Source organism: Eubacterium sp. BL-380-WT-2B, assembly GCF_009696115.1.
Taxonomy (GTDB): domain Bacteria; phylum Bacillota; class Clostridia; order Eubacteriales; family Eubacteriaceae; genus Eubacterium; species Eubacterium callanderi.
The window spans coordinates 1-57671 of sequence record NZ_VUMP01000012.1 but is presented as its reverse complement, the minus strand read 5'-3'; the positions used below and the strand labels follow the sequence as shown (position 1 = coordinate 57671).

The 57671-nt window shown below is 48.8% G+C and carries 47 protein-coding genes and 1 other RNA gene (1 of these 48 running past the window's edge); 38 read left to right on the top strand and 10 right to left on the bottom strand.

Features of this window, described 5'->3' with window-relative positions:
* From dnaG to FYJ53_RS19965, 11 genes are all read left to right on the top strand, one after another.
* Positions 1-1388 carry the 3' portion of a DNA primase gene (dnaG, locus tag FYJ53_RS20015; protein ID WP_227930284.1) on the top strand. 358 nt of this gene lie to the left of the window's left edge, so the window shows 1388 of its 1746 coding nt (coding positions 359-1746); its start codon lies beyond the left edge, outside the window; the stop codon is at positions 1386-1388.
* A gap of 115 nt (positions 1389-1503) precedes the next feature.
* Complete coding sequence (gene rpoD, locus FYJ53_RS20010; protein ID WP_371720687.1) at positions 1504-2607, top strand: RNA polymerase sigma factor RpoD; 1104 nt, start codon at positions 1504-1506, stop codon at positions 2605-2607.
* Position 2608: 1 nt separating this feature from the next.
* On the top strand, positions 2609-3304 hold the full coding sequence (locus tag FYJ53_RS20005; RefSeq protein ID WP_148428831.1) for a class I SAM-dependent methyltransferase: 696 nt from the start codon (positions 2609-2611) through the stop codon (positions 3302-3304).
* Entirely contained in the window at positions 3285-4403 is a 1119-nt protein-coding gene (locus tag FYJ53_RS20000; protein WP_090415187.1) for a Nif3-like dinuclear metal center hexameric protein, read from the top strand. Before FYJ53_RS20005 ends, FYJ53_RS20000 begins: the two co-directional genes overlap by 20 nt.
* 32 nt (positions 4404-4435) lie before the next feature.
* Entirely contained in the window at positions 4436-5428 is a 993-nt protein-coding gene (gene galE, locus FYJ53_RS19995; RefSeq protein WP_013380355.1) for a UDP-glucose 4-epimerase GalE, read from the top strand.
* A gap of 148 nt (positions 5429-5576) precedes the next feature.
* Positions 5577-7361 (top strand): indolepyruvate ferredoxin oxidoreductase subunit alpha, encoded by a 1785-nt coding sequence (gene iorA / locus FYJ53_RS19990; RefSeq protein ID WP_013380356.1) that lies wholly within the window; start codon positions 5577-5579, stop codon positions 7359-7361.
* A 1-nt stretch (position 7362) separates the two neighbouring features.
* Positions 7363-7938 carry an indolepyruvate oxidoreductase subunit beta gene (locus tag FYJ53_RS19985; RefSeq protein ID WP_154557699.1) on the top strand — a complete coding sequence of 192 codons (576 nt, stop codon included), beginning with the start codon at positions 7363-7365 and terminating at the stop codon, positions 7936-7938.
* Between the two features lie 6 nt (positions 7939-7944).
* Positions 7945-8223: a cysteine-rich small domain-containing protein gene (locus FYJ53_RS19980; protein ID WP_148428835.1), complete on the top strand. Its 279-nt coding sequence runs from the start codon at positions 7945-7947 to the stop codon at positions 8221-8223.
* Between the two features lie 29 nt (positions 8224-8252).
* Entirely contained in the window at positions 8253-8903 is a 651-nt protein-coding gene (gene plsY / locus FYJ53_RS19975) for a glycerol-3-phosphate 1-O-acyltransferase PlsY (protein ID WP_148428837.1), read from the top strand.
* A gap of 21 nt (positions 8904-8924) precedes the next feature.
* Complete coding sequence (locus FYJ53_RS19970; RefSeq protein WP_013380360.1) at positions 8925-9158, top strand: hypothetical protein; 234 nt, start codon at positions 8925-8927, stop codon at positions 9156-9158.
* A 194-nt stretch (positions 9159-9352) separates the two neighbouring features.
* A complete protein-coding gene (locus tag FYJ53_RS19965) occupies positions 9353-12292 on the top strand; it encodes a vitamin B12-dependent ribonucleotide reductase (RefSeq protein ID WP_090415192.1) in 2940 nt (979 codons plus the stop codon).
* Between the two features lie 73 nt (positions 12293-12365).
* On the opposite strand, the gene FYJ53_RS19960 is transcribed toward FYJ53_RS19965, so the two are convergent.
* Positions 12366-12566: a CsbD family protein gene (locus FYJ53_RS19960; protein WP_154557698.1), complete on the bottom strand. Its 201-nt coding sequence runs from the start codon at positions 12564-12566 to the stop codon at positions 12366-12368.
* A 366-nt stretch (positions 12567-12932) separates the two neighbouring features.
* On the opposite strand from FYJ53_RS19960, the gene proB reads away from it, so the two are divergent.
* From proB to dinB, 14 genes are all read left to right on the top strand, one after another.
* Positions 12933-13769 (top strand): glutamate 5-kinase, encoded by an 837-nt coding sequence (proB, locus tag FYJ53_RS19955; protein ID WP_013380363.1) that lies wholly within the window; start codon positions 12933-12935, stop codon positions 13767-13769.
* Entirely contained in the window at positions 13747-13902 is a 156-nt protein-coding gene (locus FYJ53_RS19950; RefSeq protein ID WP_013380364.1) for a hypothetical protein, read from the top strand. Before proB ends, FYJ53_RS19950 begins: the two co-directional genes overlap by 23 nt.
* A gap of 47 nt (positions 13903-13949) precedes the next feature.
* Positions 13950-15095 (top strand): glycosyltransferase, encoded by a 1146-nt coding sequence (locus FYJ53_RS19945; protein ID WP_013380365.1) that lies wholly within the window; start codon positions 13950-13952, stop codon positions 15093-15095.
* Positions 15096-15226: 131 nt separating this feature from the next.
* A complete protein-coding gene (rpsO, locus tag FYJ53_RS19940) occupies positions 15227-15493 on the top strand; it encodes a 30S ribosomal protein S15 (RefSeq protein ID WP_013380366.1) in 267 nt (88 codons plus the stop codon).
* Between the two features lie 119 nt (positions 15494-15612).
* Entirely contained in the window at positions 15613-17691 is a 2079-nt protein-coding gene (locus tag FYJ53_RS19935; protein WP_013380367.1) for a polyribonucleotide nucleotidyltransferase, read from the top strand.
* Positions 17692-17701: 10 nt separating this feature from the next.
* On the top strand, positions 17702-18151 hold the full coding sequence (gene dut / locus FYJ53_RS19930; RefSeq protein WP_013380368.1) for a dUTP diphosphatase: 450 nt from the start codon (positions 17702-17704) through the stop codon (positions 18149-18151).
* 59 nt (positions 18152-18210) lie between these two features.
* Positions 18211-20607, top strand: coding sequence for a DNA translocase FtsK 4TM domain-containing protein (locus FYJ53_RS19925; protein ID WP_227930285.1), 2397 nt, complete (start codon positions 18211-18213; stop codon positions 20605-20607).
* A 4-nt stretch (positions 20608-20611) separates the two neighbouring features.
* The gene (gene rimO / locus FYJ53_RS19920) at positions 20612-21952 is read left to right on the top strand and encodes a 30S ribosomal protein S12 methylthiotransferase RimO (RefSeq protein ID WP_038352427.1); all 1341 of its coding nucleotides are present in this window, start codon (positions 20612-20614) and stop codon (positions 21950-21952) included.
* Positions 21939-22484 carry a CDP-diacylglycerol--glycerol-3-phosphate 3-phosphatidyltransferase gene (pgsA, locus tag FYJ53_RS19915; protein ID WP_013380371.1) on the top strand — a complete coding sequence of 182 codons (546 nt, stop codon included), beginning with the start codon at positions 21939-21941 and terminating at the stop codon, positions 22482-22484. Before rimO ends, pgsA begins: the two co-directional genes overlap by 14 nt.
* 72 nt (positions 22485-22556) lie before the next feature.
* Positions 22557-23567: a nucleoid-associated protein gene (locus FYJ53_RS19910; protein ID WP_013380372.1), complete on the top strand. Its 1011-nt coding sequence runs from the start codon at positions 22557-22559 to the stop codon at positions 23565-23567.
* Positions 23568-23760: 193 nt separating this feature from the next.
* Positions 23761-25002 carry a competence/damage-inducible protein A gene (locus FYJ53_RS19905; protein WP_038352429.1) on the top strand — a complete coding sequence of 414 codons (1242 nt, stop codon included), beginning with the start codon at positions 23761-23763 and terminating at the stop codon, positions 25000-25002.
* 70 nt (positions 25003-25072) lie between these two features.
* A complete protein-coding gene (gene recA, locus FYJ53_RS19900; RefSeq protein ID WP_013380374.1) occupies positions 25073-26233 on the top strand; it encodes a recombinase RecA in 1161 nt (386 codons plus the stop codon).
* A 13-nt stretch (positions 26234-26246) separates the two neighbouring features.
* Entirely contained in the window at positions 26247-26438 is a 192-nt protein-coding gene (locus tag FYJ53_RS19895; protein WP_154557697.1) for a transcriptional regulator, read from the top strand.
* Between the two features lie 118 nt (positions 26439-26556).
* Positions 26557-27789, top strand: a complete 1233-nt coding sequence (gene dinB, locus FYJ53_RS19890) for a DNA polymerase IV (RefSeq protein ID WP_154557696.1) — start codon at positions 26557-26559, stop codon at positions 27787-27789.
* A gap of 52 nt (positions 27790-27841) precedes the next feature.
* Here dinB and FYJ53_RS19885 read toward each other — a convergent pair whose 3' ends face one another.
* The 3 genes from FYJ53_RS19885 to FYJ53_RS19875 form a co-directional block, all read right to left on the bottom strand.
* Positions 27842-28564: an MIP/aquaporin family protein gene (locus FYJ53_RS19885; RefSeq protein ID WP_041690204.1), complete on the bottom strand. Its 723-nt coding sequence runs from the start codon at positions 28562-28564 to the stop codon at positions 27842-27844.
* Positions 28565-28858: 294 nt separating this feature from the next.
* The gene (locus FYJ53_RS19880) at positions 28859-30409 is read right to left on the bottom strand and encodes a flotillin family protein (protein ID WP_148428847.1); all 1551 of its coding nucleotides are present in this window, start codon (positions 30407-30409) and stop codon (positions 28859-28861) included.
* Positions 30410-30440: 31 nt separating this feature from the next.
* Positions 30441-30677: a hypothetical protein gene (locus FYJ53_RS19875; protein WP_090415203.1), complete on the bottom strand. Its 237-nt coding sequence runs from the start codon at positions 30675-30677 to the stop codon at positions 30441-30443.
* Between the two features lie 312 nt (positions 30678-30989).
* Between FYJ53_RS19875 and FYJ53_RS19870 the strand changes: the two genes are divergently transcribed.
* The 5 genes from FYJ53_RS19870 to FYJ53_RS19850 all read left to right on the top strand — a co-directional run bounded on the left by FYJ53_RS19870 (position 30990) and on the right by FYJ53_RS19850 (position 35321).
* Positions 30990-32225, top strand: coding sequence for a S1C family serine protease (locus FYJ53_RS19870; RefSeq protein ID WP_154557695.1), 1236 nt, complete (start codon positions 30990-30992; stop codon positions 32223-32225).
* A 20-nt stretch (positions 32226-32245) separates the two neighbouring features.
* Positions 32246-32914, top strand: a complete 669-nt coding sequence (locus FYJ53_RS19865; RefSeq protein WP_013380383.1) for a response regulator transcription factor — start codon at positions 32246-32248, stop codon at positions 32912-32914.
* Positions 32904-34388, top strand: coding sequence for a HAMP domain-containing sensor histidine kinase (locus FYJ53_RS19860; protein WP_090415206.1), 1485 nt, complete (start codon positions 32904-32906; stop codon positions 34386-34388). Before FYJ53_RS19865 ends, FYJ53_RS19860 begins: the two co-directional genes overlap by 11 nt.
* Before the next feature lie 38 nt (positions 34389-34426).
* Positions 34427-34773: RNase P RNA component class A (gene rnpB / locus FYJ53_RS19855), an RNA gene on the top strand.
* A gap of 218 nt (positions 34774-34991) precedes the next feature.
* Positions 34992-35321: a hypothetical protein gene (locus FYJ53_RS19850; RefSeq protein WP_013380385.1), complete on the top strand. Its 330-nt coding sequence runs from the start codon at positions 34992-34994 to the stop codon at positions 35319-35321.
* A 78-nt stretch (positions 35322-35399) separates the two neighbouring features.
* On the opposite strand, the gene FYJ53_RS19845 is transcribed toward FYJ53_RS19850, so the two are convergent.
* From FYJ53_RS19845 to FYJ53_RS19835, 3 genes are read right to left on the bottom strand one after another with little or no spacing between them, the layout of a single operon-like run.
* Complete coding sequence (locus FYJ53_RS19845; protein ID WP_013380386.1) at positions 35400-36170, bottom strand: ABC transporter permease; 771 nt, start codon at positions 36168-36170, stop codon at positions 35400-35402.
* A complete protein-coding gene (locus tag FYJ53_RS19840) occupies positions 36163-37098 on the bottom strand; it encodes an ABC transporter ATP-binding protein (protein ID WP_148428849.1) in 936 nt (311 codons plus the stop codon). Before FYJ53_RS19840 ends, FYJ53_RS19845 begins: the two co-directional genes overlap by 8 nt.
* A gap of 12 nt (positions 37099-37110) precedes the next feature.
* Positions 37111-37569: a hypothetical protein gene (locus FYJ53_RS19835; protein WP_013380388.1), complete on the bottom strand. Its 459-nt coding sequence runs from the start codon at positions 37567-37569 to the stop codon at positions 37111-37113.
* Between the two features lie 796 nt (positions 37570-38365).
* On the opposite strand from FYJ53_RS19835, the gene FYJ53_RS19830 reads away from it, so the two are divergent.
* From FYJ53_RS19830 to FYJ53_RS19810, 5 genes are all read left to right on the top strand, one after another.
* The gene (locus FYJ53_RS19830; RefSeq protein ID WP_013380390.1) at positions 38366-38536 is read left to right on the top strand and encodes a hypothetical protein; all 171 of its coding nucleotides are present in this window, start codon (positions 38366-38368) and stop codon (positions 38534-38536) included.
* A gap of 129 nt (positions 38537-38665) precedes the next feature.
* Entirely contained in the window at positions 38666-39328 is a 663-nt protein-coding gene (locus tag FYJ53_RS19825; protein WP_154557694.1) for a GPP34 family phosphoprotein, read from the top strand.
* 179 nt (positions 39329-39507) lie between these two features.
* On the top strand, positions 39508-41670 hold the full coding sequence (locus FYJ53_RS19820; RefSeq protein WP_154557693.1) for a diguanylate cyclase: 2163 nt from the start codon (positions 39508-39510) through the stop codon (positions 41668-41670).
* A 72-nt stretch (positions 41671-41742) separates the two neighbouring features.
* Entirely contained in the window at positions 41743-42714 is a 972-nt protein-coding gene (locus FYJ53_RS19815) for a Gfo/Idh/MocA family protein (protein ID WP_013380393.1), read from the top strand.
* 272 nt (positions 42715-42986) lie between these two features.
* Positions 42987-44984, top strand: a complete 1998-nt coding sequence (locus FYJ53_RS19810; protein WP_154557692.1) for a diguanylate cyclase domain-containing protein — start codon at positions 42987-42989, stop codon at positions 44982-44984.
* 43 nt (positions 44985-45027) lie between these two features.
* Here FYJ53_RS19810 and FYJ53_RS19805 read toward each other — a convergent pair whose 3' ends face one another.
* Both FYJ53_RS19805 and FYJ53_RS19800 read right to left on the bottom strand, forming a co-directional pair.
* Positions 45028-47205 (bottom strand): YhgE/Pip domain-containing protein, encoded by a 2178-nt coding sequence (locus FYJ53_RS19805; protein WP_154557691.1) that lies wholly within the window; start codon positions 47203-47205, stop codon positions 45028-45030.
* On the bottom strand, positions 47202-49754 hold the full coding sequence (locus FYJ53_RS19800; RefSeq protein WP_238054387.1) for a YhgE/Pip domain-containing protein: 2553 nt from the start codon (positions 49752-49754) through the stop codon (positions 47202-47204). The genes FYJ53_RS19805 and FYJ53_RS19800 overlap by 4 nt, the downstream gene beginning before the upstream one ends.
* Before the next feature lie 262 nt (positions 49755-50016).
* On the opposite strand from FYJ53_RS19800, the gene FYJ53_RS19795 reads away from it, so the two are divergent.
* Genes FYJ53_RS19795 through FYJ53_RS19785 form a run of 3 tightly spaced genes read left to right on the top strand, consistent with a single transcriptional unit; the run spans position 50017 to position 56057 of the window.
* The gene (locus FYJ53_RS19795) at positions 50017-51978 is read left to right on the top strand and encodes a 5'-nucleotidase C-terminal domain-containing protein (RefSeq protein ID WP_154557690.1); all 1962 of its coding nucleotides are present in this window, start codon (positions 50017-50019) and stop codon (positions 51976-51978) included.
* A 20-nt stretch (positions 51979-51998) separates the two neighbouring features.
* Positions 51999-54569, top strand: a complete 2571-nt coding sequence (locus tag FYJ53_RS19790) for a hybrid sensor histidine kinase/response regulator (RefSeq protein ID WP_154557689.1) — start codon at positions 51999-52001, stop codon at positions 54567-54569.
* 30 nt (positions 54570-54599) lie between these two features.
* The gene (locus FYJ53_RS19785; RefSeq protein ID WP_148428867.1) at positions 54600-56057 is read left to right on the top strand and encodes a GntR family transcriptional regulator; all 1458 of its coding nucleotides are present in this window, start codon (positions 54600-54602) and stop codon (positions 56055-56057) included.
* Between the two features lie 297 nt (positions 56058-56354).
* Here the strand turns inward: FYJ53_RS19785 and FYJ53_RS19780 are convergent, their stop codons facing one another.
* On the bottom strand, positions 56355-56963 hold the full coding sequence (locus FYJ53_RS19780; RefSeq protein ID WP_154557688.1) for a LysE/ArgO family amino acid transporter: 609 nt from the start codon (positions 56961-56963) through the stop codon (positions 56355-56357).
* Positions 56964-57671 lie beyond the last annotated feature (708 nt).

Sequence of the window (57671 nt, the reverse complement as noted above, 5' to 3'; positions counted from 1 at the left end):
ACCGTGAGCTGGCTAACTATTATTATCTTTGTCTTAAAAAAAATCGAAACGCGCAGTACTATCTGGCGGGCCGTAAAATCACACCGGAAACCATTAAGGCTTACGGTCTTGGGCTGGCGCCAGACGGCTGGCAGAACGCCCTGGGGTTCCTGCGGCAAAAGGGGTATACTGATCAGGAGATGCTGGACTCCGGACTCGTGATGCGCAGTGAAAATGGGCGTATGTACGATCGCTTCAGGAACCGCATCATGTTTCCGATTCTGAACGCAACAGGCAGGATTATCGGCTTTGGCGGCAGGCGGATCAACGAGGATGATCATGGACCAAAGTATTTGAACTCACCGGAAACCATGGTTTTTTCAAAGGGAACCGAGCTTTTTAATATGAATCACGCCAAGAGCAATATTGTCGGCGGGCAGATGCTCATCGTCGAGGGCTATATGGATGTGATCTCGCTTTATCAATATGGCGTGCGCAATACGGTAGCTGCGCTTGGCACGGCTTTTACGGCTTATCATGCCGCCCTTTTAGGGCGTTATGTAGGCGAGGTGGTGCTCTGCTTTGACGGCGATGCTGCCGGAGAGAGTGCGACGCAAAAAGCCATTGCGATCTTGAAAAATACACCGTTGAATGTTAAAATATTAAGGTTACCCATTGAGGATGACCCAGACACCTATATCCAGAAACATGGAAAAGATGCCTTTGAAAAAAAGGTCACTGAAGCCATCACCATCGTCGAGTACGAAATTGGCCTTCTAAGAAAGAAGTTTGATCTCAGCCAGACCGATGGTCGGATTAAATATATCAATCAGGCCATTGCAGTACTCAGACAGCTCTCCGATGAGGTTCAGATTGATCTCTACAGCAAGCGCCTTGCCAGAGAAACCGGGATTGACCTGAAGGTCATAAGACGGGAGGTATACCGTAAAAAGCCCGTGGATCTGACAGAAGAGGATGTTGGCGAAAAGATCGACTACTGGCAAAAAATGCCAAAAGCCTACGAGGAAGCCCAGATTCTTTTTCTGAGAAAGGGTATGCTGGAGCCAGAGGTCTTTAAATCCGGGAGGCTGAGGGCAGAGCACTTTAGTCCGGGATTTTTCAGAGAGCTTTATGAGCTTATTACAGGGCTGTTTGAAAAGGGAGAGCAGATATCGCCGGCAGCGCTCATGAATCATTTTGAGGATGTGGAGCAGGTGAAGCCGGTATCCGCTATTTTGATGGACGATACCCCTATCGAAAGCGCAAAGCTTGAGGAATGTATCAAAACCATCATGTATTTTTACCGGTCTGCCGAAATAGAGCGGATAAAACAGGAAATCAGTAAAGCGAGCGAGGAGGAAGCCGCCGTTTTAATGGATAAAATGATCACATTGAAAAAAGAAATGTAACAAGTTATGATCGAAAGTCAGGAGGATATAAATGGCTGAAGCAAAGAAGAAAAAAGTAAAACCAGATATGGAGGAACTGCTCGACGAGGTTGATGCAATTGCTGATCTGGAGGCAATGCCGGAAGTTCAGACACTGATCAAGCGCGGAAAGGAAAAGGGTTCTTTAAACAACGCCGATTTTGAGGAAGTGCTTGAAAAGACCGATCTAGACCCGGAAGAGATTGATTCCATCTATCTGCTTTTGCAGAAGGAAGGCATTGACCTGACCTTCCAGGATATGGATATTGAGACAGATGATATTGATCTGGATATCGACATTGATGTGGCAGAGCTGGAAGAAATTGAGATTGAGGATGATCCCGTCAAGGATATTGACCTGGGGGACAGCGTCAGCGTCAATGATCCTGTCCGTTTGTATTTAAAGGAAATCGGCAAGGTGCCGCTTTTAACCGCAGAACAGGAAATGGGCATCGCTAAGCGTATGGAAGCCGGTGATGATGAAGCCAAGAAAGAGCTGGCTGAGGCAAATCTGCGTCTGGTTGTCAGCATCGCCAAACGCTATGTGGGGCGTGGTATGTCCTTTCTGGACCTCATTCAGGAGGGAAACCTTGGCCTGATTAAGGCGGTAGAAAAATTTGACTATACCAAGGGCTTTAAGTTCAGTACCTATGCGACCTGGTGGATTCGACAGGCCATCACCCGCGCCATTGCGGATCAGGCCAGAACCATTCGTATTCCTGTGCATATGGTTGAGACCATCAACAAGCTCATTCGTGTGTCCAGACAGCTGCTTCAGGAGCTCGGACGTGAACCCACGCCGGCAGAAATCGGTAAAGAGATGGGCTTTTCAGAGGAAAAGGTTCGAGAAATTCAGAAAATTGCTCAGGATCCTGTGTCCCTGGAAACCCCAATCGGCGAGGAAGAGGACAGCCATCTGGGTGACTTCATTGAGGACGACAATGCCCCGGCGCCATCAGAAGCAGCGTCCTATGCGCTTTTGAAAGAACAGCTTATGGAAGTGCTCAACACACTGACCGAGCGTGAAGAAAAAGTTCTGCGCCTGCGTTTTGGGCTGGATGACGGACGTGCCCGCACTCTCGAAGAGGTTGGCAAGGAGTTCAATGTTACCAGAGAACGTATCCGTCAGATTGAAGCCAAGGCGCTTAGAAAGCTGAGACACCCGAGCAGAAGTAAAAAATTAAAGGATTATTTGACCTAAAATGATGACACCACGTTTGCAGGTGATTGCAGATAATGTATTAAAAAATGAAAGCATGGCAGATATCGGTACAGACCACGGATATCTGCCTGTTTATCTAATGGAGCAGGGCTTTATTCCGCGCGCTGTCGCGGCGGATATCAATGAAAAGCCTCTCAGGAAAGCGGAGCGGCTTGTGGCCCGGTCGGGCTATGAGAAGCAGATTGAAACGCGCCTGGGTTCAGGCCTTTCTGTGCTGAGCCCCGGAGAAGCCGGGACGATTGTCATGGCGGGTATGGGCGGCTATTTGATAAGAGATCTTCTGACAGAATCCCCAGATGTCGCGGCCTCGGCAAAACGCCTGGTGCTCCAGCCCATGAACAATGCCTTTATTGTCAGGCATTTTCTGGAGGACAATGGCTTCTTGATCGTCAATGAGGATCTGGCAAAAGAAGAACGCAGGATCTATGAAATCATAGTAGCTGAAAAGGGTGAAATGTCCATTGAAAACGATCTGGATTACCTGATTGGCTATGAGGCCAAAAGGCGTGAACATCCGCTTCTGCCAGAGCTGATTGACCGTAAGCTGGAGCTTGAAAATAAGATAATCGAGAATACAAAAAACAAGTACACAGAAATGGCCAGAGAACAGTATCAGAAAAGCACAGCCATCGCAGCTGCGCTGATGGAGGTAAAAAATGGCTGTAAAATGCAGTGAAATAACAAAAGTGATTGAGACTGTGGCCCCGAGAAACCTTGCGGAGTCCTGGGATAACGTCGGTCTTCAGATCGGCTCTTTCCAGAAAAGGGTGAAAAAAGTACTGCTGACGCTGGATGTGACAGAGGCTGTCGTGCGGGAAGCCGTTGTGGAAAAAGCAGATATGATTATTGCACACCACCCTTTTATTTTTAACGGCATCAAATCCATTTGTACCGATGAGCTGAAGGGAAAGATTGTGGCAGAGCTGATCCGCAATGACATCAGCCTGTATGTAGCGCACACTAATCTGGATAAGGCAGAGCTTGGCCTCAATGATTATATCGCAAAGACACTCGGCATTGAGAAACGCCAGCCTCTGGACCCTTCCGATGAGGATAAGCTCTATAAAATCGTGGTTTATGTGCCGGTAGATTACACGGATAAAATTGTTGAAGTGATGGGGGACAGCGGCGCTGGCTTTATCGGCAACTACAGCCACTGCACCTACCGCACCGTGGGTCAGGGAACCTTCAAGCCCCTTGAAGGTACAGATCCTTTTATCGGTGAGGAGGGTGAAGTGACAACCGTCAAAGAGGATCGTGTGGAAACCATTATTGACGGTAGGATGATGAAAACTCTCATTCAAAAGCTTAAAAAGGTTCATCCATACGAGGAGATGGCTTATGATTTATATCCCCTTGAGAACGGTTTGCTTTTAAACCAGAATGGTCTTGGCAAAATTGGCACCTTAAAAGAAGCTATGGCGCCAGATGCCTTTATAGCGCATGTAAAAAAAGCGTTGAACCTTTCCCATGTAAGGGCTGCGGGGAACGAGCCGTCAAAGGTCAAAAAGGTGGCTCTGTGCACGGGCAGTGGAGCAGAGTTTATCGGACTGGCAAAGGTCAAAAAGGCGGATGTTTACATTACCGGAGATTTGAAATACCACGACGCCCAGAGGGCGGCTGAAAATAACCTGTGGGTTCTTGACGCCGGTCACTTTGGGACCGAAAAAATGGTCGTGGGACTGCTTGAAAACCTGCTTCGGGAAAATGTGAACGATCCGGAGATTGAGTATGTCCGGTCAAATTTCAATGAAGATTTTATGCGCTATTATTAAGCAGAATGGACAGAGTATAAGGAGACAGATAGATGAAAGTTTTAGTTTGCGGCGGGGCCGGCTATATCGGGTCCCATGTAGTCCGGGCGCTTCTGGACAAAGGTTACGGGGTAGTGGTACTGGATAATCTGTCCACCGGACACCGTCAGTCGGTTCCGGAAGGAGCAGCGCTGGAGGTTGGCGATATTCGTGATGCGGCCTGTCTTGAGAGACTGTTTTTGCGCCACGAGGTTGACTGTGTCATGCATTTCTGCGCGAATTCACTGGTGGGTGAGAGCATGGAAAAGCCCATTGAGTATTATGACAATAATGTTTACGGGACACTGTGCCTGCTGCGTTCCATGGTCAACAATGACATTAAGCATTTTATTTTCTCATCGACCGCGGCGACCTACGGTGAGCCGGAACGACTGCCCATTGATGAGGACACACCCAAGCATCCCACCAACACCTACGGCGAGACAAAGCTGGCTGTTGAGAAAATGCTGCATTGGATGGAGGTGGCCTACGGACTTCACTACAAGGTGTTCCGCTATTTCAACGCTTCCGGAGCACACCCAAGCGGAGAGATCGGCGAGGACCACGCGCCGGAAACCCACCTGATCCCGCTGATTTTAAAAACAGCCCAGGGCATTCGCGATAAGATTTATGTCTTTGGCGATGACTATGATACCCCAGACGGCAGCTGTATCCGCGATTATATCCATGTCATGGACATTGCGGAGGCCCATATTCTGGGCATGGAGGATCTGGTTAAATCCGAAACCAGTGATGTTTATAATCTTGGCAACGGCAATGGCTTCTCAGTTCTGGAAGTCATTGAAAAGGTTAAAGCGGTTACCGGAAAAGACTTTGAGGTTGAAATCACAGACCGCCGGGCAGGCGACCCGGGAGTCTTAATTGCCAGTTCAGAAAAAGCACAAAAAGCACTGGGCTGGTCACCGGTCAATTCATCACTTGAATACATCATCGAAACTGCCTGGAAATGGCATCAGGGGCATCCCGAGGGCTACGGCCTTGTCTGATGTGCCTTATAAAAAACATGAAACAGCCATTGATTCTTTGAATTCGTGTATGGTTTAGTGTATAATTATAAAAATAAGTTATGAAACAGTAAAATTTTATTCTGTCACAAGGACGGGCGGTTCCCGCCCTTACAGGAGAGGAGAGAATATGAAGAAATTATTAACAGGCAATGAAGCCATTGCCCGTGGGGCCTGGGAGGCCGGCGTTAAATTTGCCACTGCTTATCCAGGAACACCCAGCACAGAAATCCTTGAGAATGTAGCGACCTATGACGGCATTGTTTCCGAATGGGCGCCAAATGAAAAAGTAGCGGTTGAAGCGGCTGCAGGCGCTTCGATTGCCGGTATCCGAACCCTTGCTGCAATGAAACATGTTGGGGTAAACGTTGCGGCTGATCCGATTTTTACTTTCGCTTATCTTGGCGTTAACGGAGGATCTGTTATCATAACCGCCGATGAGCCTGGTATGCACTCATCCCAGAATGAGCAGGATAACCGCAATTATGCGCGCCATGCCAAGATGCCAATGTTCGAACCATCTGACAGCCAGGAAGCCAAGGATATGCTTAAGGACGCTTATGAGGTAAGTGAAACCTATGACTGTCCGGTGCTTTACCGCATGACTACCCGCGTCTGCCATTCCAAATCCATTGTCCAATGTGAAGACCGTGTGGAAGTGGACGATAAAGAATATGTAAAAGATATTATGAAAAACTGCCCGCTGCCAGCTCATGCCCGCGTTATGCAGGTTAAGCTTGCCAAAAATTTTGAAAAGCTGGCAGAATATACCGAAACTTCTAAATGGAACTATATCGAAGACAATCAGAAGGAAATTGGCGTTATCGCGTCTGGCGTAGCTTTTCGCTATGCTAAGGAAGTTTTTGGCGATAGTGCCTCTTACCTGAAACTGGGCTTCTCATATCCACTGCCCAAAAAGCTGATCGCTGAATTTGCAGATAAGGTTAAGAAGATTTATGTCCTTGAAGAAAATGATCCGATTCTCGAAACCGAAATCAAGGCCATGGGCATTGACGTTATTGGAAAAGACGTGTTCCCGGCCATGGGAGAGCTGACACCGGAACGTATCCGTGAAGCACTTTACGGTAAAAGCGAAGTGACCCTTGCACCCGACCCCGAAAAGATTGTCGGCCGTCCGCCGGCATTTTGTGCAGGCTGTCCTCACCGCGGTATTTTCTATGAGCTGGGGCGCCGTAAAAATATTATGATTTTCAGTGATATCGGATGCTATTCCTTAGGTTTGACACCGCCGTACAACGCGACTGACGCCATGATCTGTATGGGCGCCAGCATCAGTGGAGGACACGGTGTGGCAAAGGCCATGAGTATTAAGAATAACGACATGAAAGTCGTTTCTGTCATCGGCGATTCAACCTTCTTCCACTCCGGAATGACCAGTCTCATGGATGTTACCTACAATAAGAGCAATGTTCTGACTGTTATCCTGGACAACCGCATCACCGGCATGACCGGCCATCAGGAAAATCCAGGCAGCGGCTATGACTTAAAAGGCGAACCGGCACCGATTATGGATATCGAAACCATTGTCCGCGCACTTGGCGTTAAAAATGTCCGCACTGTCGATCCAAACAATCTTGAGGAAACTGACGCGGCCCTTGACTGGGGGCTGTCCAACGATGAAGCTTCTGTCATTATCACACGCTGGCCGTGTGCCCTCAAACGTTTTTCTCAGGCCGATAAAGAAGAGTTCCCAGAAGCCTTCAAACGCCACTGCAAGGTCGATACCGATCTCTGTATTGGCTGTAAGAAATGCCTGAAATCCGGCTGTCCTGCTTTAGCCTTTAACTCTACCGTACCGAAAAAATCCGGTATTTTGGAAGAATCATGTCTGGGCTGTGAGGTTTGCCTGCAAATCTGCCCGAAACATGCCATTTATGTAGAGGAGGAAAAGTAGAATGAAAACAAAAAATATATTATTGGTTGGTGTCGGCGGCCAGGGAACCATCACAGCTGCAAAGCTGCTGACCACTGGCTTGATGGAAGCCGGCTATGACGTAAAGATGAGTGAAATCCACGGCATGAGCCAGCGCGGCGGCTCTGTTTCTTCTCAGGTTCGCTATGGGGATGACGTTCAGTCACCGGTTATCGAGATGGGAACAGCGGATATCATTGTCGCTTTTGAAAAAATGGAAGCACTGCGTTATATTGACTTTTTAAAGGAAGACGGAAAGATTATTGTCAATGATGCAGAAATCTGGCCGCTGCCGGTCGTTATCGGCAAAGCGACTTACCCGGAAAAAATTCTGGAAACATTGCAGGAAAAGGCCAATGTCCGTGTGATGAACGCTTCTGCCCTGGCAGAGGAAATGGGCAACCTCAAGGTTATGAATGTGATTCTGCTGGGCGCTATCATTAAATCCATGGGGCTTCAGGATATTAACTGGGATGAGATCATCCGGAATAATGTAAAACCTAAATTTGTTGATTTAAATATTAAAGCGATGGCTGTCGGAATGGACGCTGTCAACTAAAAAGCTATGTGTAAAAAAGAATTTGAAACAGAAAACTTTAAATTTTTCCAGAACAGGGACTGTGAGTACTTCCCCTGTCACAAAACGGAAAACCCGGATGAGTTTAACTGTTTGTTTTGTTACTGTCCTTTATATGCGCTGGGAAGGGACTGCGGCGGTGGTTTTGAATACACGGAAAAGGGTATAAAGAACTGTACAAATTGCCTTGCTCCCCATAAAAAAGAGAACTATGACCGGATCATTGAAAAACTCCTGATCCTTATTGAGCGCGTTAGAGAGCAGTAGCTCAGGATTATGTGTGAGGAGAGTTTAGTATGAGTATACTTATTGGCTTGATTTTGGTTGTGGCGGCCTATTTTATCGGTAATCTTGACTTTGCCTATATTATGGTTCGCGCTGTAAAGGGTGAGGATGTCCGTAATTACGGAAGCGGCAACGCGGGTACAACAAATGTACTCCGGACAATGGGCCTGAAATATGCCATTCCTGTTTTTGTTCTAGATGCGCTTAAAGGCTCTGTCGTGATTCTTGCTGCCAGACTGCTCGGCTTCAGTGAAGCCTGGGTCGCAGCTGCGGGGATCGCAGTAGTCTGCGGCCATAACTGGCCGGTCTGTCTCGGCTTTAGAGGCGGAAAGGGGACAGCTACCTCCATCGGCGTTTTTATTGTCTTTGACTGGCCAGTTGCCCTGATCTGTATTGCTGTTGGACTGATCTTCCTGGCCATTTTCAGAATGATGTCACTGACTTCCATTATCGGGATGGTATCCCTTCCGATTGCGGTTCTTATTAAAAGTATTTTTATTACACATGGGGCTGTTTTTACACCCGAACTGGTTTTTGCCTTGTTTCTCTGCTGCTCAACCGTATTCCAGCACCGCGCCAACATCAAGCGGATTGCAGCTGGTACTGAGAGCAAGGTAGGGCAGAAGGTTAAAATGGGTGGAGACGATAAGAAAGGCAACTAAACTTTGAAAGGAGACATGAAAATGTCAAATCATAAAAAAGTCGTTGTTGCTGGACAGGAAAAATCCATTTGTGAAGCGGAGCCTGAGGTCAGACGTCAATCCCTGACAGATGATGCAATGGAATCAGTCTCGGTGGAGGAAACCCATGAAGCCGGTACCTTTGAAAAAGATGTTATCGGAACTGAAGAAGCGGCGACCAACGCTGCTGTAGATTTAGATGTTTTAGAAGAACAGGAAGAAAATCAAAAATCCTGATTCTGACTGGTGTTTCAAGGAGACTCTCAAAGCAGAGAGTCTCTTTTTACTGTTTCTGTTTTCTTTTTACAAGAAAGTTGATGTGGATTACAAGAATTTATTTCACGTATTATACCAGATATATGTTATAATAAAAATCGGCGCCGCACATCTTGTGGACGCCTTTACAAACCGATTTTATAAGGAGTTTAAGATTGAAAGAGCTGAAAGATCTATTTAAAAGACATTTTACGAAGGAACTGGAAGGCAGTGATAAGACTGTCTACGATCTTTTCGAGTGGCAGAATGTTGACGTCAATTTAACAAATTATCAGACGGGCGCGACCATTTTATCCATGGAAGATCTTGAATTTCCAGTTGATTATTCGCAAAATGCCTGTAATATTATAGCCAGCAAGTATTTCAGACGGCGGGGAATCCCTAACGGTCTGGGCTATGAACACAGCATGCGCGAGGTTGCTGACCGGATGGTTGGCTTCTGGGCAGATGCTTTGAAAGAAGAAGGCATTATTGAGACTGAGGAAGAGTGGCAGATTTTTTACGATGAGATGGTTTACGCCCTTCTGAAACAGATGTGGGCGCCAAATTCACCGCAGTGGTTTAATACTGGTCTGTCCAGAAGCTATGGCATCAAGGGTGATAAGGACGATCTTTATTACTATGACGAGGCAGCCGGTGAGGTTAAAGAATCAGACGACCGCTATACCCGGACACAATCCAGCGCCTGTTTTATTTTATCTATTGAGGATAAGCTGCTCGGCCATCACTCCATTTCTGAGCACTATGTCAGTGAGACCAAGCTGTTTAAAGGCGGATCCGGTGTTGGTACGAACTTTTCATCGCTTCGCGGTGTGAATGAAAAATTGTCAAGCGGCGGGCAGTCCTCAGGAATGATGAGTTTTCTGCAGGGGCTTGACCGCAATGCGGGTGCCATTAAGTCCGGCGGCACCACAAGACGCGCGGCTAAAATGGTCATTGTAGATGTTGATCATCCTGAGATTGAAGAATTTGTAGACTGGAAGGTTAAGGAAGAAGATAAAGTCCGCGCCCTTGGAAAGATGGGCTATGATATTTCTATGGATGGTGAGGCATACCGCACGGTTGCAGGGCAGAACTCAAATAACTCCGTCCGTTTAAATAAAGAATTCATGGACGCTGTCATCAATCTTGAGCACGAGCCAGATCACAAGATGACCTTGAAGGGCCGTGTGGACGACGCGGTTAACCGCGAAGTATCTGTCAAAGAACTCTGGCAGAAAATTAATACAGCCTCATGGGCCTGCGCCGATCCAGGGCTTCAGTTCGACGACCTGTTTAACGCCTGGCACACCTGCCCCGGCGGCGAAGACGGCGATACCTCCAAAAAAGAAAACCGGATCAACGCGACAAACCCATGCTCAGAGTATGCTTTTTTAAATGATACTGCCTGTAACCTGGCATCCATCAATATTTTCCGTTTCTTTGACCCGGAAACCAACAAAATTGATATTGAACGCTTTTCACATTTAGCGGGACTGATCCAGCTGGTGCTGGAGGCTTCCATTTACTGGGGACAGTTCCCAACAGAAGATGTGGCGAGAAAAAGCTACCTTTTCCGCACCACCGGCCTGGGCCTTGCCAATGCTGCGTCATTGATTCTGGCGCTGGGCTATCCCTATGATTCCGATGAAGCGCGAAACCTGATCGCGGCCTTATGCGGCATTATGACGGGACATTCCTACTATGTTTCAGCAATGATGGCAGGAAAAGTTGGTCCTTTTGCGAAATATGAGATTAACAGCCCTTATATGAAGCGTGTTATCCGTAATCACAGCCGTGTCGCGGGCTATCTGGCCGATGATTATGAAGAAATGACTTATGAGCCTCTTAAAATCAATCATGAGCTTTTAGAAGAGATGGGTTTCCTGAATATCAGCAGCCGTATCAAGGACGCGTGGAAGGATGCCATTGATTATGGTGAAGCAAACGGCTACCGCAACGCACAGGTTAGTGTTATCGCACCGACTGGTACGATTTCCTTTGCCATGGACTGCGGCGCCACCTCTGTCGAGCCCTTTTACAATCATGTGGTATTCAAAAAGCTGGTAGGCGGCGGCTCCATGGAAATTGTGAATCCTGTGATGGAGATTGCCCTCAGGAATCTGGGCTATAAGCCAAAAGAAATCTCCGATATTCTCGGCTACATGCTGGATAAGGACGAAAAGGGTTATCTGCGTCATGACAGCCTGTCCGGCGCTCCGCATATCAAGCCCGAACATATTCCGGTTTTTGATACAGCGAATACTATCCGTCCAGAGGGCCATGTGCTCATGGTTTCAGCCATCACGCCAATGATCAGCGGCTCTGTTTCCAAGACCGTTAATCTGCCGTCAGACGCTGAGATAGAGGATGTTAAGAAAATTCATCTTCTGGCCTACACGACCGGCGCTAAGGCCATTGCCGTTTACCGCGATGGCTGTAAGGCCTCACAGCCCTTAAGCTCCGGTAAGCAGGAGGAAGGCGAAAAGCATCTGGAGGATTGTTCTTATAAAGAGCTCCTGGAATTTGCAAGAGACTGTAACCAGGGTGTGCCTAACCGGCGCAAGCCAGACGGTATGCGTATGAGCCGTACCCATGCCGCTAAGATCGGCGATATTGAGCTTTATATCACTATCGGTTTCTACGACGATGGTAAAATTGCAGAAATTTTTGTCTCTACCGATAAGGATGGCACAGTGGTTAAGGGCCTGCTGGCTTCATTGTCCAAGTCCATCTCCAATATGCTTCAGTACAATATCCCGCCGGAAAAAATTTCCATTATGCTGAGAGGCCAGAAGTACGAGCCGTCAGGCTTTGTACAGAGGCACCCATACATTAAATACGCGTCCTCGATTTCTGACTTGATTTCAAAAGTGATTGATATTGAATGCGGCGATTACTCAAAATGCCAGGTAAAACCAAAGGCGCCTCTTGCCAAGGTAGATGCCAGCACAGCGGCTCCGACGCCGGAAACAGTGCCGCTTCAGATGGAAATGGAAATTGAGGGTGAAAAACTCTATGGGGAAGTGTGCAGCCAGTGCGGCAGTGACCGCATGGTCCGCAATGGTACCTGTAAGGTTTGCATGGACTGTGGCACCACCACAGGCTGTAGTTGATTAAATTAAACATCAAAAAATAAATAAACCGGGATATTCAACTTGGAATATCCCGGTTTTTTATATCAAGGTTTTATTTATTCAGACGATCTTTTACATCATCTGCGACATCTTTTGCTTTTTCTTTTACGTCATTTGCCTTTTCTTTGATTTTTCCGGCAGCTTTGTCCATCATGCCCTCAGCCTGCATGCCTTTGTTGCCAGTTGCACCGCCGACACGGTCTTTCACTTCGCCTTTTGCCTGATCGACAAAACCTGTTTTATCATTGCTCATTGTAAAGCCTCCTTAATAAGAATTGTTAGTTTTTATATACCCCCTAGTCAGATGATAAAAACAATCTCCGGCCTATTCCTAAGAAAAGCTTTAGTTTTGTATGGATAAGCGGAGAGAAAAAAGAATGATTTTTGATTGAGTATAAGAAGTTTAAAGGTCATGATACAATAAATAAGTATAAAACGCATGGAAAAACAGCAGGAATCCCCGGTATAGTATGATAAAACAAACTTGCAAAATTAAGTTAAGTTTGATATGATAATATTTCAGAATAGTCACCCGACTGACGGCAAAAGTCATTCATTAAAAAGGTTAGACCAAGCCGCCTGAGTGGAAGACAACAGTAGACAAATGGAGGCGCATTAAATGCGACAGACAATTAAGGAAGCAGAGACCATTGTCATAAAAATGGGAACCACCTCGGTAACCCATGCCAATGGTACCCTCAATTTAAAAAAGCTTGATCAGCTGGCAAGGGTTTTGACAGATCTTGAAAACAGTGGGAGAAAGATGGTTTTGGTATCTTCGGGTGCCATCGGCTGTGGAATGAACCGCTTAGGGTTAAAGGAACGGCCAAAGACACTGGAGGCTAAACAGGCCACCGCTTCGGTAGGACAAGGACTTTTGATGGAGATCTACCATAAGTTTTTTGACGAATACCACCAAAATGTGGGGCAGATCCTGCTGACTAAAGATGTGTTTAAGCATTCTATTAAAAGAAACAATGCCATCAACACCTTCAAGGCGCTCAAAAACCGCAGCATCATCCCAATCGTCAATGAAAATGACTGTATCGCTACGGATGAAATTCAGGAGGAGTGTTTTGGGGATAATGATATTCTGTCTGCCATGACTGCCGATATTGTGGATGCTGACCTTTTGATTATTCTCTCAGACGTGGATGGGCTGTACGACTCAAATCCCAATGAAAATGAGGATGCCAGACTGCTCCAGACCGTTGAGACGATTGATTCCGATATTTTGAGCAGTGCGGGATGTTCTACCTCCGGCCTTGGAACAGGCGGCATGGTGACTAAAATCGGAGCGGCAAAATACGCCACAGATCGCGGAATCGACACGATCATCGCATCCGGTGAGGATGTCAAAGTGATTTATGATATTTTAGAAGGCAATGAAATAGGAACATTTTTTATTAAACAGGATTTACAGGAGGTCCAAAATGTTAAAAAAAGTAATGATTAGTTTGTCTGCAGTAGCAGCTGGTATGCTGACCGTATTGGGGGCTTTTTATGTGGCGGAAAAACGTCGTGAAAAGGCAGTCGGCGGCAAGTTAATGAAGGTGCAGTACCGTTTCACTAAGGATTTTGACGACTAAAACCAAGCGTTAAATAAAATAAAACAGACAAAAAATTGGAGGGGTCAATGTCTAAGATCTTTATTTTTACAGCATCCACTGGTGCGGGACACAACCTGGCGGCAAAATCCATTGCACAGGCTTTATCCGAATATGGTTTTGAGGTAGACGTTTATGATGCCTTCAAGGAAAGCAGCGCCGTTTTAGATAAAATTGTAACAAAGGGCTATAAGCAGCTGGTTGAAAATGTGCCAAAGCTTTATGAGCAGATTTACAACCAGTTTAATCACATGACGCCTTTTCAGCAGAATATCTTTAAAATGATGACAAAGGTAATGAATCCGGAGATCGTTCCCATGATTCAGAAGGAGCAGCCACATCTGCTGATTTCAACCCACCCCTTTGTCACCAATATTTTAGGAACCTTAAAAGAGCACGGGGCCTTTGACCTGCCAGTGCTCTCTTTTGTGACAGATTATAAGATCCACAGCGTATACCTGCACAAAAAAATTAATGCCTATGTGGTGGGTAGTGAGTATACAAAGGAAACCATGATCGAAAAGGGTGTAAACCCGGATATCATTTATCCCTTTGGCATTCCCATAAGACAGGAATTTGTGGAGGAGACCAGGAAAAAGGCCGAGATCGAAGATCCGGCCATCCGCGGTACAATCCTGCTCATGGCGGGCAGCATGGGTACCAGACAGATGGAAAAGGCCTTTGTCGCGCTGATGAAGGCTCAGGAAAAAATTAAAATTATTGTGGTCTGCGGCAACAATAAAAAGGTCGAGCGCTCCATAGAGTTTTTAAACAAGGTCTATGAGACCGAGGATAAAGTAGTAGAGATTCATGGCTTTGTCGACAATATCCCTGAGCTTATGGATGAGTCAGACGCCATCATCTCCAAGCCAGGCGGCCTGACGAGCACAGAGGCGATCGTTAAATGTATTCCGATGATCATCCCGTATTATTATCCGGGACAGGAAGAGGAAAATGCGGATTATCTGGTGGAAAGCGGCATGGCGATCAAGGTAGACAAGATCAAGGAACTGACCTCCATGGTCGACTTTCTTATTGAGAATAAATACATTATTCAGCAGATGGCTGAAAATATGTCTGAGGAAGCAAGAAACCATTCGATGGAAAAAACCATTGAGCTTTGTAAAAAACTGATTTCAGAATATGAAGCAGGAGAAATAATCCCAGAACTCTGATAAAAAAACTTTACACCGTTCTGCGGTTATGGTATCATTATTACGTTAAGCCCGTTCTCTTGGTTTTTCGAAACTCCAACGAAATACTGTGATTACGGAGTCTATTTATAATTTAAGGAGAAATGACACAAATGATTTCAAAAGAAGAAAAAGAACGCATTATTGCAGAGTACCAGACACACGAAGGTGACACTGGTTCTCCAGAAGTACAGATTGCTATTTTAACAGCAAGAATCAATGGTTTAAATGAACACTTTGCCGTTCATAAAAAAGACCATCACTCAAGAAGAGGTCTTCTGAAAATGGTCGGTCAGCGTAGAGGTTTATTAAACTATCTCAAAAAGAAAGATATCATGCGCTATCGTGAATTAATTCAGAGATTAGGCTTGAGAAAATAGTACTGTAAGGCGGAGTATTCCGCCTTTTTTCTTTGAATTTTCGAACATCTGTGCAGATGGTTTTGAAATAAACGGAGTCCAGCCGCTTCGTAAATCGGCTGATATCATTGGAGGTATTAATGAGAATATTTGAAACAGAAATTGCCGGCCGCCCTTTTAGAGTGGAAATCGGCGAGGTTGCACAGCTTGCTAAGGGCTCTGCAATGATCCGCTATGGTGAAACCAGTGTTCTGGCCATAGCCGCTGCATCTAAAAAACCCCGTGAAGGCATGGATTTTTTTCCGCTGAGCGTGGATTATGAAGAAAAACAATACGCGGTTGGTAAGATACCAGGAGGCTTCCTGAAAAGAGAAGGCCGTCCTTCTGAAAAAGCAATTTTAAACTCACGTTTAATTGACCGCCCGATTCGTCCGCTGTTCCCAAAGGGCTTCCGCAACGATGTCCAGGTGGTTACTACAGTTATGTCTGTTGAACAGGATAACGCGCCGGAAATCGCCGCGATGATCGGCGCATCCATTGCCCTCAGCATTTCAGACATTCCTTTTGACGGCCCTACCGGTTCAGTAGCTGTCGGGTTGATCGACGGCGAGTTCATTCTGAACCCGACCGAAGCCCAGCGTGAAGTCAGCGATTTAAGCCTGACCGTCGCCGGTACCAAGGACGCCATCATGATGGTAGAAGCCGGCGCCAACGAAGTTTCTGAAGAAACCATGCTGGAAGCGATTTTATTCGCGCATGAAGAAATCAAGAAAATCGTCGCTTTTCAGGAAGAGATCGTCGCAGCCGTCGGCGTGGAAAAAAAGGATTATACGCTTTATCTGCCAACGGACGAGCTGACTGCAGAGGTAGAAGCTTTTGTGGGCGGTAAAATGCATGAAGCGGTTCACACTGAAGATAAAACAGAACGGCTTGAAAATATTGACGCGGTTAAGACTGAAGTTGTTGAACATTTTGGCGAGCTTTATCCTGAACAGTTAAATGATATTGATACCATTTTAACCGCTCTTCAGAAAAAAGAAGTCCGCAGTCTGATTCTGGTAGACCGTATCCGTCCCGATAACCGTAAGATGGATGAAGTTCGTCCAATCACTGCGAAAATCGATTATATCCCGAGAGTGCATGGTTCCGGCCTCTTCACCAGAGGGGAAACCCAGGTGCTTTCCATCGCGACTTTAGGTGTCCTGAGAGATGCTCAGGTACTGGATGGCTTATCCAACGATACGGAAAAACGCTATATGCACCAGTATAACTTCCCTGGCTACAGCGTTGGTGAAGCACGACCAATGAGAAGCCCGGGCCGCCGCGAAATCGGCCACGGCGCACTGGCAGAGCGCGCGCTGCTGCCAATGATTCCGCCGGAAGAAGAATTCCCCTATGCTATCCGTGTCGTGTCTGAGGTTTTAAGCTCAAACGGTTCGACCTCTCAGGCCAGCGTATGCGGCAGCAGCCTTGCCCTGATGGCAGCGGGTGTACCGCTTAAGAAGCCGGTTGCCGGTGTGGCAATGGGGCTGATCAAGGAAGATGAAAAGCTGGCCATTTTAACCGATATCCAGGGCATGGAAGACTTCCTTGGGGACATGGACTTTAAGGTTGCCGGTACCAAAGACGGGATCACCGCGATTCAGATGGATATCAAGATCCACGGTATCGACAGAGAGATTTTAACCCAGGCACTGGAACAGGCCCGTATTGGCCGTATGCATATTCTGGGGATCATGAATGAAGAAATTTCTGAACCACGCGCTGAGTTATCACCATACGCACCGCGTATTATGACCATGACCATCAACCCTGACAAGATTCGTGACGTTATCGGCTCAGGCGGAAAGGTCATCAATAAGATTATTGAGGAAACCGGCGTTAAGATTGATATTGAGGACGATGGTACCATCTATATCGCTTCTGAAGACGGCGTTGCCGCAGATAAAGCAAAGGCGATTATTGAAGATATTGTCAAAGAAGTGGAAGTCGGAGAGGTTTATACAGGTGAAGTCGTTCGTATTATGAACTTCGGTGCCTTTGTATCTTTACCTGGCGGTAAAGACGGCCTGATCCATATTTCCAAGCTTGCCAAGGAACGCGTGAAATCCGTAGAGGATGTTGTAAAGCTTGGTGACGTCGTAACCGTCAAAGTTGTTGAAATTGACGATAAGGGCCGTATCAATTTATCAAGAAAAGCGTGCTTACCTAAGGATTGAGTGTTATAATATGGAAAAGTGCAAGGTAAAAATATACAACGCATCCAAATACCCGCTGCCGGAGTATCAGAGCTCCGGTGCTGCCGGGGTGGATTTATACGCGGATATAGACGAACCGATTGAGATTTCAAACCAGAATATTTACACAATTCCGACGGGAATTTATCTAGAACTGCCGCCGGGATATGAAGCTCAGATCCGGGCGCGTTCGGGTCTGGCCATGAAGCACGGCATTGCCTTGGTCAATGGGATTGGTACCATTGATTCAGACTACCGTGGTGAAATAAAGGTTATTTTAACAAATCTGAAGGCCTTTTCCCATACCATTCATCCCGGTGACCGCATCGCGCAAATGGTAATAAAATCCTATGTGACTGCTGATTTTGTAGAGGTCGACAGTGTAGAGGCTCTGACAGAAACAGAACGCAGTGACGGCGGATTTGGACATTCCGGTATGTAGGAATACAAGGTACAGAGGATCTGTGCCTTTTTTTATTAAGTAAGTGAGGTGATAATAAGGTGGCAACAGCAAGCAAAAAGAAACCGGCTAAAAAGCGCGCGGGCACATCAAAGGCCCGTGCGGGCAGCCGGGCCAAAAAGCAGGCTGGCATGAGCCCGATGGTCAAGCAGCGGATAACCGGCGCGGTGCTGGCCATTCTGGGCCTTTATGTCGGATATGCTTTTTTGACAGCAACACCCGGAATTTTAGATAAAATTGTGGGGAAGGTTATTTTTACCTACATGTTTGGCAATACAACCATCATGATTGCCCTTTATATGATCGCCTGGGGAATCATGCTGTTTTTTGACAAACACAGGGGAAACATACAGACACTGGTCATGGTGTTTTTACTGCTGGTTAATCTGATGGTGGTCTTCAGTCTGAATATTCCAAGGCTCATGACCTACAGCGTCCTGGATCTTTTCAGTGTGGCCAGTTATGGCGGCTACGGCGGAATTATAGGGATATTGCTTTCCTATTTCCTTCAGATGCTGGTGACCAAGGTCGGTACGATTGTCTTTCTGATACTGGCGTCTATCGCCGAAGCCCTGTTGATTGTACGGGCAAATTTTAACGAGTATTATCAGAAAATGAAGGAAAATAAATTTGGTGTCGCCCCTCTGAAAAACAAGGTTGACGATCTGGTCGAGGAACGGAAGCTTTCAAAAGAGCTGAGTGAAAAGAGCAAAGCTGCCAAGAGGAATAAGGAAAAACAGGAAGAGCCAGCGAGTGACAGCTATGACGGCCTGTTTCAGCGCTCAGAGACCGGAAAGGTTTCGATTGATACAGAGATTCTTGATTTTATTGATGATGTCAATAAGGAGCTGGATGAATCGGAACACCTGGAGGATTCCAACGAGACACTGCCAGAGGAGGAGCAGGAAAGCCTTTTTCTGCTTCCTGAAAAGAAGCAGAAGCAGAATAAAATTGTGGATGAGCTTCTGGATTTATCCGATGACGGGGAGAACCCTGTAAACCCTCAAATGGAGGCTGACGAGGTTTATCATTTTCCGGAAACGACTTTGTTAAATCCGCCAGCCTCCGGCTCTAAAAACAGAAAGGACGCAGTGGTTAAAAAGGCGAAGATTATCGAGGAAACACTTTCTAATTTTGGCGTACATGCCAAAATCGTCGGGGTGGATGTTGGCCCGAGTATTACCCGGTTTGAGCTTCAGCCAGACCCGGGTGTCAAGGTCAATAAGATTGTTAATCTGGCAGATGACCTGGCGTTGAATCTGGCAACCTCGGATATTCGTATTGAGGCGCCCATTCCAGGAAAAGCTGCGGTCGGCATTGAGGTGCCTAACGAGGAGAGCGTCATTGTCGGGCTGCGCGAGATCATTGAGACACCAGCCTTTGAAAATTTCAAGGGGCCCTTGCCCTTCGCGCTCGGCAAAACGCTGTCTGGCCAGAACATTATCGGGGACATCAGCAAAATGCCCCATGTACTTATCGCGGGTGCCACAGGCTCTGGTAAGAGTGTGTGCATCAACAGTATTATCATCAGTCTTTTGTACAAGGCTTCACCCGAGGATTTACGCTTTATCATGATTGACCCCAAAATGGTCGAGCTGAACCAGTACAACGCCATACCGCACCTTCTGATTCCAGTGGTCACAGACCCCAAGAAGGCATCCTATGCCTTGAACTGGGGCATTAAGGAAATGACAGACCGCTATCAGCTGTTTAAGGAAAACGGCGTGCGTGACATTGACGGGTATAATGAACTGATGGCTGGCCAGGGCGGAGAAAAGCTGCCGCGGATCGTCATTGTGGTTGACGAGCTGGCCGACCTGATGATGACATCGCCCAAGGAATGTGAAAATGCGATCTGCCGTATTGCTCAGCTGGCCAGAGCTTGTGGGATTCATCTGATCATCGCGACACAGAGACCCTCGGTGGATGTGATCACCGGGCTGATCAAGGCGAACATTCCATCCCGTATTGCCTTTTCGGTGGCGTCTAATACAGACTCCCGAACCATTCTTGATATGGCCGGGGCTGAAAAGCTGCTGGGCAAGGGGGATATGCTTTATTACCCCGTCGGAAAATCAAAACCCCTGCGTGTACAGTGTACCTTTGTATCTGACGCGGAGATCAACCGCGTAATCAATGCGGTCAAACCCAAAAAACAGCCAACCTATAATGATGAGATTGAGGAGGCGATTAACGAGCCGCAGGAAGAAGAGGAAGCCAAAGAGGATGACCTGGACCCGCTGTTTGACCAGGCAGTGGAGACAGCCTTTACCTATAATCAGGTATCGACCTCCATGCTCCAGCGTAAGCTGAAGGTTGGCTATGCCCGGGCGGGAAGGCTTATTGATTCCCTTGAGCAAAAGGGCATTATCTCAGGGCCAAACGGCAGCAAACCGCGAACCCTGCTGATGACACAGGAAGAATACTACAGGAGGTGACAGAGTGAAGAAAATCCATATCACAACCCTGGGCTGTGATAAAAATACCGTAGACGCTCAGCAGATGCTGGGAATGCTCGCGGAAAACGGCTATACCATTGAACCCGACCCGGCACGGGCTGAAGTGATTGTGGTCAATACCTGCTGCTTTATCCAGGCGGCCAAGGAGGAATCCATCGAGTATATTCTTGAATACGCCGGCTATAAGGAAAGCGGGCCGTGTGAGATCCTGATAGCAGCAGGCTGTATGGCAGAGCGCTATCATAAAGAGCTTGCGGAGGAAATGCCTGAGGTTGACGGCTTTTTAGGCGTGGGGCATATTGACAACATCATTGACCTGATTAAAGATATTGAAGGCGGAAGGGGAAGAGAAACGCTCTCTGGAAATATCGACCGCCCTTATGTGGAAGAAATGCCCCGCTATATCGAGGACAACACCGTTACAGCCTATCTGAAAATCAGTGAAGGCTGTGACCATCACTGCACCTACTGTGTGATTCCCAAAATTCGTGGAAGACACCGGAGCCGCAGTCCAGAGGCTATTTATAAAGAAGCGGCTTATCTGGAGAAAAAGGGTGTCAGGGAGCTGATCATTATCGCCCAGGACATCACCCAGTATGGGAACGACCTGGAGGGAGAGATAAATCTGGCAGGGCTGCTGACGTGGCTGTCGGAGGATTTTTCCTTCCGTTGGATACGTCTGCTCTATATGTATCCTGAGGGCATCACAGAAGAGCTTCTGGATGTGATCGCCAGCCATGACAACCTCTGCCATTATTTTGATATTCCCATCCAGCATACTGAGGATAAAATTTTAAAACGCATGGGGCGTCCAGTTAACAAAAAGCATCTTTTTGAACAGATCGGGCTGATCCGCGAAAAGCTGCCTGACGCGGTACTCAGGACCGCGATTATCACTGGTTTTCCCGGTGAGACAGAGGAAGACCATGAGGGGCTGCTCGCCTCGCTAAGAGCGCTTAAAATCAACCGATTGGGTGTGTTCAAATACTCGCAGGAGGAAGGAACCCCTGCGGCGGAGTTTCCGGATCAGGTGGATGAAGCGGTTATGGAAAGACGTTGGAATGAAATATACGGACAGCAGGAGGGCATAACAGCTGAAGCCAATGAAGCCTTTGTCGGCAGAAGCCTGGACGTTTTAATAGAGGAAATGGAGGCGCCGGGAACCTATTCCGGGCGAACCTATGGTGATGCACCAGAAATTGATTGTATGGTTTTTGCCAATAGCGGGGAAGAGGTATTAGACATTGGCAATTTCTATAAAGTAAAAATAATCCAGACACTGGATTATGATTTGATAGGAGATGTAGAAAATGAACTTACCTAACAAAATTACCATGGCCCGAATTATTATGATTCCATTCTTTATTATTGCCCTGCTGGTCAATTTCCCATTCCACGAGCCCATTGCGGTGGTGATTTTTATTGTCGCCTCTGCCTCTGACGCGGTGGACGGGCATCTTGCCAGAAGCCGGAATCTGATTACGGATTTTGGAAAATTTATGGATCCGCTGGCAGATAAGCTGCTGACCTGCTCAGCGTTTATCTGTCTGGTTGAGCTGCAGATGATCCCGTCCTGGGTGGTTATCATCATCATTGCCCGCGAATTCGCCATTACAGGTCTCCGGACGCTGGCGGCTTCCGACGGCATTGTCATTGCTGCCAGCAAATGGGGCAAGGCCAAGACCATTTCCCAGATGATTGCAATCATCGCATTGCTGCTGGTCAACTGGCCGGTTATGGCATTCCCCGCCTTGCTGCTATTCGGTAACATCATGGTTTATGTTGCCCTGGCCCTGACCCTTATTTCAGGTATTGATTATTTCAGACTGAACAAGGGTGTCTTTAGAAGTATGTAGGCATTTGAAAGTAAATAAATGAGAATAACAAACGAGCGCGGCGGAAGCCGCGCTTTTGTGTGAGGAGTTTTTATGGAAATTGACGTTCATGTTAAAAGAGCAATTTTACACATTCTGGATACGGGCGCGGGGATTCCGGTGCTTTCGGATACACTGCTGGGGCTGCCCATCGGTATTCAGGAATACTTGTATAAACATCTGACCCGGGCGATGAAGGATCCGGATATTAAGAGAACCCAGTTTGTGGACCCGCCAAGCCGTTTTTGTGAGCTGGTACAGCAGTATAAAAAGGATGACGAAAGCTTTACATCTGTCAGCCAGGAAATCGCGAGCCTGCTCTTTGATTTTATGGTGGAGAATGTCGGGGTGCCGTCGGCAGATCTGCTGGTGGTCGATTTTATTGGCGACGGAGAGCCTTATTTGGGTGTTTTAAAGCTGAATTACAAGCATAGCTATATCCACTATGTCGATCACGAGGACGGCCGTTTAAATGATATTCTTCGTCAGCCCTGCTCACTGCCCACAGAAGGGCAGCGGCTGGATGAGTTTGTGATCATCAATTTAAATACCGGTCAGATTTTTCTAAAGGAAAAAAAGTTTGAGATTGATGACAAAAAGGAGTACTATCTCTCCAACCGTCTGGTTTTATGTGAGGATGTGCTCTCCGAAAAACAGACATTTGATATTGTGGAAAAGACCGTTAAAAAAATTATTGCCAGCGAATATAACGGCGACATTGAAAAGCTGAATACCGTCAAGCGGGTCATCGCCGACGACTACGAATCGGACTCGGTCATTGATATGGACAGTATTGCCCAAGCCACCTTTGGCGATGATTTTACAGTGAAGGAACGCTTCAGGGAGGAGGCTGCCAAAAAAGGGCTTACCCAGCGCAAAGTAGAGGTAAGCGATAATATTGAGAGCAAAATCTTTAAGAAACAAAAGTTTGTTACTGACTCAGGCATAGAGCTCTCGATTCCAACGGACTACCTCATGCGGGAGGACATTGTAGAATTCAGAAATAATCCAGATGGTACCATCTCGGTGGAGATAAAAAATATAGAAGGATTTGTACCGAAGTAAGAAGATGTGTGGATGCGATAAGATTCACAGAGTATCAGGATCAGGGCATCTAGAGAAGGATTCTTTGTCATTATTCAGATAAACAACTCTGAATCAAAGTTTAATAACATTGCAGAATTTTACCAGAAACAGTATAATGATAAGGGCCGGAGTTTTATGAATCCCGGCTGAATTGACATAAGGAGATGGAATTATGAATTGTGAGCTCGTTTCAGTTGGAACAGAACTTTTAACGGGAGACACCTTAAATACCAATGTTATGTTTTTGTCCAAGGAATTGTCTATAAATGGCTTTTCGGTGCTTTACCATACAACAGTGGGTGATAACCCGGGGCGTCTGAAATCTGTCATTATGCGGGCCTTGACCCGCAGTGACCTGATTATCACGACCGGCGGCCTCGGACCGACCCAGGATGATCTGACAAAGGAGACCATTGCGGAAATTTTTGGTATGGAAATGGAACAGCGGCCAGAAATTGTCGAGAAGCTCAAAGCGTTTTTTGACCGCCGCGGGGTAGAAATGACAGAGAATAACCTGCGTCAGTCTTACGTGCCAAAGGGGGGCGTCATGCTGCCCAACCCCAGAGGTACCGCTCCGGGAATTATGATTGAGAAGGACGGAAAAACTGTAATCATGCTGCCGGGACCACCACATGAAATGATGGGCATGTATGAGGACTGTGTGGAACCCATCCTGCACCAGCTGAAAAACCAGCTCGTGATTTCACGCTATTACAATCTTTCGGATATTGGTGAATCCACTGTTGAGGACACCATTATGGATATCATTGACCGGCAGGATAATCCAACGGTTGCCACCTATGCCAAGCTGGGCGAGGTGATGATCCGCCTGACGGCCAACGGGGATGATCCTGAAACCATTAACGCTTTGCTGGACCGGTATGAGAAGATCATCATCGAACGTTTTGGCGATCATATTTTCACACATTCCCAGGACAGCCTGGATGTGACGGTCGGTAAACTTTTAATGGAAAAGGGCCTGACTGTCGCTCTGGCAGAATCCTGCACCGGAGGTCTCGTGGCTTCAAAGCTGGCAGAGATTCCCGGAATTTCAGCGGCGTTAAAAATGGGACTGGTTACCTACTCCAATGAAGCTAAAATGCAGCTTTTAAAGGTGAGGGCCGAAACGCTTGAACGCTATGGCGCAGTCAGTGAGCAGACCGCACGGGAGATGTGCGAGCACCTTAAGGAAATTTCAGGCTGTGATATTACTGCGTCTGTCACTGGTATTGCCGGGCCTGGCGGCGGATCGCCAGAAAAACCCGTGGGACTTGTATACGTCGGGGTTTGCGCCAATGGAAAAACCACCATTAAAAAATATCTCTTTGAAGGCAGTCGAAAGATTGTTCAATTGCGCACCGCCAATAAAGTTTTTCACTTAATTCGCGAAGCAATCCTTGACAAAACAGAATGATTTCTTTATAATATAGATAGTGATAGAACGAACGTTCACAGAACGCTTTGTGAAAATAGAGGAGAAAAGTATGGCTGAAAAACGCAAACCATTAGAAAAAGTAGAAGAAAAAACTGACAACAGCGCAAAGCAGGAAGCCTTAAACGCTGCTTTAAAGAATATTGAAAAAACTTTTGGAAAGGGAGCTGTCATGCGTCTTGGAGACGAGAGTGCGAAGATGGACGTTGACGTTATCTCCACCTCATCCATCGGTATTGATATGGCGCTTGGAATTGGCGGGGTTCCCCGTGGCCGGATCATTGAGATCTACGGACCAGAATCCTCCGGTAAAACCACTATTGCCCTTCATATTGTGGCGGAAGCCCAAAAGGCCGGAGGCAACGCGGCCTTTATCGATGCCGAACATGCGCTCGATCCCGTATACGCAAAAGCCCTCGGTGTGGATGTGGATAACCTGATTGTATCCCAGCCGGACACAGGTGAGCAGGCGCTTGAAATTCTTGAAGCCCTGGTGCGGAGCGGGGCCATCGATGTGGCCGTTGTGGACTCTGTCGCGGCTCTGGTACCCCGTGCGGAAATTGATGGGGAAATGGGGGACTCCCATGTTGGGCTTCAGGCGAGACTGATGTCCCAGGCCCTCCGAAAGCTGGCAGGGATTATCAAAAAGTCCAATACCGCGGCGATCTTTATTAACCAGCTGCGCGAGAAGGTTGGGGTTATGTACGGAAATCCAGAGGTTACAACTGGCGGCCGTGCTTTGAAATTCTATTCCTCTGTCCGGATGGATATCCGCAGAATTGAAACTTTGAAAAAAGGAACCGATATGATCGGGAACCGTACCCGTGCTAAGATTGTCAAGAACAAAATGGCGCCACCGTTTAAAACTGCCGAGTTTGATATCATGTACGGCGAGGGTATCTCCAGAGAAGGGGATATTCTGGACATGGCGGTTGAGCTGAATATTATAAAAAAATCCGGCTCATGGTTCTCCTACGGCGAGGAACGCCTGGGGCAGGGGCGTGACAAGGTGAAGGAATACCTTAAAGAAAACCCTGAATTTGCCGATGCGGTTGAACAGAAAATTCGTGATCATTTTGCTAAGAAGGATGAGCCCGAAGTGCCAGAGGAAGGCTCGGAAGCTCTGACCAAGGATCAGGCTGAAATGGCCGCGGAATTATCTGATGAGGATATGGATGAGTTCTTTGAGCTGAATGAGTTCGAGGAAGAATAAGCAGGAGGAAAACATGGAATTAGCAGAATTAAAGCAAAAAGTACTGGAGGCCATGCGGGAAAACGGTGCGCCGATGAATGCCGGCGCCGTTCAGAAGGCACTGGACGTTGACCGCAAGGAGATTGATAAAGCCTTTAAAGAATTAAAAGCTGAAGGCGCCATCGTATCGCCAGTTCGCTGTAAATGGGAACCGGCAAACAAATAGAAAGCTGGCAGAAAAGGGTGCGTACAGTCCTGTATGTGCCCTTTTTTAGTGGTCCGAAGAGCACGGCACATTTTTGCGCTGTGCTCTTCGGTAAACTTTCATGCTGAGAGGTGAGAGAATGGAAAAAGTTCGTCGGATTCTTCATTGTGATTTGAACAGCTTTTACGCGTCGGTAGAGCTTTTATCTCATCCGGAGCTTAGGGAGCAGCCTGTGGCTGTCTGTGGCAATCCAGAGAACCGCCACGGCATTATCCTGGCTAAAAATGAAGCGGCAAAAAAATTCAAGATTCAGACAGCAGAGACCGTATACCAGGCAAAGCGAAAATGCCCGGAGCTGATCCTGCTGCCGCCCCATCACGACTTGTACCGCCATTACTCAAAAATAATCAATGAGATTTATAACGAGTTTACGGATCGGGTAGAGCCTTTTAGCATTGATGAGTCCTGGCTGGACGTAACAGACACCATGCATCTTTTTGGCGGCAGCGGTACCGCCATGGGTGATCTGGTGCGCGAAACCGTCAAAGAGCGCACCAGACTGACTATTTCGGTAGGCGTTTCCTATAATAAAATTTTTGCCAAACTGGGCAGTGACTATAAAAAACCTGACGCTGTGACTGTTATTACACCGCAGAACTATAAAAAACTGCTATGGCCCCTGCCGGTCACAGATCTTATCTATGTTGGCAAGAGCGCTTTCAGAAAGCTGAAATGTTATGGGATAAGGACCATTGGCGATCTGGCCGTCTCAGACCGTTCTGTGCTTTCTCATGATATGGGAAAGATGGGGGAGATGCTTCACGATTATGCCAATGGCCTGGATGACAGCCCGGTGCGCTCAGCCACTGAGCCGCGGGAGGTTAAGTCTGTGGGTCATGGCAACACCTTTGGCAAGGATCTTGAAAATATGGAGGAGGTAAAAAAAGGCCTTTATCCTCTGGCTGAGACGGTTGCCAAACGCCTTAAAGGCTACCACCTGAAATGCCGCGGCGTACAGGTAATGATAAAAGACCCGGCGTTCCGCCAGATTTCGAGGCAGGTGACCCTGAGCCATCCGACTCAGTTGTTTAAGGAAATCTTTGAAGCGGCCGTTGCCCTGGTGGATAAATACTGGGATTTTACCCAGGGAATCCGTATGCTTACGGTAACGGGGATCAACCTAGTGAGCGCAGAAACATGTGAACCGGAACAGCTGACTCTTTTTGGTGCGGACAGCTTTGAGAAGCGTGAGAAGCTGGAAAAAGTGGAAGCCGCCATGGACAAGCTGAAAGAAAAGTATGGCGACGCCATCATTTATACTGGAACAGCGCTGACGAAAGCAGAAGGCAAGGAAAAAGACCCATCCGAATGAATCGGGTGGGTCTTTTTGGAAAGTTCGCTGTATGAGTTTTATAAAAAGAAGATTATCCTAAAATGACTGCGCTGGCAAGCAGAGCACCCAGGATTGCGCCAATCAATGGACCAACAACCGGAACCAGTGCGTAACCCCAATCAGAGGAGCCCTTGTTCGGGATTGGCAGGATGGCATGAGCAATACGTGGAGATAAGTCTCTGGCAGGGTTCATGGCGAATCCGGTGGTACCACCAAGTGAGAAACCACAGGACATGATGATGGCATATACGAAGAAGTAGTTCAAGCCAACATCACTGACATTTGTCATGCCTGCATGGCCAATTGCGACAATAAAGAATACCAGTGCGAAGGTTGCTGCAGCTTCGCACAGGATATTCTGGGGGATATTGCGGACCTGAGGACTTGTACAGAAAGTACCTCTGATGGTATCCGCATCTTCGGTGGCAGCAAATTGAGGTCTGTAAACAACCCAGACAAGGATTGCGCCGACTAAACCGCCAAGCATCTGTGCTACGATGTAACCCGGGACCGCTGCCCACGGGAATGCACCGATAACGGCTAAACCGACTGTCAGAACGGGATTAAAATGTGCACCGGACTGTGCGCCAAAGGCCATGGCAGGAAGCATAACTGCGAGACCCCAGCCAAGCATTATGTAAACAGCGCCGCCACCTTTAAAACCAGATTTTTCCAGGTTTACAGCAGCACAAACACCGTCCCCTAATAACACGAGTAGTGCAGTTCCGATAAATTCAGACATGTATGAAAGCATAGTGACTTCCATGATATTCCCTCCTTATTCAATTGTAAATAGAAAAATAATAGCGTTTACACAGCCGCAAAGCAAAACCGCTTTGCGGGCATGTAATAAATAATAACGATACAGCGTTTTCTTTCGCTACTTATATAATACACCCATTTGAGATAAATTCATATTGAATTAAAGTTATAACAGGTATAACCTGAAATTATGTTAAAGTTGAAGCCCTGCGAGTGTGCTTTACTGAAAATGCTTTACGGCATTATAAAAACAGCAGATCCGGAAATCTGCTGTTTCATCAGTGTCTTATTTGTTTTTACGTTCGGCGTCATGCTTCTGGACTTCTTTTGCCATCTGGCGCAGTGCATCGAGCGTAGAAATTTCATCCAGATCAGGGGCCAGCGTTTCAACTGGCTCCTCAGGAGCGGGCGCTGGCTGTGCCTTTTTAGGTTCGGCCGCAGTATCAGGCTGCCCCTTTTTTTCTGATGACACTCCGGGAGCAGGCGGGGCATCTTCCAGATCATCCAGAACCTCACCACTCAGGCAGCTGGCGATCAGATCTTTGAGGTCCAGGCCAGTACCATCCTTGACAGCATTGAAAATCTGGCTGGCGGCGCCGGTAACATCCTGAACCATCTTCGTTTCGTTGCCGTTACCATACATGGTGATCGAGTCCACCTTTTCCATTGGCTTGGCGGCAGCTTCCACCATTTCAGGCAGCTTTTCGATGACCATCTTGACAACAGAAGGTCCTGTCATCTTGCGCATGGCCAGAGCTTCCTTTTCGATGGCGGCGGCTTTAGCCTCGCCGATGGCCCGAATCCCTTCGGCCTCCTTCTGGCTCGCATAGAGCTTGGCGTCGGCGTCAAATTCAGCTTTGGCTTTGTCGGCTTCAGCTTTCTTTCCGATGTCCGCCATGTATTCATTTTCGCGGATACGGATTTCCTGCTGCTTCAGTTCAACTTCTTTCTGAGCCTTGATGATCTCAACTTCCTGCTGCTTACTGACCAGTGCCTTGTTCTGTTCTTCTTTTTCGATGTCGTAAGCCACATCGGACTGGGCCTTGGCGATGGCGCTCTCGCGGTGGTAGCCCGCGATCTGTACGTCCTTTTCTTTGGTCTTTTCTTCGACTGCTACCTGGTTAGCCAGCTCGATTTCTTTACTCTCGCGCTCGGCCTGGGATTGCTTGATCCGGGATTCCTTTTCAGCCTGTGCTCTCGCCACATCCGCTTCTTTTTTGATTTCGGCAGAATTTTTAACCGCCAGGTTTTTAAGAACCTCATTGTTATCTGTAAAGGACTGAATCGTCAGGTTGATGATCTCCATCCCCATTTTCTGGAGGTCCTCCTCGGCGGAGGTAACACACTGGTTGGCAAATTTTTCACGGTTCTGAACAAGGTCTTCAACGCTGAGGCCGCCCATGCCGCTTCGGATCGTTCCTTCCAGAATCTGCTTGACCATGTCGCGGATTTCATCAATGCGCTTGGTCGAGAACTGTTCAGCGGCTAACAGGAGATACTCAGGTTTACTGGAGATTTTAACATTGGCTACAGCGTTGACCTTGACACCAATGTAGTCCTTGGTGGGAATGTATTCGGAGGTATCGATATCCACCTGCATTGTGGAAAGACTCAGGCGATAAGCTTTTTCCAGGTAAGGGATAACGATTTTTGCACCGCCACCTGGCACTACCTTGATTTTACTGGTGCCGATAACATTTCCCTGGGCGTCCTTGATGGGGTGGGAAAAAGGCGATGAAATGAGCAGCGCCTCGGAGGGCGGGGCTTTTTTATAGCCTGTCAGCAATAATATAACCACGGCGATGATAACAATACCGATAATAATAAATGTAAGCATAATAATTTCCTTCCTCTCAAAAATTTTGTGCTTAATGCGCGTCGTCAGGGTTGATTTTCAATTTGTAGGTTTCGGGATTATCAGCCAGCTTCTGGATGAGTACCTTGCAGGTAATGCAGAGCTGAATGGTCTCAAAATTCTTGTTTTTTTCCGCCAGGTCCTGGACTTTATTGATTTCGTCCCAGGTCAGCAGGCGAAGCTCTTCCGCCTCCTTTAGCGTATAGGCGGATTTATCGCGGATATAAGGCAGGACATCTTCAATTTTCACGGCTTACCTCCTTTAAAATAACCATTTCAAACATCTTTATTTCTTATATCTCCTTTCTTAATCTTATTATAGCACGTTCATCTTATTTTGTGGCGCTTTTCTAAAAATTTACCAGTCATTGATTTAAAGCAACGCTTAGGGTAAAATAAAGAAGAAAGGATGCAGATGACGGTAATCGCACAAAAATGCGAAAAAAGCCCAAATTTCAGCGCCCTTTCACGAAGCGTTCATAAAACCGTCACATTCTCCATTTAGAATAAGGCTATCAACAAAAATAAAAGCAATATGCGACTTAAATAAATGGAGGATCAAATGAACGATCAATACACAAATAATCAATTTACAAACAATAATGATGAAGAACCAAAGGTTGAAAATGCTCTGGTGCCCATTGACGGTGACCAGAAGAAAAAGAAAAAATGGTCTGCAGGTAAAAATGCTTTCGCAAAGAAAACCGGAGCCATGATGGCAGTGGGCCTGGTACTCTCCGGCGCCTGCGGTTTTGGCGGCGGCATGCTGGCCAGCAATTTGGGCGGTAACAATAAAAGCGTGATGTACCAATCCGTAGAGCGCACCAGCACCAACTCCAATGAAACCAGCAATTCCGGTGCGATGACCACCCAGCAGATTGCTGAATCGGCAGGAAACTCTGTCGTAGAAATCAAGACTGAAACAGTGACAAAAGACAGCCGGCTTCAGCAGGCAGTGTCCGAAGGCGCGGGCAGCGGCGTGATCGTCACCAATGACGGCTATGTGGTGACCAACAACCACGTCATCGATGGTGCCAGCAAGATTACTGTAACCCTGAAATCCGGCGAAAGCCATGAGGCAACTCTGGTCGGCACGGACGCCACATCCGATGTGGCGCTACTCAAAATTAACGCGAACAATCTGCAGCCAGCGGTCATGGGAGATTCGGACAAGCTGAGCGTGGGCGAGACTGTTGTAGCAATCGGGAACCCCCTTGGCGAGCTGGGCGGAACGGTTACCGATGGTATTGTCTCAGCTCTGAACCGTGAAATTACCATCGACGGGGATACCATGAACCTGCTTCAGACCAACGCCGCCATTAATCCTGGTAACTCCGGCGGTGGCCTGTTCAACGAATACGGCGAGCTGGTGGGAATCGTGGACGCCAAGTCAACGGGTACCGGCGTGGAAGGCCTTGGTTTTGCCATCCCGATTAATGATGTGAAAACAGTGGTCGAATCCTTATCTCAAAACGGCTATGTAAAGGGCCGCCCAAGCCTGGGTGTATCTCTGGTGGATGTCAACTCAGCTGAAACCGCCATGCAGTACCGTGTCTCTGAAATGGGCGTGTACGTGGCCAAGGTGGCGGATAATTCCGGCGCTTCAGCCGCAGGCATCCAGTCCGGCGATATGATTGTTTCCGTTGACGGCACGGCTGTGTCAAGCGCCGCAGATGTCAAAGCCGCCATCAAGAGCCATCAGGTAGGCGATACCGTTAAAATAGAAGTACAGCGCGGCGGCAGTATGCTGAATTTAAACGCCACACTGGGAGAGGAAACACCAACCACGAATAATTAACAGAAAAACGAGGTAAAGAAATGTACCGGATTTTAATGGTTGATGATGAAGAGAAAATACGGGCGATTGTAAGAAAATACGCGGAATTTGAAGGCAATGAGGTCGTTGAGGCCGCCGATGGTATGGAGGCGGTAAAGCTTGCTAAGAGCCAGGACTTTGACATCATTATCCTGGATATTATGATGCCGGAGCTTGACGGCTTCTCAGCCTGTAAGGAGATCCGCAAATATAAGGATACACCGGTTATCATGCTTTCTGCGAGAGGTGAGGAGTACGACCGGATCCATGGCTTTGAACTGGGCATTGACGACTATGTTGTCAAGCCCTTTTCGCCTAAGGAGCTGATGATGCGCGTGGGCGCGATTCTCAAACGGAGAGGCGGTGCCCAGGAGAATAAAGACGTGGTAAAAATCGGAGATCTGGAAGTGGATTTTGCCGGCCGGCGTGTCACGATTTCCGGAAAGCCGGTGGAGATGACGCCAAAGGAGTATGATCTCTTTTTTTACATGGTGCGCAACCGGGGCATCGCCCTGACACGGGAAAAACTTATCACCAATGTCTGGGGCTATGATTTTTATGGTGATGACCGCACCCTGGATACCCACATTAAGCTGCTGAGAAAAAGTCTGGGCGATTACAGCAAGTGCATCGTGACACTGCGTGGAGTAGGATACCGCTTTGAGGCTTAAGAATACCAGCATTAAATGGAAGCTTTTCGCTTATATCGCCCTTTTTGCGGCGGTCATGATCTTTGTAATCTGGCTGTTCCAGATTGTCTTTTTAAACGGCTTTTACCGCCAGACAAAGGTCAGTGAGCTCAAATCTCTGGCGAACACCATCTCTGCCAATATTGACAGCAATGATTTGAGCAATATTGTAACCGAGGTGGCGGGGCGGAATAATATCTGCGCGAAGATCACCGATACCCAAAACAATGTGGAGATCAATGTGGACACTGTTCCGCGCTGCGTGCTGCACCAGATGACAGCCCAGGATCTGACCAACCTGTACTTACAGGCCAAGCAGCACGGCGGCTCCTATTTTGAGAGCTTTTCCAAGGACAGCTACCAGCTCATAAATATTCAGAGCAGTGACGGCCGCCAGGGGGTGATCCCTGAAAAGAAATTTGAGCGGGATGAAAACCTGATTTACACTCAGATCATTACAGGCGGCAGCGGCAACCAGTATGTGATCATGCTTAACACCATGATTTCGCCTGTTAACGCCACGGTACAGACTCTGCGCTCCCAGCTCTTTTATATCAGCGTGGTATTTATGGTACTGGCCCTTATCTTTGCGGCTATTATGTCTAAGAAGGTATCAAAGCCTATTATCAAGATCAATGAAAGTGCCAAGGAGCTCGCGAAGGGTAATGTGGAGGTCCACTTTGACGGAGAAGGCTATCGGGAAATCACAGAGCTCAACGATACTCTGAATTACGCGGCAGAGGAGCTTTCAAAGGTAGAAAATCTGCGGCGTGAGCTGATCGCCAATGTTTCTCATGACCTGCGCACCCCCCTGACCATGATCACCGGCTATGCCGAGGTGATGCGGGACATTCCAGGAGAAAACACTCCGGAAAACGTGCAGATTATCATTGATGAGGCCAACCGCCTGACAAGTCTGGTTAACGATATGCTGGATATCTCCAAGCTTCAGGCTGGTGTACAGGTTCTAAATGAAGCCCCGTATAATCTGACCAAGAGTATCCGCCGGATTCTCACAAGATATACCAAGCTCATTGAGCAGGAGGGTTATCATATACGCTTTGAGGCGGACAGAGAGGTCTTTGTGAAGGCTGACGAGATTAAAATGGAACAGGTTATCTACAATCTGGTGAACAATGCCGTCAACTATGCCGGAGCGGATAAAGAGGTAGTGATCCGCCAGACTGTTTTGGCAGATACGGTGAAGGTTGAGGTGCTGGATCACGGCGATGGCATCGCGGAAGATTTGCTGCCCTATGTGTGGGACCGCTATTATAAAATTGACAAGGCCCATAAGCAGGCTTCCATCGGAACCGGGCTGGGGCTTTCCATTGTCAAGAATATCATGGAGCTGCACCACCTTCGCTTTGGTGTGAACAGCGCGCCAGGTATGGGAAGTAATTTCTGGTTTGAAATGAAGATCGTAGAGGATAATGCCGAAAAAAATGAAAATTAACATTGATTTTACAGGCTTTTTGCGGTATACTGACTAAGCTACTAAGCCAGATAATCGCGGGCAGCGCAGGCTGTCTGAGGAAAGTCCGAGCTCCGCAGAGCAGGGTGCCGGGTAACGCCCGGTGGAGGTGACTCCAAGGCAAGTGCAACAGAAAGTAAACCGCCGGCCTGGCCGGTAAGGATGAAAGGGTGAGGTAAGAGCTCACCAGTGGCGAGAGTAATCCGTCAGCTATGTAAACCCCACCTGGTGCAAGACCAAGAACGGATGTAAAAAAGGCGGCTGCTCGTCGCCGTCCAAATGGTAGGTCGCTTGAATCCATTGGTAACAATGGATCTAGACAGATGATTATCTAAGACAGAACTCGGCTTACAGACTTAGTAACATGAAACAAAAATGAAAGACCCTTTCAAACAGGCTGTTTAAGCCATTTGAAAGGGTCTTTTCTTTTTCAGGGCTCTCGGTCTTTGTTCAGGGGCTTTTTACGTAAAACAAGATAATTGTTATTATTTTGAAATGCATCCTATTTAATAATAGACATGGATTAAAATAGATGCTATAATGATGATAAAATGTATATATTGAAGAACGAAGGAGGAAGATATTATGAAGATCAATATGGATAAGGCTGTTGTTGAGTTTATTCCAGAAAATCAAATTGAAACTGCTGAGCTTGAAGCGCTTTGGATTAAAATGGGGAACTGCGTGGGAGATAATAAGAAACTGTCACCGATCGGTGTATATATCCCAACAGAAAACAATGTAGCGCGCTTTCACATTGGTGGTTTAACAGAAGCAGAAGCAAAGGCGGCACCAGAGCTTAGGGCGCCCTTCGACTGCCAGGTTTACTGCCTAACCTGTAATAAAGTTCAATCTGTAAAAGAAGGAGATTTAATCCCTTTCTGCTGCGGAAAACCCATGGAAATCATGGATTAACCATTTAGTATTTACGGCTCTTCTAATGCAGGCGATCCGCTTTGTGAAGAAGGGCTTTTTTATTTTTTGAAAAAGAGGTCAGCTTCTCAAGCCAACCCCTTTTTCAATGAGATACCAGCAAATGGCGTAAAGCACGATGATAAAAAGGACAAGGATTGTTAAGGACCACACGACCGGGACATCTGTTACGCCAAGAAACCCAAAACGGAAGCCTGAGACCATGTAGACAATGGGATTAACCTTTGAAACAGCCTGCCAGATCGGCGGCAGCATCGAAATGGAGTAAAACACGCCGCCCAGATAGGTTAGTGGCTGCAGCACAAAGGTGGGCACAATGGAAACATCATCAAAGGATTTGGCAAAGATCCCGTTGAGCAGCCCAGCCAATGAAAATAAGACAGCCGTCATAAGCAGGGTAACGAGGATGATGGGCCAGGAAAAGACATGAAGGGGGACAAAAAATAACGAAATCACAGTGACAAGCGCTCCGACCATGATGCTTCGCCCCAGACCGCCGGTGACGAACCCCAGAATGATAACCTGAGTCGGCACTGGCGCGACCAGCAGCTCCTCAATGTTTTTCTGAAATTTTTGAGAAAAAAAGGAGGAGGCGACATTGCTGTAGGAGCTGGTGATGACAGACATCATAATGAGCCCGGGCACGATGAATTCCATATAGGAAAAACCGCCCATCTCTCCAATTCGTCCACCAATCAGATTTCCGAAAATAACAAAATACAATGAGGTGGTGATGACCGGCGGTACCAAAGTTTGTACCCAGATGCGCAGATAGCGGTTGGTTTCTTTTGCAGCCAGGCGTTTTAGTGCAGTAAAATAAAGTTTAAACATTTTTTTCCTCCGATTGATGTTTAACATCGGTGATTTTTAAGAATAATTCTTCTAAACGGTTGGATTTATTACGCATGGAAACGACTTTTATCCCTTGTTTTGTGAGCTGTTCGAAGATTCCGTTGACTCCCTGATCGCGCTGGACCTCGACGGTGAGGGTACGGCTGTCCTCAAAGTAGTTTTTATACCCATTGATAACAGGCCTGGTTTCAAAAGGCTCTAAATCAAAAATAAAGGTTTCATACTGTAATTTCGACAAAAGGTTTTTCATACTGGTATTCTCAATGAGCTCACCGGACTGGATGATCCCGATATTGCGGCAGAGCATTTCTGCTTCCTCCAGGTAATGGGTTGTCAGGATGATGGTCGTCCCCTGTGCATTCAGGTTTCTCAGGAAATCCCACATCTCACGTCGCAATTCAATATCGACCCCTGCTGTGGGCTCGTCTAAAATAAGCAGGCGTGGCTCATGCATCAATGCCCGGGCAATCATCAAACGCCGCTTCATCCCACCGGAGAGCATCCGCGCCCGTTCATGGCGCTTTTCAAGCAGTCCGGATTGCCTGAGGTATTTTTCACTGCGTTCCAGGGCTTCCTTGTGGGGAACACCGTAGTAACCAGCCTGATTGACGACAATCTGCTGGACGGTTTCAAATGGATTAAAGTTAAACTCCTGTGGCACCAGGCCGATCTGCTGTTTTGCCTGGACCAGATCGGTATCAAGGTCATATCCAAACACCTTTACAGTTCCAGCTGTTTTATTCACCAGGGAGGTAACGATTCCGATGGTGGTTGATTTTCCAGCGCCATTTGGTCCAAGGAGCGCGTAGAAATCGCCCTGCTCCACAACTAAATCGATGCCGCGCAGCGCCACAACCCCTGATTCATAGGTTTTCTTTAAATTTTTTAGTTCGAGTGCAATGGTCATATTATTTTCTCCTTAAATGCGTTCGGCATATAAATCAAAATTAATATGCCATTCGCCGTCCTCTTTTACGGTAACGTCCTGCCAATGGAAATTATTTTCCTCAATTTTAGCAAATACCCATTTTCTCCTTTTATTCTCAATATCCGTAAGGACGATTATGCCATTTTCTTTTTTTGCTTCAAGCCGAATGATTTTTCCTGTAAAACAATAGGCAATATCCCAGGCCTGCGTGCCGGGATTATAGACGCGAAGCGTCGTCCCGCGTTCATAATCGGGCAGGATAATAATATCCTGTATTGCCATTCCCTCAAGAACCCACGAAAAGTGCCATTCGCCTTTAATCGAGTGCGAAGTGCTGTTGTCAATATAGTCAATTTTCCAGCTCCCGACAAGCTCTCCAAAATAATTAAATTCTTCGGGCAGCTCTATATTCTTACATTCACTTGTCAACTTTTTAAGAAAGTCCTGCATGCGTTAATTCCTCCGCTAATATAAAATAATCTGATGTTCGGTTTACCCGCCAGCGGCGGTTATCCTTTCTATACTCTAAAGTAAAAGGGATGGGTCTGTCAAGAAATTCCGTGTATTTTATCTGGATATCGTGTCATCTATGTACAATATATAAAGCTTTTGACATCTTCTCTTCTTAATGTCAGGGAAGCGATTTTAAAAAAAGTGCACCCAACAGGAATATTCAAAAGCTACGGTCTACCAAGGGATAGGAGAGTATCGCGCTTATTGAAAATGTTAGATGCACCTGTTTTTAATATATCAGATATTCTGGGCTTTTGCAAGAGCTGTTAAGTTAAGCTTTAGATATGTTTTATCCTGTTTTGTTCAGATGTTTATATTGCAGATTCCCGGGTATAAATAGAATTGAACACACATACCTCTTACTTAAATTAATTAATCTCTCCCCCAATTTACTCTCCCCAAAAGAAGCCCCTGATCAAAGATCAGGGGCTTCTTTCATTATAAAGTCTTATCAAGCTGTTAAAACTAAACAGACTACGATAAGAATATTTGTTCTAAAAACACTTGCTTTTTGAAACGAACGTTTGTATAATAGAAATGTCATCACTTTTCTTTGAGGGGATAATCGAAATAAAGGACAGGATGGCGTGGGCTTGCATGGTGAAAACAGTAGTATCCACGCATTGGTTGAAGCGCTCCACGATCCTGAGCTGTATGGATTGTCCCCCCTCTATGGTTTCTTATTTTATTATCGGATATAATGGTGTCCGAATCATCCAAAAGGAGAAGACGCTTGTATTTATTGTTTTCGATTTTATGCCAGTTATTTATTTGTCTCTGCTACAGCCTGGCGATTTTTTATCTGGCGGTCACACTGACAGGCAGTATTTTTCTGATGAATTATCATACGCTGGTTACTATGACTGTGCCTGCTGTCACGGCGGGCCAGACTGAATATCCCTGAGTCGCTGAGGGCCAAGGTGTAAGATGTCTGACCGTCTGGGCAGTGAAACGGACCGCTCGCAAAAAATATAAAAAACCTGGATACTTCTGTGTTATACTGAGTAAAGACAATTAAAAAAGGAGAAACGCGATGGAAAGAAAAGCACTCACACAGGAATATCTAATTTTAACCACCAATGATAAAGGAAAGCTGCCGATGGCGAATAGTACGGAGACGAAAGCAGGTTTGGTGGCCGCAGGAATAATGGATCTGCTCCTGGAGGGCTCCATAAAGATTGAAGGGAAAAAGGTGGAGGCCGTTGGTCCGCTGCCCGGCAGCCTGGGCCATCTGGAGGGGCTCTACGCCTACCTCAGCGATAAGAGCCGCTCTGTTACCAAGGTAATTGAGGATTACTGCATGTCCTTTTCCAGCAGCCGGATTAATCAGCTTCTGACGGACACCGGAAATTCTCTGAGTGCGGCAGGAGCCGTGGCAGAGGGTAAAGGAGGGCTTTTCGGAAACAGGGATCTTTTTGTGCCTGAAAAAGCCTATAAGGAAGCATTGATCGAGACTTTGAAAAGGGCGGCGGTTCAGGTGGAAAGTCTTTCGCTGCACGACGCGGCCCTTGCCAGCCTTTTGAAAGAAACCAGAAATCTTAAGCCGTATTTTTCAAAACACGAAAATGATCTGATGAAAGAAAAACTAAAGGCCATCAAAAACCAGCAGGACAGCAAAATAATCCGTGAGATGGTCGGATATATCGATGCTATTATGACGGTTATGATGGCTGCGGTCATTGCCACTGTCAATTAGGCGGATCAGGTTAAAAGGCCTGTGAGGCCTTTTTTTCATGAGCTTTTTTGGTAAAATATCCTGAGGTTTTTTAAATGTGTGCTAAAAGTTGAACTTTTTCTGTGATTAAGTTATAATGAATTTATATTTATTACAAAGGAGTATTCGGAGAGATATAAGTCCGTTTAAGGGGGCTGTTTATGGATAACCAGACAAAAAAAAGAAAGATACTCATCGTTGACGATATGGAGCTGAACCGCGCGCTGCTGTGCGAGATGTTCCAGACAAAATATACCATATATGAAGCTGAAAACGGTGCGCAGGCGCTGGAAATCCTGGAGCGGGAGAGCGAGAATATCGCGGTTGTGCTTTTGGATCTTATCATGCCAGTGCTCGACGGTTTCGGTGTCCTGACAGAAATGGAGCGTATGGGCCTGGCTGGCCGTGTCCCGGTCATCATGATTACTGCTGAGAACAGTGAGGGCGTTATGCAGCGCGGCTATGAGATGGGGGCAGCGGATATTGTCACCAAGCCCTTTAATCCAAATATCGTGATCCAGCGCGTCCACAACATCATTGAGCAGTATACCCAGAAGCTTCACCTGCGGCAGCTGGTGGCTGAACAGACAAGGGCGCTGCGGGAGCAGGCGGAAAAAATGCGTGAAAACAGCGCCCAGATGATTGACACCCTCAGCAGTATTATTGAATTTAAAAACACCGAATCGGTGTCCCATATACACAACGTGCGCGTGATTACCCGGCTGCTGCTGGCTGAATTTGCAAAAAACCATAGTGAATATGGACTTTCCGACTCCCTGATTGAGATTATCTCCGAGGCGGCGGCCATGCACGATATCGGTAAGGTGGCCATACCGGACAATATTTTAAACAAACCCGGCCGCCTGACTGATGAGGAATTTGAGATCATGAAAACGCACACCTCACGGGGAAGCGAGATTTTAATGGAGCTGTCCGGCGTCCAGAATCTGGCTTACTATGATTACTGCTACGATATCTGCCGCCACCACCATGAGCGGTGGGACGGAGGCGGATACCCCGACGGCCTGGTGGGCAACGAGATCTCTATCTGGGCCCAGGCGGTATCGCTGGCCGATGTCTACGACGCGCTGACCAGCAAGCGGGTTTATAAGGACGCTTACACTCATGAAACCGCCGTCCAGATGATTTTGGACGGGGAGTGCGGGGTCTTTAATCCACAGCTGATCGAATGCTTTATGACAGCACTGCCCGAGCTTAACCGATCCATGAAGGGGGGCGAAATGCTGACGTCGACGGTCACCGCGCCCGGTGAGGTGTCTATGCCTGAAAAGAAGAAAAAAGAAGCGCACGGCGATCTGTCAAGCCGGACCCTATATCTGTTAGAACAGGAGCGGCAGAAGTATCAGATATTGTCTGAGCTTTCGGATGAGCTTATTTTTGAATACGACCTGCGTGCGGACAAGCTGACCTTTTCTGACCGTTTTCAGATATTGACCGGAAAGGATCCGTTATTTCCGCAGATCAGCCGGATATTGTCGGATGAGACGCTGGTCAACGCCGAGGATCAAAGGCGTCTTTTCAAAAAGCTTGAGCGCATTACGCCAGACAGGCCGACCTGCAAGGCGGAGCTGCGCATCAATCTGGACGGGGAGGGTTTCCAGTGGTATCAGGTTTATCTTTATCCTATCTGGGATATGGAGTTTGAGCCGATATGCGTGAGCTATATCGGCAAGCTCATCAATGTCGAGGAGAGCAAGCAGCGCAGCCTGATGCTTAAAAAGGAAGCAGAGAGCGATCCGCTCACAGGGCTTTTAAACCAGAGGGCAATGCGGGAGCAATCGATTCTGGTGCTCAAAGACCGGCGTATACAGAACGCCGCCCTGTGCTTTGCCGACGTTGATAATTTTAAATCGGTCAATGACGATCGCGGCCATCTTTTTGGGGATATGGTGCTCAAGGAGGTGGCAGAGATTCTGACCAGCAGTGTGCGCCATACCGATCTGGTAGGACGCGTGGGTGGCGATGAATTCCTGATCCTGTTCCACGACATTATCGACCAGAGAGACATCGAAAGGCGTGTTTCAGCCATCTGTAAAAAGCTGAACAAACGCTTTAACAGCTACGGCATTACCGGAAGCCTTGGCATTTCCCGCTATCCTCAGGATGGGGAGGATTTTGACACTCTTCTCCAAAAGGCCGACCAGGCCCTGTACCATTCCAAGGATCTGGGGAAAAACCAGTACAAGGTTTACGACGCAAGCTGTGCGAACCGGCCTTTCCGTTCATCCCTGACCCGGGTAGATAACTATAACGAAAAAATTGAGGAGATGGCCAGGGAATTAAAAAACATAACCAGCAGTTGACCAGAGGGGCTTTTGTCCCTCTGTTTTTATCTTAAAATAGAATGATCAATCACACAAAAGGAGTTGAATAGCATGAAAAAATATAACTGGGTGATTATTGGCACTGGCGTTATCGGCAACGAGATGGCAAGTGCGCTGAAACAGGAAAACGGTGAAATCTATGGCGTTTATAATCATCATGTGGAGAAGGGGCAGGCTTTTGCGCGTGAATACGGAGTCCGGAAAGTTTTCGAGAGTGAGGAGGCACTTTTGGCTGATCCGGAGGTGGATGTGGTTTACATCGGTACGCCCCACAATTACCACTATGAAACACTCATGAGGGCTGTCGGAGCCGGCAAGCACGTCTTTTGCGAAAAAGCCATTACCGTCAATGCAAGGCAGCTTGAGGAGGTGGCTGCGTTAGGCCTGGAAAGGGGCGTGGTGGTCATGGAGGGAATGACCATCTATCACATGCCGCTCTACCAGAAGCTGCGTGAGATGGTAGATTCCGGTGCCATCGGAAGGGTGAAGATGATACAGGTCAACTTTGGGAGCTGCAAGGAATACGATGTGAAAAACCGCTTCTTCGATAAGGCGCTGGCAGGAGGCGCTCTCTTAGACATCGGCATCTACGCCATGGCCTTTGCCCGGTTTTTTATGGAAACCAGACCCAATGTCATTCTGACCACGCCTCAGTACTTTGAGACAGGTGTGGATGAGCAGTCCGGTATCATCCTGAAAAATGACCGGGGGCAGATGGCCGTCACCGCCCTGACCATGCGGGCCAAGCAGCCCAAACGCGGTGTGGTGGCCGGGGAGTATGGCTATATTGAGGTGGATAACTACCCCAGGGCACAGAGAGCAGTGATCACCTACACTGCGGACGGCAGGCGGGAGGTAATAGAAGCCGGGAAAACCGGGGACGCGCTCTGCTATGAGGTGCGCCACATGCAGGAGGCCATTGAAAGCAGGGCCGGCATCGCGCCCCTTGCCCTGAGCCGCGATGTGATGGCAATCCTGACCGCTGTACGCGGGCAGTGGGGAATGCAGTATCCCTTTGAGTGATTGTTGTGGGAAAAGAGCACGGCACATTTTTGCGCTGTGCTCTCTGATAAAAAACAAGGGCTTTGTCATGTCATCTTAACTTGATATTTAGTCCTAATTGTAGTAGAATAGGTGATATTAATCAAAGAAAAATTTGTTTTATATATTCTACCGCTAAAGTATGATGGCCGATTACATTTGTACCCCAGTCAAATACATTAGCCTGATTTACAGAAACCAACAATTCCGGGAATAAAGGCCTGAAAACAGAAAACAGACAGGGGAAGGCAGCGATGACAAAATTATTAAAAAAGATCCGGTTTACAACCATTGTTCTTATTTTGGGTGTGGCGCTGATTGTCAGCAGTGTATTTTCATTGCTGACAATCCAGAACTTAGAGGGGAATGCCCGTGTGATCAATTATTCCGGTATTGTCCGGGGGGCGACACAGCGGCTGGTAAAGCAGGAGCTGAACAACGAGCAGAACGATGCGCTTATCGGGAAGCTGGACGCTGTTTTGGAGGAGCTTCAGAACGGCGGAGAAAGGAACAATCTGGTTAAGCTGGCGGATCCAGAGTATCAGGGGCTCGTCAGCGGCCTGCAGAGTAAATGGGGCGAACTTAAAAACGCGATTTACGACTACCGCGCCGGAGGAGCCGCCGGGCCGCTGTATGGAATAAGCGAGGAGTATTTCGAGCTTGCCGACCAAACCGTTTTCGCCGCGGAGCGTTACACAGAGCAGGCAGTAAAAAACGCGAAATATTTTCTGTTTCTGGTTACCCTGATTTTCCTGGCCATGGTAGTGGTCTGCGCCTTTTTTGCCTCATCCCAGCAAAAGCGCCGCGAAAAGCTTCTGGCAGATGAGAAGGAAGCTCTGGAACGGCAGATCCATTTAAACCAGATGCTGAACGACATCCGGGCGCCTCTCGACGAGCTGCCAGAGCTCATGTACGTCTCTGATCTGGAAAACTACGACCTGTTGTTCATTAACAAAGCTGGCAGGGATTCCTTTAACTTTAAGGATATAGAGGGAAAGAAGTGTTATGAACTGCTTCAGGGGCTGGACGCACCTTGCCCTTTTTGCTCAACGCCAAATCTGAAGCCGGAAGAGTACTTTAACTGGGAGCACACCAACCCCATAACCGGGCGGCATTATCTCTTAAAAGACCGGCTGATCGAGTGGGAGGGCCGTCCGGCCCGGTTCGAGATTGCCTTTGACCTGACCGAGGCCATGAGGGAAAAGCAAAACCTGAAAAATATGCTTGAAACCGAGCAGGTTATTGTGGAGTGTATCCGTGATCTCTACCAGAACCATGACCTGCCCCAGGCCATTCCTCTTTTTCTTGAACGTATTGGTAAATTTCTCAGGGCAGACCGCAGCTATATTTTTGACCTGAGAGGTGAACTGCTGAAAAATACCTATGAGTGGTGCGCCGACGGCATCAAGCCTGAGCAGGAGGATCTGCAGAGTATTCCCAGACATTACTTCAGCCGCTGGATCGAGGCCTTTACTGAGCAGGAATATATGATCATTGACGATTGTGAAGACCTTAAGATAACCACACCCCTGGAGTATGAAGTCCTTTCATTCCAGAATATCGAGCGGCTTGTAGCGGTTCCGCTGGAACGGGATGGCGAGCTTTACGCCTGTATCGGTGTGGACAATCCGCCGCCGGAGCTAATGCAGAATGCCGTATCAATCCTGCAGACTCTGCGCTATTTCCTGATGCTGGCTATCCGGCGCACCGAGGACGAGGCAGAGCTGACCAAGCTGAGCTACTATGATAACCTGACCTCCTTTTACAACCGCAACCGCTACATACAGGATCTTGAGGCCTTTACGGATTATGAGGATTCTGTAGGGATTGTCTTTCTGGATATGAATGGGCTGAAATCGGTCAATGATTTGTATGGGCACAGCAGAGGTGACCGGCTTCTGGTGGAATGCGCGCGCTGTATCCGTGAAGGGTTTGGCGAGAGCAATTTTTACCGCGTGGGCGGGGATGAGTTTGTAATCATCGCCCTCGGAGACACCGAGGCAGGTTTTTTTGACAGGGTTGAAAAGCTCCGCGGCTACTTTGAGCATAGCTCTCATATCAGTACGGCCATCGGCGCATACTGGACGCCGCGAGGTTCAGATATTGACGCGGCCATTACCGCGGCAGATGAAAGGATGTATTCGGACAAACAGGTGTTTTACCACGGACATCACACCTCCAAACACCGATACATCAATGACGACGCGGTTATCCGCTCAGAAAAGCAGACTGAAGAAAAAATAAGCCAATAAAAAGAGCACGGCACATTTCTGCGCCGTGCTTTTTTTGTATGTTTTACATTAAATATGTGCTTTCCAGCTTCTCGGTAAAGGTGTGGTTCAGGCGGATAACCGGTTTTCTGAGCACAAGGCCGAGGAGCAGGGAAGGGATCAGGAAAATGGCTAGACAGCCCATCTCGATCCAGTAGGTGTTCTGGTACATACCCGCAATGCACTCGCGCATGGCGTTCATGCTGTGGGCGAAAGGCATGAGTGGATAGAGTCTCTGGAAGAACTCTGGGAGCACCTCGATGGGGAAGCTGCCGCCTGAGCCTGCAACCTGGATAACCATCAGGATAACGGCGATGGCCTTGCCCACGTCACCGAAGGAGACCGTGAGGGTATAGATCAGATTCACATAGACAATGCTCGTGAGCCACGCTGCCAGCAAAAAGAGTATGGGGTGCTCACACTGAATTCCCAGGAAGAAAAGATCTCCCAGCGCAATGATGGTGCTCTGGATCAGCCCCAGAATCAGGAAGGTGATGTATCGCCCGAAGTAGGCGTGGTGGGGCTTTAAAGAGAGGGCTTTTTCTGTTTTTTCCGAGACATTTACGCTGATCATGGCCACGAGCACAACGCCGCCGACCCAGATGGCAAGCGTTGTGTAGAATGGTGCCATGGCAGAGCCGTAATTTGCCACAGGGTATATCTTTTCAGTCTTGAGCTCGACCGGAGCGGCTAAAAAGCTGCTGAGTTCAGCGGGGCTGCCGGAGAGCAAGGTCTCGATTTCAGCCATGTCGCCGCTGGCGGCGGCCTTTTCAACCTCTTTTAGAACGCTGTCCAGCTTTGCCTTCACAGCGTCCAGTTGATCGGCTGAGCGGGTCAGGAGATCCCTCGCCGTACCCAGGTCCGAAGCGGTCTCACCGGAAAGGGATGCGATGTCGTGGATACTGCCGTTTAGCTGGCCGAGGATACCGGCCACCTTGCCGCTGCCAAAATCAAGGCTTGAAAACAGGGTTCCCAGCTGGGGCTTCAGGTTTGTCTGATAGTCTGTTTTTGCGTCGCCGATGACTTTACTGGCCTGGTCAGTGAGCCCTTTGAGGGTTTGATAATCTGACGCTGCCATACCAGTGGTTTCAGAGATTTTATCCACGGTTTCTGTCAGCTTGTCCCGCAGGGCCTCCTGCTGGGTGATGATTTGATTGAGCTTGCCAATCACAGGCTGGAGCGCGGGCGCCATGTCCGGAAATTCATCGCTGAGTTTTTGAAGCGTGTCACGGAGCTCGGTGTAATGGTTGATGAGCAGTTGTACCTCATCGGCCAGACTGTCTAAGCTTTTGGCGGCCTCACCGGCGTTTTGGTCCACAGAGGCGAAAGCCTTGTCGATTTCGGATGATATTTTCTGGTAGCTCTCACCGCTCACATCAAAGACGGTTTCGATGCCCTGGGAGGCAGTGTCCATCGCACCCTGGAGTCCCCGGGCTGTGCCCTCTGCCTCCTGCAGAATGCCTGAGCTTTCCGAGACGCTGTTCCCAGAGGTTTCCAGGAAGCCGGTGGTCGAGGTCAGAACCTTCTGGGTAGATTCGGTCATGGACGCAAAGGCCCGCACTGTTTTTGCGGAGGTCTCCACCTCTGCTTCTATACGCTGAAGATTAGTCTTAAGGCTCTCAGTCAGGGACTGATTGCCTTGCTTATCCGCGGCCTGATAGACAGACTGCAGCGCCTCAAGGGAGATTTCGGACACCTTTTCCACAAAGAGGCTGTTGACCTGCTCCTGGACAGCAGTCGCACCCTTATCGGTCACTTTCGGCGCGATGGCATTCTCCTTCTCATTGGTATAATAGATGATCGCGCTCTTTTTAATATCCGGGGAAAACAGGCTCATAATATTGGCGCTGAAATCCTCAGGGATCACAATGGCGGCGTAATAGGCGCCGGATTTCACGCCCTCCAGAGCCTCGTCCCTGTCTGTAAACTGCCAGTCCATCTGGTCATTGGCCTTCAGGGCTTTTACCACCTCGTCGCCCACGTTCATGCTCACAGAGAGGATGTCGCCCTGGTAGCCGGCATCGGTGTTGGCAACCGCGATTTTTATATCTTTTGTGTTGCTGTAGGGGTCCCAGCTCCCCGCGATATTAAACCAGGCGTACATGGCAGGCACAACGCAGACACCCATCACGACAATGAGGGCAATGGTATTATTCCGGATACGGCTGAAGTCGCCCGTAAAGATTTTCAAGATTTTTTTCATTTTTCAGTCCCTTTCCAGTCGTCCTTAAACATGGCCCGGATTTCCTCATCGGTCATACCGCAGAGCTGCTGCTCCAGCTCAAACTGCTTGCGCATTTTATCCCGGAAGTACTCGAGGCAGATGAGGTATACCGAGATACCGATCAGAGATATGATCCACAGCACCAGATAAATAATTTTTGAGTCCAGGCTGAACATGAGCACCATGAAAACAAGGGGCAAAATAAACATGAGCAGAAAGCCCGCCTTTATCTTTTTGCGGTAGCTCTCCTCAAAGGCCGCCTGCCGGGCTTCCCGTTCTTCAGTCGTCCGGCCCTCCACGGCAAGGGCTCTGGCGATGATGGAGATGGGGTCCTTTTTCTGTTTGATACCGCCCTCTGTCTCGCTGACCATCATCCCGGTTTCGGAGAGCCGCCTGTCAAAGAAGTGGTTGAGGTTTAAGAGCAGCGGCCTGAGCCCCAGGCCGATGACCAGCCCCACAGGGATAAAGATAAGCAAGTGAAGCAGGTCTGAAACATAATGCGCCGCATAGATGCCTGCCACGGCCTCACGCATGGCGTTAATGCCATAGGTAAAGGGCAGCAGGGGATGAACCGCCTGAAAGAAGCCTGGCGTCATCTCAATCGGATAGGTACCCGCGGAGCCGGGAATCTGCAGAATAACAAGAATAACACAGATGGCTTTTCCGATGTGCTTAAAGGTAACCGAAAGGGCATAGATCAGGTTCACATAGACAAAGGAGGCCAGCAGTCCGGCGAAGATAAAAGCCGGCGGGCTTTCACACTGGATTTTCATCAGGAGCAGGTCTCCAAGGCATACCACAAAGCCCTGCAAGAGGCCAACCGAGATATACAGGAGCCACCTGCCAAAGTAGGCCTGTGTGGGTGTGAGGTTTTTAATATTTTCATCCTCGTCCACCTCCAGCTTAAAGATGGCGATAAGGACAATACCACCGACCCAGATGGCCAGATTGCTGTAAAAAGGCGCAAGGGCAGAGCCATAATTGGCGACCGGATAGATTTTTTCCGTTTCGACCTCCACAGGTGATTCCATAAACTCTGCTACCTGCTCAGGCTTTATACCTGTGGTTGAAAGAAAATTCTGGTACAGCCGGGAGTTTTTGATGGCATTCAAATCTGTTGAGACCCGGCTGAGCTGCCCGGCGAGGTCCACCAGGGCTCCCTGAGTGCTGTCGAGAGCGTTCTCTGCCTCTGTCAGCGCGGTGCCCAGGTCATCGAGGATGCCCTGGAGCTGGCCCGCCGCCGGGGGCACCCCGGACAGAATCCCGGCGGTTTTCCCGGAGAGGGCGGCAAAGCTGTCAAGGGTCTGGTTAACCTGCGGCAGAAGGCTCTGCTGAAAACTGGTGTTGACACCTCCCAGAGCCTTGCCGCTGTCGGTGGCGATCGCGTTAAGGCTTTTGCGCGTTTCCGATGCCTGCGTAATCATGTTTTTAACACTGTCGTTTCCAGTATTCAGGCGGTCCAGAATTTTCTGCTGGCTCTCGATTTCCGATTCCAGCGACTGGATCAACCTGGCGAGCTCGGGTGAAGGGTGATCTTCATTGAGCTTTTTCAGCGCGTCCACAATCTCCTGGTTAAGGGACAGCATCTCTTTTGCAGAGGTGATACTGTTCTCAAAGCCTGCGTTTATCTCAAGGGCCTGCGCTTCCAGGTTCCCCAGCTGTGATGAGGCCGTCCCGCCGATCTGCCCCAGAACACTCTGGCTCTGGTTCAGGATGTTTGACAGGCTGCCTGAAAATTTTCCAACGCTTTCACGGCTCTGGCTCAGACGGTCCTGTGCGCTTTCAAGTCCTTTCTGGCCCGAGGCGGCGGCGTCCTTAAGACTGTCAAGCGTGGCCTTGCCGCCGTCAATGCTGCCCTGCCCGTCAGCGATGGTTCCCCTGAAGTTTTCCAGCAGCACACGGTAGGTGTCCAGGTCGCTCCGGGTAGTGTCGATGGCAGCGGTGATGTCCGCGCTGGCCTGGTTGAGCTTTCCGGATATGCCCACTGCCGAGGCGGCCATGACCTTTGACACACTCTCAGAGGCCACAGAGGAAAAAGTGCTCTTGATCTCCTCCTCCAGCGTCTGTGCGCCGGTATCGGTGATTTTGGGCGCGATGGCGTTCTTCTTCTCATTAACATAGTAAATAATTTCGGACTTCTCGATCCGTCCGTTTAAAAAATCCGTCAGCCGGCTGCTGAAATCCTCGGGAATGATGATGGCCGCGTAGTATTTGCCGGATTTTACGCCCTCAACCGCCTTCTCCGTATTGACAAAGGTCCAGCCGAGCTGGTCGTTTTCTTTGAGATTGGCAATGATCTCGTCACCGGCGTTGAGCTTGCCAGTAACCGCGTTTTGGGTTCCGGCATCTTCGTTGGCGACAGCGACCTTGATCCCCTTTGTATTGCTGTAGGGATCGTAGTTTGCCCCGATATTAAACCAGGCGTAAAGGGAGGGGATCACAATAATGCCGATGGTTACAATGAGCGCAAAGCGGTTTTTCCACAGCCGCCAGACGTCCCTTTTAAAGATATTCCATATTTGTTTCACGTTACACCTCTGGGTTATTTTTACCCCTCATTTTAATTTTTAATAATTATTTTGTCAAGGTTAAAGCAATTTGACGCTTATATTGTATATATAGACAAATTATGTTCATCTTCCAGAAAAGCACAGCACAATTCTGCGCTGTGCTTTTTTTGTTTCCTTTTGCAGAAAGGTTCTTTGTAATTGATTTAATCGGTCACAGATGCTATAATTATATGGTAAAGGTTCCAAGAAGATATGTGATATATAAAAGGAGAACAAAATTATGGGGAGATTGAATATTAAGAAAAAAAATCGAAAAAAAATGGCTGCGGCTGTTTTGTGCGGTGTATTCCTGTGCAGTATGCTGTCCGGCTGCGGACAGAGCCCTCGGTCTGATAAGACCACAGTGACGCTGCTGTATTCAAACGATTTTAAAAATCTTGAGCAGCTGGTGGAATCGACTTACCCCGACATCGACCTCCAGTGTGAACGGACGCCTTACCCCAGTGAGCAGCTGCGCCAGCTGGAAAAGGGCGTAGGGCCCGACCTGCTGCTGACCTCACAGCCAACCTCCAGCAGCATTTTAGACTATGCGCTGGACCTCAGCGATACAAAGGCAAGCGTGGCCTACGACGGAACCGTCATGGAGATGCTGAAGCAGAACGGCAAAACCTATCTGCTGCCACTCCCAGGCCAGTACAAGGGATATATTGTCAATGAGACCCTTTTTCAGGAGGCGGGGCTGGCGCTTCCCACCACCAATCAGGAGCTGGTTTCAGCGATGGTGGCGCTCAGGGAAAAGGGTATTGGCGTCGGTGGGGACGGTGTCAATTTCAGCATTGAGAGTGACTACAACACAGACCTTGGCATGTTCTTTGTGGGGGACATGGTGCCAGATTTTCTGGGTACAGTCTCTGGCGTACAGTGGATGGCCGGGTTCAGGGAAAAGAAAACCACCTTTTCGGGACAGTGGGAAGGGGCCTTTGATCTGGCCAGCCAGATGACAGCTGCCGGCGTGATGGACGGCGCAGCCCTCGGCAAGAGCCGGAATTCGATTCGCAATCTGGAGCGTATGGCAGACGGGACTCTGGCCGTTGTTTTCGGCGGCTCTGACCTATACACAAGAATGGTTAATGAAAACCGGGAAAACGCAGAGGCCGGCACATCTCCTGAGTACCGCTACCGGATGCTGCCCCTGCTCAGCGATGCGGGCAACAGCCCCTGGCTTATCCTTGCGCCATCCGCCTATATTGGAATCAACACCCATTCAGACATTAAAACCCAGGAGGCATGCCGCCAGGTGCTGGAGCTCATCTCAACCAAAGAAGGCCAGGAGGCCCTGACCAGGGATATCCAGATGGGTTATTCCTATCTGAAGGATTATCAGCCTGAGCATTCAGACGTGATCACCGGGCTTGAGGAATATGTAGACAGCTCCTACGTCTACAATGTGCAGTTTCCGGATAAAATCGTAGAGTATCTGGGTGAGATGTCCCGCCAGGTTTTTGTGGGCAAGCTGACCCCCGAAGATGCGTTGAAGGCTGTCGACAAATACTATTATGAGGGATCAGACCAGGTGGATTATGACTTGTCTGTGGTGGGCACCATTAAAAACGACCTGCTGCTGCAGGATTACAATACCCGCCGGAAAGAGGCTGAAATTGGAAACCTTCTGGCCGACAGCGTGGCAGAGGTCTCGGGCGCATCCATCGCGGTGGTTAACGGGGGCGGTATCCGCGGAAGCCTGTACGCCGGAGAGGTATACGGCAGTGATCTGGCCGCTGTGTGTCCCTTTGACAACCAGGTGGTCGTGCTGGAAATGAACGGCCAGGTTCTGTGGGATATGCTTGAAAACAGCCTGTCCGCCTGTACCGACACATTTCCGGGCGGACGTTTCCTGCAGGTTTCCGGAATCCGCTACACCTTTGACAGCAGCAAAGAGCCCGGCGCCCGTCTGAAATCTGTCACGCTTGCGGATGGCACCACCCTGGACAGGCAGCAGAAGTATCAGGTCGCGGTCAATGATTATATGGCTGGAAAGCAGGGCTACGCCGAAAATAACGGCGATGGCTATACCATGCTCAATGTCTACAGCGGCGACATCCCAAAGGGCAGCGTGCGTCTCGTAAAAGAGACTGACCTGACCTACAGGGACGCGCTGGCGCAGTATTTTGAAAACCATCGAAATGCCCCTGTGAGCGCGGAACTGGAAGGGCGCATTACCGACACAGGAAAATCGGAATGAATAAAAGAGGAGAAAGCAGGATGAAGATGAAAAAAGGAGAATGGATACCGATACGCTATATGTTATGTCTGTTTTTGATACTGCTCGTCCTGTTTTTTAGCATTCTGTGGCGTACCTACCAGAACGAGACCCAGGAAACCGTGACCAATATCAGTGAGGTGTACCTCCAGGAGATGACCACACAGGTCAGCAACCACTTTACCACTAACATGGACAGCCAGTTTTCCCAGATCCGCACAGTTGTCAATACCCTGTCGGAAACAGAGCTCTCGGATACGGCGAACCTGACAGCTTTTTTAAGCCAGCTCCAGGAGAACAATGATTTTTCCCATGTTGCCCTGATCAGCGCCAATGGAATGGCGTACTCGCCAAATGGGGCGATGCCGGCCATTTCAAAGATTAAGGAGCTAGACCGGCTGCTGTCCGGCACCGGCCGCCTTATCTCGGTCAATGAGACAATATGGGGCGAGGATATGCTCATGCTGGGCATGTCCATCACCCCCAAGGCCTTTGGAAACGAGCAGCTGGCGGCCATTGTCGTGGGGATCGACACAGCCCAGATTGGCGAGAAGCTGATCTTAAACAAAAGCGGCACCGATTCGCATTCCAGCATTGTGACAGATGAGGGTGACTTTATAATCGAGAGTGACCTGCCGGAAATGGCAGGCCAGGGCTCCAACCTGTTCTCTATTCTGAACAGGAAAGCCGCCTTCGACCAGGGCTATGACCTCGACACCATTCTGCAGGATATCGGCCAGGGGAGATCGGGAATGGTCTCGCTCAGAATTGGGGACTACCATGAATACGCATATTACACCCCCATCCCTGAGACCGGCTGGTATGTCTTTACCTCCATGGGCTATGACACTGTCAATTCCCAGGTATCGAGCCTGAGCCGGTTTATGATGCTGGCGGCCTGCGGCGTGATGCTCAGCGTTCTGATGATTCTGGCCGCGTCCTTTCTTTTGTACAACCGAAAGGAACGGCAGATCCAGCGTCTGCTCATGGCGGAAAAGGAAAAGGCCGAGCGGGCGAGCCAGGCCAAGAGCGATTTTCTGTCCCAGATGTCCCATGAGATCCGGACGCCGATGAATGGCATTGTCGGAATGACAGAGGTGGGGCGCCGGTACACCCACAACCCGGCCAGGATTGAGAACTGTCTGGACAAAATCAGCCTGTCTACCCAGCACCTGCTGTCATTGGTCAACGATATTCTGGATATGTCCAAGATCGAGAGCGGAAAAATCGAGCTGCACGAGGAGTCCTTTGATTTTGGACAGCTCTTTAAAGCCCTGACCACTGTCTTTTATACTCAGGCCAGGGAAAGGGGCATTGAGTACAATGTTTATGTAAATGGAGCGCTTGAGGACGAGCTGGTGGGCGACGCCCTGCGGCTCAACCAGATTTTGACGAATCTGCTCTCAAACGCCATGAAATTTACCCCAAAGGGCGGAAAGGTCTGCATGACAGCAGAGGAAATCCGGCGCGGGGAAGACCGGTTCTGGATCGGGTTTGAAGTGCGGGACAGCGGGTGCGGCATTGCCAAAGAGAACCTCGGACGTATCTTCGAGGCCTTTACCCAGGAGGATTCTGGTGTGGCCCGCAAATATGGCGGCACCGGGCTTGGCCTTCCCATCACCAAGCGCTTTGTGGAGATGATGGGCGGCAGCATCTCTGTGGATAGCCAGGTGGGCAGCGGCAGCTGCTTCAGGGTAGAGATTCCCTTTAAATACGCTGCCGGATACGGCGCCGAGCACGTGCCCTGCGGCAATGGCCAGCGAGTGCTGGTTCTTAACCAGATTTCCCTTATCCTGGAAAGCGTAACCGGAATCCTGAACCGTGAGGGATTTCTGGCGGAAGGCGCTGAGACACAACAGCAGGCCGTCGAAAAGCTTAAACAGGCAGCAGAAAGCGGCAGCCCCTACACGCTGTGCTTTATCCGTTGGGATTTCACAGATGACCTCCGGTCGCTGGGAAAAGCGCTGCGGGCACCTGTGGGGGATCAGCCTCCAAAATTTGTGGTCACAGGCTATGATAAAGACGAGCTGGACGAAGCCGCTGCTGTCATTGACGCGGACGGTGTTCTCACCCGCCCGACAGACCATACCGAGCTGTTTCAGCTTTTTGACAAGCTGGAATTTGGCGCGGCTGATCTCCAGAAAGCGCCCCAGGAGGACAGCCTGAAAGATAAAAATGTGCTGATCGTGGAGGATAACCCGCTAAACATGGAAATTGCCGAGGAGCTCTTAAAAATAGCGGACGCCAGAGTACAGGGCGCGGCCAATGGACAGGAGGCAGTGGAAGCCTTCACCCGTTCGCCTGAGGGCTTTTTCGACCTTATTCTCATGGATATGCAGATGCCGGTCATGGACGGCGTTACCGCTACCCGCGCCATCCGGGCCCTGAACCGGAGCGACGCGGACGCCGTGCCCATTGTCGCCATGACGGCCAACGCCTTTCAGGAGGATATCCGGAAATGTCTGGACAGCGGTATGGACGCCCATATCAGCAAGCCCTTTATGCTTGAAGATATCCTCCAGCGCTTTGCAGAGGTGCAGACCGTAAAGAAGATGAAATCCTGCCCAAAATGAGGTATAATAAAAGCAGGCAGGTGAAAATAAATGAAAAATGATGTGCTCATGTACGAAAATGTCTATGAGATCCTTAAAGATAAAATTGAGAGCGGCCGTCTGCCAAGGGGCTCGCGGCTGCCCTCGCGCGCCGAGCTTTGCAAGGCGTTCGGCACCTCGGAGAAATCCGTCCGCCGGGCCGTCGAGCTGCTGGCAGACGAGGGGTTTGTTAAAACAGAAAAGCGGAAAAGGCCTGTTGTAGCCTTTAACCCTGTGGCACAGCCGCGGAAAAAGGCGCCGCCGGCCAGAGGAACAGGTGCCTTTGTCACCGAGGATACCTTAAAGACCGGCGTTCTGCTGTGCTTTCCGCTCATCGCCCAGGGGCTTAAGCTCTGCCAGGGCGATGAGTGGGCTGTTCCCCAGGCCATTATCGACCAGATGGACCCCGGGCAGCCAGTTGCCTTCTGGCGGCTTTCAAAACGTTTATGGCGTTTTTTTGTTGCCCGGACCGGCAATGCCCTGGCGCTGCGCGCGGTGGACTGCCTTGGCTATACCGGGATTGACCCGCTTTCCGGCACCCGGGAGATGCGGGAGGGCTATCTTGAGAGTATTCGGGAATTGTTTGAATGCGTCCGGCAGGGCGGTTCGTTTGAGTCCATCCACTTTGGGGACTTCTCAGCCCTTTATGACTTTGTGGGAATGGCTGAAAAAAAAGCGGAAAGCCGCAGCGGCTCAGCGCTGCCCGTCAGTAAAATCGATCAGAAGCTCACAAAGGCAGAGCGGTATTCGAGCGTTTATCTGGATATCATAAGCCTGATCGCTGTGGGTTATTATAAGCCCGGCGACCGGCTGCCCACCCATGAGGCGCTGCGCAAAATTTATAACGTCAGTGTCGATACCACGGTCAGAGCAGTTCAGATTCTCCAGGAATGGGGCGTGGTGGAAGCCACGCCCGGCAAGGGCATCTTTGTGACCATGGATCTGGACGGTTTAAAAAAGCTGACCATCAGCCCCGGGATGATCGCCAGCCATGTCCGCCGCTTTTTGGACAGCCTGGAGCTTTTGTCGCTGACGGTGGAAGGCGTGGCAGTCCACGCGGCAGAGAACGCGTCAGCCAGCGAGGCGCAGGAGCTGTATGATGAGATTGACAGGCTGTGGAACAGGCTTTACCTTTATGATCTGACGCCGCGGGTGCTGCTGAATTTTATCACTGAGCATATCCAATACGACGCCATGCGCAGCATTTACGGCGTTATTCAGAAAAACCAGCACGTGGGCAGGAGCATCCCAAATCTGGTCAACCCGGTCAAAACAGCGGTCAACTGTGAGCTTCATGAACAGTGTATGGAGGCCGTGGGCTTTTTGATGGAAGGCCGGCCCCGGGATTTTGCCCGAAAAGCCACAGAAATGTTTGACCATACCCGTGAGCTGGTCATTGGCGAGTGCCGCAGGCTGGGCTACTGGGAGGCCGCCATGGCAGTGTATGACGGCGATCTGCTGTGGAAATAGCCTCCCAAAGCTGACTAATAAAATGCCTTGAAAAGTCGGCTTAAGCCACCAGTTTGGCTGTCAAAAAAGAGGAAGTACCCGAGACTGCGCCTTTTATCCAGATAAGAAAAAAGGTCCAAGCGCTGTGTTGAACGGTTAGGAATCGTGCCATTTTACCGGAACAGCCGGACATTGGCGAGATCAGCCATTAACATTTATAAAGAAGATACAGGTGAGTGGGCAGCGCCCGCAGGACGCTTTTTTCTTTCTTAGGTAAAAGGCTTCGTCTCTCAGGTTTTTGACACACTGAAAGTTGGCTTAAGCCACCATTTTGATAAAACTGAGGAGCAGCTTCAGCCCGTAGAAGATAATGACCGCGCCGCAGACCACGTTGATGGCCCGCAGAACCCGGTCGTTAAATTTATGGCTGAACAGGGTGATGAAAACCGTCAGGCCCAGGAACCAGAGGCAGGAGGCTGAGGCAACCCCGGCCATAAAGGCGAGGCTCTGCTCTGCGGGAAGGGTGACCCGGAAGGCTCCCAGCATCATGGTGCCATCGATGATGGCCTGAGGGTTGAGCCAGGTGACCACAAAGGCTGTGGCCACCACCTGGCGCAGCGGCAGGTTCACATCCGCGGAGGTATCCAGGGTTCCCCTGTCCCGCAGCAGGCCGGCGCCAATAACAATGACAATGACGCTGCCCGCCAGCAGCACAAGCTTCTGAACCCAGGGAAACTGTTCCATGAGCGCGCCGATGCCAAAGAAGCAGGCCAGGGCCAGGGAGATGTCAAAGAAGATAACGACGAGCGCTGTCGCGGCAGCACGCCTGCGGCTCTGTGTGAGCGCCGTGTTGATGACGAACAGATTTTGAAGGCCGATGGGCGCCACGTAGGCCAGGCCCATGGTCAGCCCTTGAAGAAAATGCATAAAAACCTCCTGATACCAGTCAAAATAGGGATGTTATGCTTTATTATACGCTTTATCCGCGGCGGTGTACACAGCCAAAGCAATAAAAAACCCAGCCTAAAACCCGTGGCGGCGGTGGGACGCGGCCCCGACAGCCTTTAAACCCGGAGGCGCAAAGCGCAGGCGGCAAAGAGGACACGCCCTCCGGGCTAAATCAGGACAGAGTCAGGGTACTTAAAAACCCCGAGGGCCTCACAGGAGCAGGCATTGCGCGCCTGTCCTCAGAGCGACACCAGCGGCCGTCCGGCCTTTACAAAATCCGGACGGCTTTTTTTACACCCCAGGACAGCCCGGCGGCGCGGGACGGTTTTCTTCCTATTAGAATAAATATAAATACGTAAATCATAAATGCATTAAGGGATGTATCCGGCACACGACAAAGCCGGCAAACCCGCCAAATCCAGATGTCCATAGGCAGCGGCGGCAAACCAGTGATATACTAAAGCCATCAAAACGAAAGGAGATCCCCCTCAATGGCCTATGAAAGACAGAAGCTGAAAAATGAGCTTAAGATCAATCTGAACTATGGTGAGATTGGCGGAAAAATCAACTGTAAAATTCACTAAACTAAAAAAACGGCCATTTCTAGCCGTTTTGGAAGTTAAATATAATAGTGATGTCATCGTCGTTGATCTCAATTCGCTTGATGATTGAGCGCACCAGCGCTTT

Bases quoted from the DNA above. Each gene is read 5' to 3' on its own strand.
- rpoD (WP_371720687.1), top strand. From the start codon at position 1,504: ATGCCGGAAGTTCAGACACTGATCAAGCGCGGAAAGGAAAAGGGTTCT.
- FYJ53_RS20005 (WP_148428831.1), top strand. From the start codon at position 2,609: ATGATGACACCACGTTTGCAGGTGATTGCAGATAATGTATTAAAAAAT.
- FYJ53_RS20000 (WP_090415187.1), top strand. From the start codon at position 3,285: ATGGCTGTAAAATGCAGTGAAATAACAAAAGTGATTGAGACTGTGGCC.
- galE (WP_013380355.1), top strand. From the start codon at position 4,436: ATGAAAGTTTTAGTTTGCGGCGGGGCCGGCTATATCGGGTCCCATGTA.
- iorA (WP_013380356.1), top strand. From the start codon at position 5,577: ATGAAGAAATTATTAACAGGCAATGAAGCCATTGCCCGTGGGGCCTGG.
- FYJ53_RS19985 (WP_154557699.1), top strand. From the start codon at position 7,363: ATGAAAACAAAAAATATATTATTGGTTGGTGTCGGCGGCCAGGGAACC.
- FYJ53_RS19980 (WP_148428835.1), top strand. From the start codon at position 7,945: ATGTGTAAAAAAGAATTTGAAACAGAAAACTTTAAATTTTTCCAGAAC.
- plsY (WP_148428837.1), top strand. From the start codon at position 8,253: ATGAGTATACTTATTGGCTTGATTTTGGTTGTGGCGGCCTATTTTATC.
- FYJ53_RS19970 (WP_013380360.1), top strand. From the start codon at position 8,925: ATGTCAAATCATAAAAAAGTCGTTGTTGCTGGACAGGAAAAATCCATT.
- FYJ53_RS19960 (WP_154557698.1), bottom strand. From the start codon at position 12,566: ATGAGCAATGATAAAACAGGTTTTGTCGATCAGGCAAAAGGCGAAGTG.
- proB (WP_013380363.1), top strand. From the start codon at position 12,933: ATGCGACAGACAATTAAGGAAGCAGAGACCATTGTCATAAAAATGGGA.
- FYJ53_RS19950 (WP_013380364.1), top strand. From the start codon at position 13,747: ATGTTAAAAAAAGTAATGATTAGTTTGTCTGCAGTAGCAGCTGGTATG.
- FYJ53_RS19945 (WP_013380365.1), top strand. From the start codon at position 13,950: ATGTCTAAGATCTTTATTTTTACAGCATCCACTGGTGCGGGACACAAC.
- rpsO (WP_013380366.1), top strand. From the start codon at position 15,227: ATGATTTCAAAAGAAGAAAAAGAACGCATTATTGCAGAGTACCAGACA.
- FYJ53_RS19935 (WP_013380367.1), top strand. From the start codon at position 15,613: ATGAGAATATTTGAAACAGAAATTGCCGGCCGCCCTTTTAGAGTGGAA.
- dut (WP_013380368.1), top strand. From the start codon at position 17,702: ATGGAAAAGTGCAAGGTAAAAATATACAACGCATCCAAATACCCGCTG.
- pgsA (WP_013380371.1), top strand. From the start codon at position 21,939: ATGAACTTACCTAACAAAATTACCATGGCCCGAATTATTATGATTCCA.
- FYJ53_RS19910 (WP_013380372.1), top strand. From the start codon at position 22,557: ATGGAAATTGACGTTCATGTTAAAAGAGCAATTTTACACATTCTGGAT.
- FYJ53_RS19905 (WP_038352429.1), top strand. From the start codon at position 23,761: ATGAATTGTGAGCTCGTTTCAGTTGGAACAGAACTTTTAACGGGAGAC.
- recA (WP_013380374.1), top strand. From the start codon at position 25,073: ATGGCTGAAAAACGCAAACCATTAGAAAAAGTAGAAGAAAAAACTGAC.
- FYJ53_RS19895 (WP_154557697.1), top strand. From the start codon at position 26,247: ATGGAATTAGCAGAATTAAAGCAAAAAGTACTGGAGGCCATGCGGGAA.
- dinB (WP_154557696.1), top strand. From the start codon at position 26,557: ATGGAAAAAGTTCGTCGGATTCTTCATTGTGATTTGAACAGCTTTTAC.
- FYJ53_RS19885 (WP_041690204.1), bottom strand. From the start codon at position 28,564: ATGCTTTCATACATGTCTGAATTTATCGGAACTGCACTACTCGTGTTA.
- FYJ53_RS19880 (WP_148428847.1), bottom strand. From the start codon at position 30,409: ATGCTTACATTTATTATTATCGGTATTGTTATCATCGCCGTGGTTATA.
- FYJ53_RS19870 (WP_154557695.1), top strand. From the start codon at position 30,990: ATGAACGATCAATACACAAATAATCAATTTACAAACAATAATGATGAA.
- FYJ53_RS19865 (WP_013380383.1), top strand. From the start codon at position 32,246: ATGTACCGGATTTTAATGGTTGATGATGAAGAGAAAATACGGGCGATT.
- FYJ53_RS19850 (WP_013380385.1), top strand. From the start codon at position 34,992: ATGAAGATCAATATGGATAAGGCTGTTGTTGAGTTTATTCCAGAAAAT.
- FYJ53_RS19845 (WP_013380386.1), bottom strand. From the start codon at position 36,170: ATGTTTAAACTTTATTTTACTGCACTAAAACGCCTGGCTGCAAAAGAA.
- FYJ53_RS19840 (WP_148428849.1), bottom strand. From the start codon at position 37,098: ATGACCATTGCACTCGAACTAAAAAATTTAAAGAAAACCTATGAATCA.
- FYJ53_RS19835 (WP_013380388.1), bottom strand. From the start codon at position 37,569: ATGCAGGACTTTCTTAAAAAGTTGACAAGTGAATGTAAGAATATAGAG.
- FYJ53_RS19825 (WP_154557694.1), top strand. From the start codon at position 38,666: ATGGAAAGAAAAGCACTCACACAGGAATATCTAATTTTAACCACCAAT.
- FYJ53_RS19820 (WP_154557693.1), top strand. From the start codon at position 39,508: ATGGATAACCAGACAAAAAAAAGAAAGATACTCATCGTTGACGATATG.
- FYJ53_RS19815 (WP_013380393.1), top strand. From the start codon at position 41,743: ATGAAAAAATATAACTGGGTGATTATTGGCACTGGCGTTATCGGCAAC.
- FYJ53_RS19810 (WP_154557692.1), top strand. From the start codon at position 42,987: ATGACAAAATTATTAAAAAAGATCCGGTTTACAACCATTGTTCTTATT.
- FYJ53_RS19805 (WP_154557691.1), bottom strand. From the start codon at position 47,205: ATGAAAAAAATCTTGAAAATCTTTACGGGCGACTTCAGCCGTATCCGG.
- FYJ53_RS19795 (WP_154557690.1), top strand. From the start codon at position 50,017: ATGGGGAGATTGAATATTAAGAAAAAAAATCGAAAAAAAATGGCTGCG.
- FYJ53_RS19790 (WP_154557689.1), top strand. From the start codon at position 51,999: ATGAAGATGAAAAAAGGAGAATGGATACCGATACGCTATATGTTATGT.
- FYJ53_RS19785 (WP_148428867.1), top strand. From the start codon at position 54,600: ATGAAAAATGATGTGCTCATGTACGAAAATGTCTATGAGATCCTTAAA.
- FYJ53_RS19780 (WP_154557688.1), bottom strand. From the start codon at position 56,963: ATGCATTTTCTTCAAGGGCTGACCATGGGCCTGGCCTACGTGGCGCCC.